Genomic DNA, 55227 nt, shown 5'->3' on the forward strand with positions numbered 1-55227 from the left:
CGAGCCGGTTCAGTTCGTCGCGCAGCCGTTCGGCGAGTTGGGCGAGGCGCCAGTGCGGGCGAGCCGCGAGCCGGGCCGCGGCGATGCGTACGGCGAGCGGCAGATACCCGCACAGCCGGGCGATCTCGGCCACCGCCTCCGGCTCGGTGGCGACACGTCCGGAGCCGACGATCCGGTCGAGCAGCCCGACGGCCTCGGCCGGCTCGAACGTCGCCAGTCCCAGATGGGCCGCGCCCTCCAGCCCGGTCAGTCGCTGCCGGCTGGTGACGATGACCGCAGCGGCCGCGCCACCCGGCAACAGCGGGCGGACCTGGGCGGCGGACCTGGCGTCGTCGACCACGACGAGCAGCCGCCGGTCGTGGACGGCGTCGCGGAACTGGCCGGCGCGCTCCTCCACGGTGTCGTAGTGCAGATTGTCGGGCACCCCGAGCACGCGCAGGAAACGTCCGAGCACGGCGAGCGGGTCGACCGGGTCCGGCCAGCTTCCCCGCAGGTCGGCATAGAGCTGGCCGTCCGGGTACCGCTGCCGTAGCCGGTGTGCCACGTACCAGGCCAGGCTGGACTTGCCGACGCCGGCCGGGCCGGACAGCGCGATGACCCGGAGCCGGTCCGACGGACCGGTGAGGGTGCTCTCCAGCCAACCGACGGCCCGGCGCCGGCCGGTGAAGTCGGCGACCGTCGGCGGCAGTTGGTGGGGCCGCTGCGGCTCCGGCTCGGCCGGACCCGGCGCCGTCCGGACGATTCCGGCCGGATTGCTCAGCCCGGGATCGGTGTGAAGCATCCGCAGGTGCAGTTGCCGCAGTTCGGGACCGGGGTCGACGCCCAGGGTGTCGGCCAGGCGGTGCCGCAGTCGCCCGTAGTGGTCCAGCGCGTCCGCCTGCCGGCCGCTGCGGTAGAGGGCGAGTAGGAGTTGACCGGCGAGGCGCTCGTCGAGCGGATGTTCAGCGGCCCGGCGGGTCAGCTCCGGCAGCAACTCCCCGTGCAGCCCCCGACGGAGGGCGATGTCGTACCGGTCGAGTTCGGCCGCGAACCGCTCCTGGCCGAGCGCCTCCCGCAGCGTACTCAGCCAGGGAGTCTCCAGGTGCGCGAACGCCTCGCCCCGCCACAGCCCCAGCGCCTCGTCGAACACCGGAAGCGCCAGTGCGTCGTCCTCGGTGGTCCGGGCCTGCCGGACCAGCCCGCGAAACCGGTGCAGGTCGACGGCGTCCGGTGGCACGGTGAGCAGGTACCCGGCCGACCGCCGGGTCACCGTCACCCCGGCGGCGGCGGGGGAGAGGCGGTGCCGCAGCCGGGACAGGTAGCTGTAGAGGGTCTCCCGGGCCCGCTGCGGTCGACGGTCGGCCCAGACCCGGTCCAGGAGCTGCTCCACCGAGACGATCTCGTTCGCGTCGACGAGGAGGGCGACCAGGACGCACCGTTGCCGGGCGGGCCCCATCTCGATCCGGTGCCCGTCGACGTGGACGTCGACATCGCCGAGCAGCCGAAACTCCAGCACCGTCTGCGAACCTCCGCCCGGTCAGGCAGACCCTGGCCTCTAGTCGGTTGGCGAGCGGATTCCAGGATCACACAATGCCGGCGGGCGGAAGATCGACGGGACGGGTTGTCCCACATGGCAATCATGCGCGAGTCGGGGCGGATCGTCGGATGACCGTCCGATCAACTGACTACCAGTGTTCGTGGTTGTCGCACCCGGTCATTTAGTATGGCGCCGGCTAAGACGCCAGCGCGGGTCCGGTACGGGTCCTGATCGAGGCGTCGGGCCGTTGTCGGCGACGAGGGTACTTCGTGGAGGAGTCACATGAGCAGCGGGACTGAGACTTTCGAGTTCCAGGCCGAGGCGCGTCAGCTTCTGCAGCTGATGGTTCATTCGATCTATTCGAACAAGGACATCTTCCTGCGGGAGCTCATTTCGAACGCCTCCGACGCGCTGGACAAACTGCGGTTGGCCGCCTTCGCCGACAAGGATCTGGCGGTCGACACCTCCGACCTGCACATCGACCTGGAGATCGACCCGGAGGCGCGCACGCTCACCGTCCGGGACAACGGGATCGGCATGTCCCGGGACGAGGTGATCATCCTCATCGGCACCATCGCCAAGTCCGGTACGGCGGAGCTGATGCAGAAGATCAAGGAGTCGAAGGACGCGGCCGGCTCGCAGGAGCTCATCGGGCAGTTCGGCGTCGGCTTCTACTCCAGCTTCATGGTCGCCGACAAGGTCACCCTGCTGACCCGGCGCGCGGGAGAGGCCACGGCGACCCGGTGGGAGTCCGACGGCGGGGCCACCTATGTGATCGAGACTGTGGACGACGCAGCACAGGGCACCGCCGTCACCCTGCACCTCCGGCCGGAGGACAAGGACGACCAACTGTTCGACTACACGGCCGGGTGGAAGATCAGGGAGATCGTCAAGCGCTACTCCGACTTCATCGCCTGGCCGATCAGGATGGCCGTCGAGCGGACCGACAACGACGGCAACACGACCTCCGAGATCCAGACGCTCAACTCGATGAAGGCGCTCTGGGCGCGGTCGAAGGACGACGTCAAGGAGGACGAGTACAAGGAGTTCTACCGGCACCTGAGCCATGACTGGTCCGACCCGCTGGAGATCATCCACATGCGGGCCGAGGGGACGTTCGAATACGAGAGCCTGCTCTTCATTCCGTCCCGCGCGCCGTTCGACCTGTTCACGCGCTCGGCGAAGCGCGGCGTCCAGTTGTACGTCAAGCGGGTGTTCATCATGGACGACTGCCAGGAACTCATGCCGGAGTACCTGCGCTTCGTCAAGGGTGTGGTGGACGCCCAGGACCTGTCGCTCAACATCTCCCGGGAGATTCTCCAGCAGGACCGGCACATCCAGCTGATGCGGCGCCGCCTGGTCAAGAAGGTGCTGTCCACGGTCAAGGACATCATGGCCAGTGACGCCGAGCGTTACCAGACGTTCTGGTCCGAGTTCGGTCGTGCCGTCAAGGAAGGGCTGCTCGACGACCACGACAACCAGAAGACGATCCTCGACATCAGCTCCTTCGCCTCGACCCGCGACCCGGAAGAGTTGACCACCCTCGCGCAGTACGTCGAGCGGATGAAGGAGGGGCAGACCGAGATCTACTACTCCACCGGCGAGTCGCGCTCGACGATCGAGAACTCGCCGCACCTGGAGGCATTCCGGGCCAAGGGGTACGAGGTGCTGCTGCTCACCGACCCGGTCGACGAGATGTGGGTCCAGTCGGTCCAGGACTACGACGGCAAGCGGTTCCAGTCGATCGCCAAGGGTCAGGTCGACCTCGACACCGACGAGGAGAAGGCCAACGCCGGTCCGGAGCGCGAGCAGCAGGAGAAGGACTTCGCCGAGCTGCTCTCCTGGATGGCGGGCCAACTCGGCGAAAACGTCAAGGAGGTACGGCTCTCGTCCCGGCTGACCACCTCACCGGCCTGCATCGTCGGCGACGCCCACGACATGACTCCGACCCTGGAGAAGATGTACCGGGCGATGGGGCAGGAGATGCCGACCGTCAAGCGGATCCTGGAGCTGAACCCCACGCATCCGCTGGTGACCGGGCTGCGGGAGGCACACGGGCAGCGCAAGGAGGACGTCGCGGTGGCCGAGACCGCAGAGCTGCTCTACGGGATGGCGCTGCTCGCCGAGGGCGGCGAACTGAGCGACCCGGCCCGGTTCACCCGACTGCTCGCCGACCGGCTGGCCCGTACCCTCTGAGCACGCCGCCGGGAGTCGGCCCCACCGGGGTCGGCTCCCGGGCGGAGTGGAAACGCGCACCGCTGGGTACAGGGCAGGCCATGAGCACCGCCACCCTGACCTCGCAGACCCCACCCGCCTCCGGGCCGGAATCAGCCCCGACGCCCGAATCCGCCCCGGTCGGGCGGGTCGCGGTCGTCGCGCACCAGAAGAAGACCCTGGGCGGTGGGCTCGACGAGCTTCGCACCCGGCTGCGCGGCGCCGGGGTCGAGGATCTGCTCTGGTACGAGGTGCCGAAGAGTCGCAAGGCGCCGAAGAAGGTCCGCAAGGCGCTCAAGGACGGCGCCGAACTGGTCTTCGTCTGGGGTGGCGACGGCATGGTGCAACGCTGTGCGGACGCGCTCGCCGGCTCGGACGCCACCCTGGCGATCCTGCCCGCCGGCACGGCGAACCTGCTCGCCACGAACCTGAACATTCCGGCGGACCTGCCCGAGGCGGTCCGGATCGGGTTGTCCGGCCCACGCCGCACCATCGACCTCGGCAGGCTCAACGGAGAGCACTTCGCGGTGATGGCCGGCGCCGGTTTCGACGGGGAACTGATCCGGGACGCGGACCGCAGCCTCAAGGACCGGATGGGCCGGCTGGCGTACGTCTGGACCGGGCTGCGGCACGTCCGGAGCGAGACCACCCGGATGCGGATCAAGGTCGACGGCACGGAGTGGTTCACCGGCGAGGCGAGCTGTGTGTTGTTCGGCAACGTCGGCACGATCACCGGCGGCATTCCCGCCTTCGACGACGCCCGTCCCGACGACGGCTGCCTGGAGATCGGGGTGGCGACCGCCAGCGGAGTGCTGGAGTGGGTCCGTACCCTCGGCCGGATGGCGGTCGGCCGCTCCGACGACTCGCCGTTCGTCCGGATCACCCGGGCTCGGAAGATCGACGTCCGGTTCGCGGAGCCGATGACGTACGAGCTGGACGGCGGGGCCCGGGGTCGGGTGAAGCGGCTCAAGGCCCGGGTCGTGCCGGCGGGGCTGACCGTCTGCGTACCCGAGCGCCGGCCCGACGAGCCGGCCGACTCGTAGTCCACCCGCTCGTCAGTTTCGCCGGTTGGCCCCGGCGCTGCCTACGAGTTCGTGGCGTCGCGAGACGTCCGAGCACCGTAACGACGGGCGTCGGCCGTCAGCGCCGAGTACGCTGGCGATCTTCGGCCGACGTCAGGTGCCGGAGTCCTCGAAGGCGTACGCCCATGACGAACCTCGAACCGACACCGGCCCGGCAACGCCTCGCCGCCGCACTCGACGGCCTCGCCCACACCTTCCGGGGGATGACCGCCCACCCGGACGAGAACAACTGTGAATGCCACTGGGGCAGCGCGGAGGAACTGGCGCTGTTGAAGGTGCCGGACGTGGAACTGGACCCCGATCTCCTACGCCGCACCTGGTCGGCTCCCGACTGGGACGATCACCCGGCCGTGCTGCGCCGGATTCTCCCGCAGTTCGCCAGGGCGCTCGCCGGGGACCTTGCCGGGTTGGACGCGTACTTCCTGACCGATGTCGGATTCTCGTTCGCTCGCGGCGGCTGGCAGCGGTGGCCCACTGAGCAGGCCGGAGCGGTGTGGGAGTTTCTGCATGCCTGGTGGGCGCATACGCTCGTCGATCCGGCGCCGGCCGGGTCGGCGTACGACGTTTTCGAGGTGCTCGCCGAGGCCACTGCGGGCAGGTTGCGCCCGTGGCTGGGCGACTGGGAAGCGCTGGACGGTCACCCCGTCGCCGACCAGCGGCTGACCGAGGCGGTTGCGCACTGGGTGGGGGACCTGCTGGGGGACTCGCTGCCCTGGTTCGCCGCCGGGAACGATGACGGGACGCGCGTCGAACTCGTTACCTGGCTGGTCCGCCACGCTCCCGCCCGGCTCCGGTCGCAGGGCGGTTCCGAGGAGCTGGTCTACCGGGTCGAACTGCTCACCGTCGAGTCTGCCGCCCGGTGGGAGGATCCGCGCTGCTGGCCCGACCGGGGTCGCTGAGGCGAGGCGCCGACCTTCAGCAGTTCCTCCCCGTCCGACTATGGTTGGCGGCATGCTTCTTCGCCACCTGACCGTCGACTGTGCCGACCCGTACGAGCTGGCGGGATTCTGGAGCAGGGTGACCGGGTGGCCGGTGTCCGATATAGACAAGCCGGGTGACGACGAGGTGCTCGTCGAGGCACCCGCCCCCGTGCCCGGCATCCTGTTCGTCCGGGTACCCGAAGCCAAGACGGTGAAGAACCGGATCCACTTCGACTGGCTGCCGACGGAGCGGACCCGCGACGAGGAGGTGGAGCGGATCGTCGCCCTCGGCGCGAAGCTGCACCAGGACCACCGCACCGCCGACGGGCGGGGGTGGGTCACCCTGCTCGACCCCGAGGGCAAACGAGTTCTGCATCGAGCAGGGCAGGACCGAGTCCGCCAGTTAGTACTCCGATTCGGGTCACTTCTCGACGAGTGCCGTCGGCCGAAACCGGGTGGGGACGTCAGTCAGGGTCGGATTCGGTGAGTGTTTCCAGCCAGGCGGCGGGCGCTGTCGCGTGCTCGGGAGCGATCCGGGGCGGGCCGCCGAGCGCCTGCTGCCACCCAGGATCGGACGCGCCGACCAGCGCACGCCGCCAGGAGACGGCGCGACCCACCTTCGCCACCCACAGCGCGAGCCGTACCGACCGCAGCAACTCGCCCCGGCCCCGCAGCTCGGTCCATGGTTCGAGGTAGGCGTCCCGCAGCCGACCCAGTTCCGGCCCGCCCGGCTCGAACCCGAACCGGTTGGCGGCGGCGTTCAGCGTCACGAGCAGGGTGCCGAACGGGTGGGCCAGGCAGGCGTCACCCCAGTCGAAGAACCGCAGCCCGGCACCGCCGACGAAGACGTTGTCGTCGTGCAGGTCGTCGTGCTGGATCGACGGCGGCAGTCCGTCGGCGGCCAGTTCGGCGCACCAACGGTCGTACTCCGGGATCAGCGCGACCAGTGCGGCCCGGACCGGCGGGTCCAGGGTGACGGTCGGGTCGGCCAGCAGCTCGGCCAGGGTCGCCGGCATCCGCGCGGTCCGCAGGTCCGGCAGGCCGAGCCCGACCAGCCGGTCGCCGTGCGGGGCCACGAGCCGCTGCAATTCGGCGTACCTCTGGAGGAGGTCCGCCCAGCGGGCCGGGTCGGGCCGGTCGGCCGTCGCCGCCCGCAGCGTCGGCCCACCATCGGGGGAGAGCAGCCAACCCCGGTCCGGGTCGACCGCCAGCGGAGCTACGACGAAGTCCGGCGCCCAGCCCGCCAGCGCCCCGACCACGGCCGCCTCGAATCCGTTGCCCGGTACGTTCGCCTTGAACCACACCCGCCCGGCGTCGGTCGGCACCTGGCGCAGGATCGACCAGGCCCGGACCCGGACGGTCCGCACCGGCCCGGTGGACGTGATGCCGAGCGCGGCCAGCCATTCCGCCAGCCACGAGTCGCTGTCGGCCAGCCAGTCCGGGGCCAGGAGTTCGTCGATCGGGGCGTCGGTCCGCACCACGTCACGTTAGTGCCGTCCATCGGGGCTGCCCAGTAATTTCCGCCCGGGCCTCCGGCGAGACCGTCGCCGGACGGGATATTCGGGAGACCTGTCCCAGAGATGATCTACTATCCCGTCGTCGGTCTGGCCGCGGGACGCGGATCGGCGACGTGGCACCAGAAACGGGGCGTCCCGCCTTCCACCACTTAGGAACCGCCATGACCTTCGCACGCCTGAGACGCGTCGCCCTGAGCGGTGCGGTCCTCGGGGCTCTCATCCTGTCGGCCGCACCCCCTGCGATGGCCGCCGTCCCCACCGGATCGATCACCGGCCACCTGACGACGGCCGCCGGCGAGCCCGCCGCCGAGACCAGCGTCTGGCTCTACTCCGGCGGCGAGGACCTGCGGGATCTCATCGCCTGGACCAGGACCGAGCCGGACGGCAGCTATCGGTTCGGCGATCTCGACACCGCGCCGTACGTCCTGGCCTTCGCGGCCCCCGGCGGGCCGGAGCAGTACTACCACCACAAGAGTTCACTGGGGGAAGCGGACAGCATCGCCGTGACCGACGGTGCGGTGACCACGGTGGACGAGCGGTTGCTGGGCAGCGGCACCGTCACCGGTCAGATCCGCGACACGGCGGGCAACGCGGTCCCCGACCTTCTGGTCTCCCTCGCCCGGCACGACGAGCCAGGCTCCGGCTACCAGATGACCGACGCCGACGGCCGGTACAGCATCGCCGTCCTGCCCGGCACCTACACCGTCTCCTTCAACCCGCTGGCCGGCTCCCAGCAGACGCAGTACGTTCCGGGCAAGCTCGACGAGGAGGAGGCGCGGCGGATCGAGGTACCGGCGGGCGGTGAGGTCGTCGCCGACGACACCGTGCTCGGCACCGGCAGCCTCTCCGGTCGGCTCACCACCGCCTCGGGCACGCCGCTGACCGCCGCCGACGTCAGCCTTTCCAGCCTAAGGGGGAATCCTGCCGGCAATGCGAGCACCAACGGTGCCGGCGAGTTCAGCATCACCGGGCTGCTGGCCGGGTCATACCAGTTGTCGTACTTCCACGGCGACCGGTCCCAGTACTACCGCAGCAAGCTCGCCCCGGAACAGGCCGACCCGGTCGTGGTGACCGCGAACGAGGAGACCCAGGTCACCGACAGCATGTTGTCCACCGGCTCGATCCGGATCTCGGCCGTGGACGCCGTCACCGGCAGCGCCATCGCCAACTTCTGCGTCGACGACTGGTGCAGCAGAGGTACCGGCCGGGTGACGATTCCCGATCGTCCGGTGCTGCCACAGCGGTTCCGCGTCTACCCCGCCGACTCGTCCTACCTGGCCACCGACACCGAGTGGATCAAGCCGGTGCCGAACCAGACGGTGAACGTCCGGGTCGCACTCCGCAAGAGTGCCCGGATCACCACCACGGTCCTGGACCGGGCGACCGGCCTCCCGCTGCGGGACGTCTGCGTCGACGCGCTGTCGGTGCGGAACCCGCAGCTTCCCGACGGCTACGGAGGCTGTACGAACAGCGCCGGCAAGATGACGATCGGCGGGCTCGAACCCGGCTCGTACAATCTGTTCGTCAATCCCGTCGAGGACCGCTCGTACGGCCGGCAGTGGGTGGGCGCGTCGGGCGGCACCGGCGACCAGCGCTCGGCGGTGACCGTGGTGGCTCCCGCCGGCAGCACCGTGGCCGGTCCCACCGTGCTGCTCGACCGGGCCGGTGCGATCGGTGGCCGGGTGACGGACCAGTCGGGTGCTCCGCTCGCCGACGTCCGGGTCAACCTGCTCGGCTACCACCCGGGCAGCGGGCCACCGTACGACATCGTCACCGACTCCGACGGCCGGTACGAGGTGACGGGCCTCGGGCCGTACTCCTGGCCGTTGCTCTTCCAGCAGGACGGGTTCGGGCAGTGGTCCGGTGGCGTCGCCGACCGCCACGGCGCGACTCCGATCACGGTCACGGTCGGCGGCACCAGCAGCCACGACCTGGCTCTCCGGCACGGAATCGAACTACGGGGGACGGTGCGGAGCCAGGACGGCCGGCCGCTCGGCGGGGGGCATCTGATGGTGCACAACACCGGCACCGGCGACCTCAGCAGCTTCGCGTCGATCGAGAACGGTGCGTTCAGCCTGTCGGTGCTGCCGAACCAGTCGGTCCAGCTCAGCTACGGCGTCTCCGACGACGGACGGTATCTCTCCGGCCCGTACGTCCCGTGCTCCGGGCAGGGCCCCGGCAGGGAGCCGGCGGTGTTCGAGCTGCCGGAGACCAGCCCGTTCACCATCGACATGGTGATCTGCACCCCCTGACGGGTCAGCGGAGACGGTGGGTCGGCGGCCACTGCCGCCGGCCCATCGTCGTAGCATGCTCGGCAACGGTGAACGTGACGGGATCGGGAGGCAGCCGCGTCCAGGGAGGTCGGTCGTAAGCTCATCGCCTCGAACAAGAAGGCGCGACACGATTTCGCGATCCTGAAGACGTACGAGGCGGGCCTCGCGCTGCGCGGGACAGAGGTCAAGTCCCTGCGGGCCGGGCAGGCGTCACTGGTCGACGCCTTCGCCCAGGAGCGGGACGGCGAACTCTGGCTGTACGGGCTGCACATCGCGGAGTACGCGTACGGCACCTGGACGAACCATCAGCCTCGGCGGATGCGGAAGCTGCTGCTCCGTCGCGTCGAGATCAACAAGATCCTCGACCGGGTACGCGACCCGGGGCTGACGCTCGTGCCACTGTCGCTGTACTTCGAGAACGGTTGGGCGAAGGTGGAACTCGGCATCGCCCGAGGCCGGCGGTCGTACGACAAGCGGCAGGCGCTGGCCGAGCGGGACGCGAACCGGGAGATCGCCCGGGAGATGGGCCGCCACCTCAAGGGCATGCCCAGACGGAACGGCTGACTGACCGTAGCCGTATCAGCCGGCGAGTTTGGCCCGTACGCCGTCGGCATCCCGGTGGTCGAGCTCGGCGGGCGACATCGCCGATCCACCTGGGTCGAAGCCGCGCAGGTTCAGGTAGAGCTGCCCGCCGGTGAACCGGTGCGCCACCCGGTGTGCCCAGCACAGCGCGAGCGTGGTCTTGCCCACGCCGCCGACGGAACCTGTGCATGTCCACCGCGTCCGGGTCGACGGTCACCCGGTAGCCCTCCGGCCGGTGTTCGAACGCGACACCGCTCACCTGCCCGAAGATTCCGCGCAGCCGGGACAGGTAGCCGGCCAGCGCATTGCGGGCCCGCTGCGGCGGCCGATCGCCCCAGACCCGGTCGAGCAACACGTCGACCGGCACCGGGCGGTTGGCGTCGACCAGCACGCACCGCTGCCGGGCATGCCCCGCGTCGACCAGCGCACCGTCGACGTCCGCCTCGACCGGGCCAAGCACTCCGAACCGCACCGCCACGACGGCCCCCACCTGCGGATTCAACCGGCGCCGAAACTCTATCCAAGGCCGGCCGGGCAGGCTGTCGCGTGCATGTCAGGGACCGTACCGGAGAGAAAGGAACTTGATTCGATGAGAAGATTCGTAGCCGCGTTCGGGCTGACCATCGTGGTCGGCCTGGCCGGCGTCCTGCTGACCGGGCCGGCGCCGGCGTACGCCGCGGTGACCGGCGCGACCATCCGCAGCGAGCAGACCGAGTTCAGCGCCACGACGCCGAAGGTGGCCATCGCCCGCTGTCCCGAGGGCAAGCGGGTGACCGGCGGATTCGGCCGGGTGACCGGAGACCCACGGCACGTGGTGCTGACCCGGATGGAACCGGTGCACACCAACAACCTGGACCGGTTCGAGGTGGCCGCGGCCGCGGACGAGACCGATCCCACCGGGCAGTGGGCGGTCACCGCCGTCGCCATCTGTGCCGACCCCCTTCCCGACCAGCAGATTCTCAGTTTCACCGTCGACGCACCACCCGGCACGAGCGCCCGGCAGGCGTTCGCGGCCTGCCCCGGTGGCCTCAACATGATCGGCAGCGGCGGGCGGATCACCGGCGGACAGGGCGAGGTCGACCTCAGCCGCACCGGACCGGTCCTCGACACCCAATCCACCCGGTCGACCGCATCGGGACAGGCGGACAGCACGGGCTTCGCCGGCGCGTGGTCGGTGACCGCGTTCGTGGTCTGCGCCCGGGTCGCCGCCTCCGAGGTGGCACAGCCGGCGAACGACTCCGACCTGGACTCCGAGCCGCAGAAGGCCGTCGAGGTGAACTGCCCGCCGGGCATGTTCGTCACCGGTGGCGGAGGTCAGAGCGTCAACGGCGGATCCGGCAACCTGGTGATCCAGTCGATCATGCCGGAGGCGCTGCCGGGCGCGATTCCGGGCGACCGCGCGACGCTGACCGTCCGGGAGAACACTCCCGTCGATCGGGCCTGGTTGGCCAGGGGCCGCGTGCACTGTGCGGCATAGCGGCGGACAGCCGGGCCCGCCGGCCTCGTGGCTGGTGGGCCCGGCTCGTCGGAACGGCGCCGCCAACGTGCCGGGTCGGCCGACAGGGCAGCCTGGCCCGACGTCGTCCCGACCTAAGGCGTGCTCGGGCGGGTGGGACATCTGCGGGAGATGGTGCCAGAAGGAGACATCTGCCACCTGGCTCCAGCACTACCAGGACTGCCCGCCGTGAGCCTTTGCGGATCCGGGTGGCGGCCGACGCGTAGCGGGCGCCCGCCGGGGGTATGGATCAGCGGCATGAGCGAACAAGCCAGTGATCGGGTCGAGAACCGGGCCGCCCACCTGCTGCCGGAGGAGCAGGAGGCGGGCAGCGACGATCCCCGGGAGCAGGCGGCGGCCATCCTCGCCGACTCGGACCGACGGGAGGCGGGAGCCAGCGCGATCGCCGACTCCGAGCGGCACTCCGTCGATTCGGCGACGGCCGACCAGGTAGCGCCCGACTCGTTCCTGGAGCGGCGTACCTCGGAGCAGACGGTGACCCCGTCCGAGCCGCCGGACTGACCCCGGCTCGGCCCGTCCCCGCCGGAGCCGCAGGGGTGCCCTCAGGGGACCGGCCGGAGCCGCTGGAATGCCCCTCAGGAGAGCGGAAACTCGTCGAAGAGCACCACCGGTGAATCGGGGTCCCGGGTGTCGAACCGGTACGACCGGACCACCCCGGCGGCCGAGTCCAGGATCGTGAAGACCGTGATGTCGTTACTGGCCACGTACGGCACCGGGGCGCCGGACGGGCCGGTCAGCGGTGCGATGGTCGGCACGATCGGCGCCAGCCCGCCCGGATCACCCTGCCGGACGTAGTCCGGACCCTCGGGCAGCGTCCGGGAGAGACCGGACGAGACGTCGTACGCCCCGTAGCTGTTGCCCACGTTCGAGGTTTCCAGCCAGTTGACCCCGGCCGGGTTCCGGAACCGGTTCCACAGGTGGGCGTGTCCGTTGTGCACCAGGTGCACGCCGGTGGCGGAGAAGAGCGGTTCCAGATCGCGCAGGATGTGGTCTTCGGCGAGCGGATAGCCGTACTCGACCGAACGGACCGCTCCGCTGGCCGGGTCGCGTCGCACGGTCGGCACCGGGTCGGTGAACGGCGGTGTCGAGTTGTCACCGAGCCCGTGACCGGGCTGGTGGAACATCACCACCCGGAACCGGGCCCGACGCGCCGGCGCGGAGGTGAGTTCCCGCTCCAGCCAGCGGTACTGCGCCGAGCCCCGGTGCACCGGCTCGAAGATGAACTGACCGTAGCCCCACCGGGTCGGATCCGCCCGGGTGGCGGCACCCTCGGAGAACTTGCCCTGCCCCGGCGTCACGCCCGGCCGCCAGATCGTCGCCGCGAAGAGCGTGATCACGTGTACGTCGCCGATGGTCCGGGACCACCAGCGCGGCCCGCCCCCCGCGCTGCGCGGGTACGGGAACATCTCCTCGTACGTCGTGACGTCCCAGGACCGCTCCGTCAGCCACGCCTCCCCGGGAGCATCCGCCCCGGATCCGTTCACCTCGGACCAGTGCTCCTGGGCCACCTTCCGGGGCTGCGGATCGGTGAACTGACTCTCCAAGCTGGCAGTCTCGGACCACCGCCCCATCACCTCGTGGTTGCCGATCGCCGGAAAGAGCGGGGTGTGCGGCAACAGCGGCGCGCCCCGGTAGGTCCGGCCGGCGATCGTGTGCTCCGCCCGCCCGGACATGCTGGCGAAGAAGGCGAGCCCGCTGCCGCAGTCGAACCACTCGCTCGCCCGGTCCGGAACGTTGACCATGTCGCCGGCCATCAGCACGCCGTCGAGCCGGAACCCCACCGTCTCGGCGACCTTCTCCAGGTTGGCCGGCGTCATGCCCTTCAGTTGGTGGTCGCTGGTCAAGAGCAGCCGTACGCCCGCGTCCCGGGGTGCCGCCGGAGCGACCGAGTACGCCACCGTGACCGTGCCCCGCCCACGATCGTCGACCGAGACCACCCGGTACGGCGTACGGCCGGCGGTCAGGTCGGTGAGCTGGACGAGCTGCCGGTACACCGGTCGGGGTGTCACCGTCGGGAAGTGCCGTCCGGGGATCCGCGAGTCGGCGTCCTCCCGGGTCCGGGTCAGGCGGTGGGTCTCCGCCGTGAATCGCCGCCAGTGCGGTCCGGACTCGGCCACGCCGGTCGCGGCGTCCACCGCCTGCCGCTCGGTCATTCCGGTCACCCCGGCACCGAGCAGCACGTACTGGCCGATGCCGGGCTCCTCGGTGTGCCACACGACGTACGCGCAAGACGGGCCGGGATCGAGTAGATAGGGCTCGCAGAGCAGTGGACGGCCGCCCGTCCGATCGCCGGTTCCGGAATCGGGATCTTGCGTCATGGCAGAAGTCAACCAGCGCCGGATGCCGCGTCGGCACCGGGGTTGCACCGGGAGCGGCGCCGGAGGCCGTGCCCGGCTTTTCACGCGCTGCGAGGCCACACGGATCGGACACGGTCCCCGGCCCGATCGGCCGCACACTGGATCAGCGGTGCCCGGCCCGGCACGCCAACCACAGTCAGATCCAGGCACCGGGAGGAATCATGCACCTTCGTTCGAGGCTGATCGCGTTGATCGTGTCGGCGGTCGTCGGCGTCGCCACGCTGGTTCTCGGGTCCGAGGCGCGAGCCGCCGACGGACGGGACCTGCCACCCGGCAGTTCCGTCTGCACCGACCGGGTGCACACCACCGGACGGGTCTGGGCGTACGGCGCCGCCGCCCTGGCGGTGCCGGTGACCTGGACCGTACGGATGTCCGGCAGTATCGACGGCCCGGAGGTGGAACTGCTGCGGACCACGGCCTGGGAGCTGCCTTCCGTCACCGTCGTCGCGGCACAGCCCGGCAGCTTCTTCCACCGGGCCTGCGTCCACAACACCGCAGACCGGGTGGCGATCTTCCGGCTCGGCTTCGGCCCGTACCCGGTCCCGGGCGCGGTGCAGGGAGTCGGTCCACACAGCGCGGTTCTCGGTGCCGGCGGCCGGGCCTGCGGTGAGTGGATCGCCGGCTGGGAGGCGGCATCGGCCCGCCTGGTCGGCACCTCGAACCTGCCGGTGTCGTTCAGCGCCCGGGTGACGGACGGGGACGCGGCACTGCTCCGCGAGGACCCACTCGGTGCCGGAACGTCTGTCGACCTGCCGCTGTCGCTGAACGTCGCGGAAGCCTACGAAATCTGCGTCACCAACACCTCCGGCGGCGCCGCGACTATCTCCTGGGAGGTCCAGCCACTCTGATCGCCGTCGCGGCCATGGTCCCGGTGGCGGCTGCCCCTGGCCGAGGTGAGCAGCCCGCCACTGCGCTGACCGGACGGCGCGGCTCAGATGGCGGTGGCCCGGGAGACCTTCCACTCGTCGCCGACCCGGCGGAGTTCGAGCAGGACCCGGTTCTGGTCGACCTTCTCGCCGTCGGTGTTGACGTTGCGCCGGTACTGGTTGAGGTAGACAAGCAGTTCGACGCGTTCCGGATCGGCCCGGACCACCCCGCTGGCGGACACCTCGGCGAGCACCACCGCCTGCTCGGAGACGGCGGTCGACTTCAGCGTCGACGTCGTCTCCGCGTACTCGTCGGCGAAGGGGCCGGTCACGAACGCCCGGCCGTTCGCCACGCTGGCGTCGAAGCTGCGGTAGTCGTAGGAGAAGATCGCCTTCGCTGCGGGTCCGGCGGTGGCCAACGCCTGACGTACAGCCGAGTTCCGCGCTCCGGTGCGGTGGTGGGCGTACCCGGCGGTGCCGGCCACCCCGATGGCCAGCACGATGGCGACCACGAGGACGAGGTGCAGGCGGTTGCCGGTGTACCGGCGTCGGCGCGGCAGGCGCAGCCGTCGGGCCAGTGCGGCGGCGGACGATCGCATGGGGCTTCCTCTCAGCCGACGAACTGTAGTCGGGACACCAGCCAGGCACCGGAGTCGCGGTCCCGGGTCAGGTCGACCTGGATGCGGTAGTGCGCCGCGCGTCCGTCAGGGGCGTGCACGTTCTTGACGGTCGCGTCCACCGCCACCAGCGCCACCGCGGCACGCAGGTCCCCGGAGACCAGGCCGGCGCGCAGCACCGTACCCGTGGACTCGACCTTGTTCTCGATGACCGCCGCGCGGACCTGGGCCTGGCCCCGGGTGAACTCCTCCTTGAACTCCCCGGCGGCACCGGCCGTGATGCGCTGGAGGTCACTGTCCACGCTGGAGGCGCTGACCGAGACGAAGTTGACCGTCGTCTGCCTCGCGGCGGCCAGAGCGTGCGCCCGGGCCTGTTCCACGGCCCGGTCCTGATACCACTGGTAGCCGAGGAGGCCAGCCGCGGCCAGCGCCACACAGAGCACGGCGGCCAGCGCGACCGTGGCCGCCGGCGGCCGACCCGGCGCCGGTCGACGAGCCGGCTGTCGGGGACGCCTGCCGAGTCGGATCCACCGTCCGACACGACGTCTCGGGGTGTCCGGGCTGGCCGTCGGCGCCGTTTCCACGCCGGAGGGCTCGGCATCGATGTCCGCCGGGTCGATGTCCGGCGCGTCGTCGGCCGGCGCGTCGTCGGCGCGGGCATCGTCGGCCGGCGCGTCGGTGGCCGGAGCTTCGGCGGGGGCGGCGTCGGCAGCGGAAGCGTCGGCGGGATCGGGAACGGCCAGCTCTGGAACTACCGGCTCCGGATCGGGAACGGCCGGCTCCTGGTCGAGCCGTTGCAGAATCGACTCCACCGGATCCCTGGTCTCCGGTACCCGCCGGGTGACGGTGCGACGAGCGGGCTGCCGTCGGCGGCGGGCCGGCGGTCGTGCCCCGTCGGCGGGCGCTCGTACCCCCTCGGCCGGTGGAGGTGCCTCGTCGGCCAGATACCGCGCCTGCGCACGCGTCGGCTCCCGATCACCGCTGCCGGAGATCGGCTCGGCGGTCGGCGTGGCCTTGACCAGTTTCAACCTGCGTTCCTCGCCGGTTGGCATGGGTCGGCTCCTCGGATTGGTCAGGGCGCTAGGCCGGCGAGCAGGAGTTGCTTCCAGGACTGGTCGCCGGCGAGCTGGTACTGCCCGCCGGTCGAGCCGAAGGTCAACGGGGCGCCGCCCGGTCCGAGGACCACACCGGTCGCCGGGTCGTAGCCGGCGACCGGGCCGCCCCCGACCGGCAGCACCGGCTCGGCGTCGACGCCGTCGTCCGGCGACGGGGAGGGTGACCGCGCCGGGTCCGGGGCCGGGGGCGCCGGATCGCTGCCACCGGGTCGGGGAGCGTTCCCGCTGCCCCGGACGCTGGAGCCGCGAGCCGTCTCCGCCCCGGTGCACCGCGTGGTCGATCCGGCGTACACGCAGGACGGGGGGTCACCGATGTTCACCACCAGGCCGAAATGCGCCGTACCGTCCCCCGGGGCGACGGTGAAGCCGCCGTCGACCACCAGTGGGTAGACCACGAGGAGTTGCTCGATCCCGGGCAGCCGCCGGGCGGCCACCCCGTTCACCGAGACCAGATTGCCGAGCAGGGTGCCGATCGACGGCTCCAGGTCGCGTACCAACCCGACCAGCTCGGTCGCGGCGGGAGGCCCGTCGGCGAGGATCCGGCGCAGGTCGGGATCGGCCGCCCGGACCGTCGCGGCGAGCCGGGCCAGCCCGTCCGCCCAGCGCCGCAACGCGGCAGCGGACTCCTCCTGGGTACGCAGCACCGTCCGCCCGTCCCGGATCAGCGCCACCGTCTCGGGCAGCCGGGCGGTCGCCTCGGCCAACAGGGCGCCACCGGCGTCGAGGATCCGGCGCAGCGCCTCCTCGTTGCCCTCGAACGCGACCCCCAACTCGTCGATCACCACCGCCAGGTCGTCCGGGTCGATCGACCGGACCAGCGCGTCCAGGTTGGCCAGCAGGGTCTCCGGGGCCAACGGAACGCCGGTCCGGTTCGGCGGAATCACCGAGCCGTCCCGCAGGTAGGGGCCGTCGTCGCGCTCGGGGCGCAGGTCGACGTACTGCTCGCCGACGGCGGAGCGCTGCGACACCACCGCCCGCAGCTCGGACGGCACCCGGACCTCACCGTCCAGGCGCAGGTCCACCCGTACCGTCCCGGTGCGCAGGGTCACCTCCTCGACCCGTCCGACCGGTACGCCCCGGTAGCTGACCGGCGCGTTCGGGAAGATGCCGCCGGCCTCGGCGAAGTCGGCGTGCACCAGGTAACCGGCGCCGAACAGCCGGTCGCCGAGCCCGACGTAGCGCACCGCCACGTAGCCGACCCCGAGCAGGCTCACCACGAGAAACACCAGGACCTGGAGCCGGGCAGTACGTCCGATCATTCGAGCAGCCCTCCGCCCAGTACGTCGAGCAGCCCGCCGGTCCGCCCGTTCGTCGCCCCGTCCGGCGGCGGCAGCAGGCAGCCGGGAGTCAGGATTGTCCCCAGCGGCAGTTTGGTGCCGGGTGGGAAGACGGTGCCCGGCGGCACCACGCCGCCCGGTGGCAGCAGCCCGCCCAGCGGCAGGAGGGATCCGGGTCGCAACAGCTTGCAGTCGGGCGGCAGTTTGCACTCCGGCAACAGCGGCGGCAGCCAGTCCAGCGGGAGCAGGCCGCCGACCGGTAGACAGATCGCGGGCAGTACGCCGGGCAGCAGCGGCCCGACCCCGTCCGGCCGGTCATCGGTGTCGTCGGGACGTTGGCCGCCGCCCGACGGGTTGGACGGGTCGCGGCCGGAGCCGCCGGTCCGGGACTTCGTCGGCGGCTTCGCGACCGGTTTCGCCGAGAACAGGTTGGCGAGGATGCTCGCGGCGTCCAGGTCGGCGGTCATCGACATGTTGATGAAGTCCCCGACGATCGCGCCGGTCACGTTCGGCGGGAACGGGTACGACAGCATGAAGTCCAGCGACTTCGGCAGGGCGTCACCGGCCCGGACCAACTGGTCCAGGATCGGTTGCAGGGCCCGCAGGCTGGCGACGGTGTCCTCGCGGCTCTCGATGACGACCCTGCTGCCGACCCGGCCCAGCTCGCCGAGCGCGGTCAGCGCGTCACTGAGCTGCTCCCGCTGCTCGGCCAGTACGCCGAGACCGGGGTCCAGTGCCGCCAGGGCGTCACCGAGCACCGCACGTTGCCGGGACAGCCGGCCGGTCAGCCGGTCGAGCGCGTCCACCGCCCGGACCAGATCGGCCTTCTGCCGGTCGAGTCCGCCGACGAAGTCGTCCAACTGGCGCAGCGCGTCCTTTGCGGTCGACTCCCGACCCTCCAACGCCTTCGCCAGCTCCTCGTTGATCGTCTTGAGCTGGGCCAGCCCGCCACCGTTGAGCAGCAGCCCGAGCGCGGCCAGCACCTCTTCGACCTCGGCCGACCGCTTGGTCCGGGACAGCGGGATGACGGCACCCTCGGTGAGCTGCCCGGCGGGGGACTCGGTGACCGGGGCGGCGACCGCGACGTACTTCTCGCCGAGCAGGCTGGTCTGCCGGACCGCCGCGGTGGCGTTGCCGGGCAGCCGTACCGCGCGGTCGATCCGGATCCGGGCCCGGGCGGTCCACCCGGAGAGGGAGATCTCCTCGACCGAGCCGACGGTCACGTCGTTGACCTTGACGGCGGCCTGCGGCACCAGGTCGAGTACGTCGGCGAACTCCACCGTCACCCGGTACGCCGGACCGGACGGCGCACCGCCGGGCAGCGGCAGGTCGGCCAGCTCCGGCATGCCGCAGCCACCGACCGCGACCGCCGTCGCCGTCAGCACCGCCACCAGCGCGGTCGGCGCGGATCGACGTACCCGGGACCTGGCGGCGTTCATCGGATACCCCGCAGGATCCCGCCGAGGGTGCGGTCGAGCGACACCTCCGGTCCCGGCGCCCCCTGGGTGGGCGCGGGGGTCGGCGGGTTGCCGCTCGTCGCCGGTGCCGGCGTGGCCGGTCCGGGCTTGGTCGACGGCGGCAGGTTCAGCAGCTTGCGCAAGTCTTCCGGCAGCGGAAGCCGCTTCAGGTTGAGGGTCTGGGCCAGTTCGAAGCAGCGCCGGGGTACCTTCGGCGTCGGCAGCAGGTCCGCCAGCGCCGCGCAGATGTACGAGGCCGGGTCGTACGGCCCCAGCACGTTGTCCCGGGTGTCCAGGGTGCCGGACCGGGCGTTGTACGCCAGGTTCAGGTTGGACAGCGCCAGTGGCGCCACGTCCAGGATCTTGATGAGTGCCTTCTGCTGCCGGGCCAGCACGCCCGTGACGTCGGCCAGCGCGTCCACGTTGGACTCCAGTAGGTCCCGGTTCTGCCGGATGAACCCGGTGACGTCGGCCAGTGCGGCGGCGAGGTTGCGCAGTGCGGCGGCGAGATCGTCCCGCTCGGCGGCGAGCTGCCCGGCGACGTCGGCGAGCTGCTGGTTGAAGCTGCGTACCTGCTGGTCGCTGCGGGCCAGCGCGGTGGTGAACTGTTGCAGGTTCGCCACCGTGCCGAACAGGTCCTGCCGCCCCTCGGCGAGGGTGTCCAGCGCCCGGGACAGCCCGTCGAGGGTGTCGTGCAGCTCCGCGCCGTTGCCGGCCAGGTTGGCCCGGCCGGTGTCCAGCAGGTCGGAGAGGGCGCCGTCGGCGTTCGCGCCGGCCGGGCCGAGCGCCCGGTTGAAGTCGTCCAGCGCGCGGTAGATGTCGTCGATCTCCATCGGGGCCGCCGTCCGCTGCACCGGCAGGTCCGCCCCGTCGGGCAGCCGCGCACCTCCGGAGTAGGCCGGGGTGAGCTGCACGTACCGGTCGCTGACCAGGCTCGGTGGGACGATCACCGCCGAGGCGTCGGCCGGGATGTCGTGCTTCGCGTCGTAGTGCAGCTCGATCCGGACCGTCCGCCCCTCCGGTACGACCGCGACGACCTCGCCGATCCGGACCCCGAGCACCCGTACGTCCGAGCCGACGTGCACCCCGACCGCCCGGCTGAAGTGGGCGACGACGCGTCGCTGCGGCGTACCCGGGTACGGCACGGTGACCGCCGCCGCCGCGACGAGCAGCACCGCCACCACGGCGGCGAGCAACGCCCTCCGCCGCTTCGGCGAGGTGGACAGGGTCGGCCGGCGCATCAGCGTCCTCCCGTCGTCGGCGACATCAGCGTTTCTCCGTCGTCGGCACGTACGGCTGGAGCAGTCCGCGCAGGTACGAGTCGAACCACCGCCCGTTGCCGAGCACGTTGGTGAACGAGTCGAGGAACGGCCCCATCCGCTGCAACGTGTTCTCCAGGTTGTCCCGGTTGCGTTGCAGCGTGGCCACCACCCCGCGCAACTGCCGCAGCGTCGGCTCCAGCGTGCTCCGGTTGTCGGCGACCAGTCCGGAGAGCTGGCTCGCCAGGTCCCGGGTGCCGATCAGCAGGTCGTGGATCGCGTCCCGCCGCCGGCTCACCTCGGCCAGCAGCGCGGTCCCGTCGGCGACCAGCCGCCGGAACTCCTCGTCCCGGGCGGCCAGTACGTCGGTGACGTCCCGGGCCCGGGTGAGCAGTTCACGCAGCTCGGCGTCCCGGCTGGCGACCGTCCGGGACAGCCGGGAGAGCCCGTCCAACGAGGACCGTACGTTCGCCGGGGTGTCCGCGAAGGTCTCCGACAGTGCGGTGAACGCCGTTGCCAGCTGCTCGGTGTCGATGTCGTCGAAGGTGCCGGCGAGGCCGGTGACCGCCTGCATCACGTCGAACGGCGAGGCGGTGCGGGTCAACGGAATCTCGGCACCCTCGGGAAGCCGGCCCGATCCGGCCGGGGCCAGCGCGAGGTACTTCTGCCCGAGCACCGTCTTGATCCGGATCGTCGCCCCGGTGTCCCGACCGAGCCGGACGCCGTCGTCGTCGAGCCGGAACCGCACCCGGACGTACGGGCCGGCGTCGCCCCGGGCCAGGTCCACCTCGGTCACCTTGCCGACCCGTACCCCGGCGACCCGGACCTCGTTGCCGACGGCCAGGCCGCTGGCGTCCCGGAACGCCGCCTGGTACGGCCGGTCACCCAGCGCCACCAGGTCGTCGAGCCGGAACGCGGCGAGCAGCACCCCGGCCAGCACGGCCAGTCCGACCGCGCCGACGACGACCGGATTGCGTTCCCGGAACGGCTTCATCGGGCACCTGCCGGTCCGGCGCAGCGGGCCGCCGTGGAGCTGAACGTGGCCGGGTTGATTCCGCCCTGACCGGCCAGGGCGATCCGGCCGTCGAAGTCGCACATGAAGAAGTTGAGCCAGGAACCGTGCGAGGCGGTCCTGGTCAACGCCTCGTACCGGCCGGGCAGCCGGCCGAGCGTTCCGTCGAGCACCGCCGAGTTGCGGTTCAGGGTGCCGGCCAGCTCGCCGAGCGCGGTCACGTCGGCGGCGATCGCCGGGCGGGCGTCGGCCAGCAGCCCGGCCGTGGTGCCGGTGAGCTTGCCCAGGTTGACCAGCGCCTCGCCGATCGCCTCCCGGTCACCCGCCAGGCCGGAGACGAACTGCTGCAACGACCGGATCGTGTGGTCCAGTTCGTCGTCGCGGTCGGCCAGGGTGGCCAGCACCGAGTTCAGGTTGGTCACCACCCGGCCGATCACCGCGTCCCGGTCGGCGAGGGTGTTGGTCAGCGAGGCGGTGTGCGCCAGCAGGCTGGAGACCGTACCGCCCTCGCCCTGGAGCACCTGGATGATCTCGTACGCCAGCTTGTTGACGTCGTCCGGCGTCAACGCGGTGAACAGTGGCCGGAACCCGTTGAAGAGGGTGGTGAGGTCGAGCGCCGGGGTGGTTTGGGTGAGCGGGATCAGCCCGTCCGGGCGGAGCGGCGGGCCGGTGCCGGGTCCCTCGGCGAGCGCGACGTAGCGCTGACCGATCAGGTTCCGGTACCGGATCTTCGCGAGCACGGTCGAGGTCAGCGGCACCTCCTCGGTGATGGTCAGCGAGACCTCCGCGACGCTGTTGTCGACCACCCGGATCTCGTCGACCCGGCCCACCCGCACCCCGGCGATCCGGACGTCGTCGCCGGGCAGCAGGCCGGTGACGTCGGTGAACCTGGCCCGGTAGCTGGTGCCGCCGAACGACACCGAGCCGAGGGCCTGGCCGAGCAGCGCGGTGAGCAGCAGCGTCACCACGGCGAAGGTGACGAGTTTGACCAGCGACGCGACCGGAACCCGGGTCATGACCGCTCCTCTGCTTCCGACGGTCATGCCGTCTCCTCGCTCCGCTCGTCGGCGTCGTGACCTGCTTGACTGAGCTGGCTGATGCCCTCGCTCCGCTCGGTCATGGAAGGTTCACCACCGCTCCGCGTAGCAGCGGGCCCCAGAGCAGCACCGCGATGTCGGGGACCTCCACCGGCAGGGTGTTGGTGGCGGCGCCGATGATCGGTTTGATCAGATCCTGTTCCTCGGGTGTGCCGGCGTACCCCATGGCGGGCGCGGAGTCGGCGGCGGGCCCGGACGCGGCGGCCGGTGGGATTCCGACCGGCAGCTTCACCGGACCGGGGCGGGAGCCGCCGTGGTCGTAGCCGTCGTTGACCTGGACCTCCGGGGCCGGCGGCGACGGGTTGGGCAGTTCCCGGCACTGCGGACCGGTCCGCGCGCCGTACACCGGGTCGTCCCGGCCGGACTGGTACGCCCCGTTGTCCCGGGTCACCTCCAGGGTGATGTGCATCCTCCCGTTCCGGAACACCTCCTCGACCCGGGGTTGCAGCGCCACCAGCCCGCGCATCAGGCACGGATACTCCGGGGCGTAGGTGGCCAGCAGTTCCAGCACCGGACGGGTCACCTCGCCGAACCGGATGAGCTGGTCGTCGTGCCGGTCGAGGAAGATCCGGGTCACGTCGGCGGCGTCGGTGGTGTCGGCGAGGAACGCGGCGAGCTGGGTCCGCTGGTCGGCGATCGTGGTCGCCGTGGGTGTGACGTCCCGGAGAATGTCCAGCAGGTCGGGCAGTGCCGAGTCGTACGCGTCCAGGACGGCGGCGAGCCGGCGTACGTCCTCGGTGATCGTCGGCAGTTCGCGGTTCAGCTCCTTCAGGTAGCCGTCCAGCGCTTCCAGGTTCTCCCCGAGCTGCTCGCCCCGCCCGTCCAGCGCGGTGGCCAGCGCGGCCAGGGTGCTGGCCAGCTTGTCCGGCCGGATCGACTGCAACAGCGGCAGCGCCGCGTCGAGCACCCGTTCCAGCTCGACACCGTTGCGGCTGCGGTCCTGGCTGATCACCGCGCCGGCCCGGATCGGACCGGCGGTGGAGTCGGGCGCGGCGACCAGCGCGACGTACCGCTCGCCGAAGAGGGTCTTCGGCAACAGCCGGGCGGTGACGTCGGCCGGAATCCGTCCGATCAGCGCCGGGTCGAGCGCGAGCCGCAGCCGGGCCTGGCCGCCGTCGCTGTCGATCTCGCGCACCTCGCCGACCGGAACACCGCGCAGTTTCACCTCCGCGCCGGGGCTGAGCTGCATTCCGGTCTGTCCGGTGTAGAGGGTCACCCAGGCGACCGGGGTGAACACCTTGCGGTACTGGAGGACGGCCAGCGACAGCGCCGCGAGGAGTACCACCACGAAGACGACGCCGAGTACCCGCCGGCCGGCGACCGATCCCCGATGCTCCATGCTCACCCGTTCACCCCGCGATCCGGACGGTCGTGGTCGCGCCCCAGATGGCCAGCGACAGGAAGAAGTCGACGATGTTGACCGAGACGATCGCCAGCCGTACGGCGCGGCCGACCGCCACCCCGACGCCGGCCGGTCCACCACTCGCGGTGTAGCCGTAGTAGCAGTGCACCAGCACGACGATCACGCTGAACACCAGCACCTTGCCGAACGACCAGAGCACGTCCACCGGCGGCAGGAAGAGGTGGAAGTAGTAGTCGTAGGTGCCCGCCGACTGGTCGAAGTAGAAGACGGCGATGGTCCGGGTGGCGAGGTAGCTGGAGAGCAGGCCGAGCACGTACAGCGGGATGACCGCGACGAAGCCGGCGATCATGCGGGTGGTGACCAGGAACGGCAGCGACGGCACGCCCATCACCTCCAGGGCGTCGACCTCCTCGGAGATCCGCATCGCCCCGAGCTGGGCGGTGAACCCGCACCCGACCGTCGCCGACAGCGCCAGCGCGGCGACCAGCGGCGCGATCTCCCGGGTGTTGAAGTACGCCGAGACGAAACCGGTGAAGGCGCTGCTGCCGAGCTGGTTGAGGGCCTGATAGCCCTGTAGCCCGACCTCGGTGCCGGTGAAGAAGGTCAGGAAGCAGATCACCCCGACCGTGCCACCGGTCACCGCCAGCGCGCCCCGACCGAAACTGATCTCGGCCAGCAGGCGTACCACCTCGCGCTTGTAACGGCGCACCGTGCGCGGTGCCCAGGCGAACGCGCGCAGGTAGAAGGCGAGTTGCCCGCCGAGGTCGTCCAGGGTACGCAGCATCGGCAGCTCACATCCCCCGCTGCGGTACGAGTTGGAAGTAGACCGCGGTGATGACGAAGTTCAGCGCGAAGAGCAGCATGAACGTGATCACCACACTCTGGTTGACCGCATCGCCGACCCCCTTCGGTCCGCCCTTCGCCGTCATCCCGTGGTACGACGCCACCAGCGCGGCGACCGCACCGAACAGCAGCGCCTTCACCTCGCCGACGATCAGGTCGGGCAACTGGCCCAGGGCCTGGAAACTGGCCAGGTACGCGCCCGGGGTACCACCCTGGAGGACCACGTTGAAGAAGTAGCCGCCGGAGACGCCGACGACGCTGACCAGCCCGTTGAGCAGTACGGCGACCAGCATCGAGGCGACGATCCGGGGTACGACGAGCCGGTGCACCGGATCGATTCCGAGCACCTCCATCGCGTCCAGCTCCTCACGGATCTTCCGGGCGCCCAGGTCGGCGCAGATCGCCGAACCACCGGCACCGGCGATGATCAGCGCGGTGACGATCGGGCTGGCCTCGCGTACCACGGCGAGGACGGAGGCGGCACCGGTGAACGACTGGGCGCCGAGCTGACGTACCAGGGAACCGAGTTGCAGCGCGATCACCGCGCCGAACGGGATCGCCACCAGCGCGGCTGGCAGGATCGACACCGAGCTGATGAACCAGGCCTGCTGCACGAACTCCCGGACCTGGAAGGGGCGCCGGAACACGTTGCGCAGCGCGTCCAGGCAGAACGCGAAGAAGTGCCCGGGGCCGCGCAGGCCGGCGGCGAACCGGCCACCCGCCGCCGGTCCGGCCGCGGTCGGCCCGTCCGCCGCCGCTCCGGCCATCGTCGGCTCGTCCGCCTTCGGCCCGCCGTTCATCGGAGCACCTCGTCGGGTTGCCAGGCGCCGGGTTGCCAGGCGCTGCCGTCCGCGTTCCGGAACGACCCGGTCGGCGGGACGACACCGTGCTCCGCGCACCACTGCCCGGGTGGCTGCTCCGCCCGGCGGGGTCGACCGTCGGAGGGGCGGAGCTGTAGGGGAATGGCCGGCAGTGGCGGCAGTTCCACCCCGGCTTCGGCCTCGGCCCGCAACTCGTCGGAGTCCTTCTCCTCGGCCATCCCGATCGGACCGATCCGCTGTGCGTTGAGGAACTGCCGGACCACCGGTTCGGTGCTGGAGAGCAGCATCTCGCGCGGCCCGAACATGGCCAGGTGACCGTGGTAGATCAGCCCGATGTTGTCCGGCACCGTACGCGCGGTGTTGATGTCGTGCGTGACGATCAGGAACGTCGCACCGGTCTGCTGGTTGAGGTCGATGATGAGCTGGTTGAGGTAGGCGGTGCGGACCGGGTCGAGTCCGGAGTCGGGCTCGTCGAACAGGATGATCCGGGGATCCAGCACCAGCGCCCGGGCCAGCCCGGCCCGTTTGCGCATGCCGCCGGAGATCTGACCCGGCAGTTTCCGCTCCGCGCCGAGCAGCCCGACCATCTCCAGCTTCTCGTGCACCACGGCCCTGATCTCGGACTCGGACTTGCGGGTGTGCTCACGCAGCGGAAAGGCGACGTTGTCGTAGATGGTCATCGAGCCGAACAGCGCGCCGTCCTGGAACAGCACGCCGAAGAGTTTGCGGACCTCGTACAGGGCACGTTCGGAGAGCCGGGGGAGATTCTGCTCCTCGATCCAGATCGCGCCCCGGTCGGGCTTCAGCAGTCCGACCAGCGTCTTGAGGAACACCGACTTGCCGGTGCCGGACGGGCCGAGGAGCACCGAGATCTCGCCCGCCGGCAGGGTCAGACTCACGTCCGACCAGACCGGCTGACCGCCGAAGGACTTGGTCAGCCCTTCGACGCGCACCTCGACGCCCATCCGTGCTCCCGCCGCCGCACTCCGGTGGACGTACCGCCCACCGCCGTCTCTGGTGGACATCGCGCCAGCAGCGTCCGGCGTAACAGCGATAGCGAGTAATTCTTCGACTACTTTGTGTTCCGTGCGTCGTCGGTCCGGACCCCGCCGGTGGTGCGAACGCCGGGGTGCCGATACGGTGCGGTTAACCCACCGGTAACGAAGGTGCAGCCCCATAGATGACCGCAGCACCCGAGACAGATCTCGTCGCTCGGGCCGCCCGTCGCGACCCCGAGGCAACGGCGACGCTGCTCGCCGAGGTCCGTCCCGGTCTGGTCCGATACTGTCGGGCCCGGCTGGGCCGCATCGGCGGCGCGTACGCCACCGCCGACGACGTGGCCCAGGAGGTGTGCCTGGCCGTGCTGCGCGCGCTGCCTCGCTACCGCGACCAGGGCCGCCCGTTCTCCGCATTCCTGTACGGCATAGCCGCGCACAAGGTCGCCGACGCGCAACGGGCCGCCATCCGGGATTCCACCGTCACGGCACCCGCCGCACTGCCCGACGGCCCGGACGCCGATCCCGGTCCCGAACAGCGGGCCGTCGCGACCGATCTCGCGCGCCGGCTCTCCGCGTTGCTGGCCCGGCTGACCGAGGTGCAGCGGGAGATCGTCCTGCTGCGGGTGGCGGTCGGGTTAACCGCCGACGAGGTGGGCGTCATCGTGGGAATGTCGGCCGCTGCCGTCCGGGTGACCCAGTCGCGCGCCCTCGCCCGGCTGCGCGCGCTCGCCGGTACCGCCCTGGACGAGGTCGCCGCATGAGTAACCTGCGGGACGGAGGACGACGAGGCGACGGCGTGGGGGAGCGGAGCGGTGACGTGACCGGGCGGGATGGTGACCCGGTCGAGCTGGCCGACCCGGTCGATCTGGAACCGGCCGTCCTCGTCGCCGACGACCTGCTGCTCGACGCGCTGGGCCGGGGCGCGGCGGCACCGGCCGACGACCCGATCGCCGGGCTGATGGCGGCCTGGCGGGCGGACCTCGACGCCGAGCAGCCCGCCGGTCCGGTCGACGATGCCGTGCCGGCCCGGACCATGCCGGCGACCGTACGGGCACCGGCCCGGGTACGCCCGCCTCGACCGGGGCCGCCCGTTGGCCCCCGCCGGCCGGGTCAGCTCCGGTCCGACCCGCCGCGACCCGTGCCGGGGCGCCGGCCTCGACGTACCGGGCTGGTCCGGCGACTGGGGCTCGTCGCCGTGGTCGCGATCGTCGCCACCGCCCTACTGGGGCTCGGCGTCAACGAGGCAGGACCGACGAGTCCGTTGTGGCCGATCGCGGCGGCGGTCTATCCGGACCGGTCCGCCGTCCGGGTCGTCGAGCACACCCTCACGCTCGCCGAGGACGCGGTGGCGGCGGGCCGGTACGACGACGCACGTTCCCGGTTGGACCAGGCACTCGTCCAGGTCGCGGAGGTACGCCACCCGGAGCCGGCGGAACGCCTGCGGGCCGACATCGAACGAATCCGGCGCGGGCTGCCCGGTACGGGACCGGACGAGATAGAGCCGGACACGAGTACGACGTCGGGTGCCGTCCCCGCCGTACCGGTGCCGGCGACCTCGTCCACCGACGGCGGCCCGGCACCGACGCGTACTCCGGGTGGGGCCGCGTCGCCAGCCGGCCGACCCCCCGCCGCCTCGGATCCCGCACCGGCCGATCCGTCGCCCCGGCAGGTGCTGCCGTTGCCCGTACCGGTGCTGCCGTCGCTGCTGCCCTCGGGGCTGCCGTTGCTGCCGAGCGGTGGCTGCGTGCTGCTCTGCCCGCCGGACTGAGCTTCGGCCGCCCAGCACGCCGCCCCACGGCTTCGCGTCATTCGCCGAGCGCTGTACTCGAACCTTGCAGTTGTTGCACTGTGGGACGGGCACGGACGCGGGGCCCCGGAACGCTGTTGTTCGCGGCGAACTGTCCGTGCTCCGACCGCCACTCTTCCGGGTACAACGTCAGCTTGCCCGTTGGTCAGTTGCGGGGCCAGATCCGGACCGGCACCTGGGGGAATGCCGTCGTCAGGAAGTGTTCGGTGAGGCGGTCGCGTAAAAGGCAGTCCGGCCAGGTGTCCAGCACCTCGGGCAGTGTGCGGTGGCCGAGCGCGAGCTGTAGCAGGGCGCCGGGCGGGATGGCGGCGTGGGTCTGGGGGTCGGTGGACGGGCTGACGGCGCCGGATACGGCCGTCACCTTCGCCAGTTCACCGTCGGTGAACTCCAGCCGAGCGGCGCGACCGTACATGTCGATGGTCAGCGCTGGTTCGTGCCAGCGCAGGTCGGCTACTTGCCAGCGATCCCGCAGCAGCGGTAGCAGCCGGCTGAGCAGGTCGACCGGGTCGCCCGTGCGGACGTACCAGCCTCTGGGCCGCGTCGGTATGCCGGGCGGGCCGAGTCGGGCCAGCGGGTGGTTCGGGTCGAGGAGACGACGGACCGCGGTGAACGGCCTCCCCGCCGATGCCTCGTGCCGCCGGCCGATGTGGCCCAGGTGTGCGTGCATGGCGACGGCGGCCTGCGGCCAGTCGGCCGGTCGAGTGCAGGCCGCCGCGACCACGGTCAGCTCTCCGGCGCTGGAGAGCCGGGCGGTGTGGACCAGGTATCCCCGTACGTCGGCGTCGTGCACCAGCACGGCGACGGTGCGCCGGGCCTGGTCCGCCGGGCGGCGCCCGGCGATCTCGTACCGCCACACCTCGGCGTCTCTCGGGCAGACCAGGGCGTCCCCGTCGGTGAGTCGCCGGTCGATGTCGGCGAGGTCGTCCGCGTCGGCGACGGTGGCCGGGCGCACCGTCAGGCCGCTGCGGGAGCCGCCCGGCCGGTCGTGCTCCGTGGCCGGCAGCGCGGTGGCGGGCACCGTGGGAGCGCCGTCGTTCGCGAGGGCATAGTCGTAGCCGAGCCGCCGATAGAAGTAGGGAATCCCCTCGATGATCTGGACCGGCACACGGCCAACCGCGTACCGCTGGTGCAGGGCGGCGAACAGCCGGTCGGTGAGGCGGTTCCCGCGGTGCTCCGGCGCCGTGCCGACCAGTTCGACCTGGGCCACCGGCAGCCGGACCCCGGCCAGGCTCCAGTCCTGCCGTAGCCCTACCAGGCTGGCCACCGGGTGGCCGGTGGTCGAATCCTCGGCGACCAGGAAGTCATCGGGTACGACCGCGGGATGACCGGCCAGCAGGTCTTCGACCCAGGCGGCGATGCCGGGGTGCGGTTGTCCGCCGGTTGCCGCCTGAAGCTGGACCGATGCGTGCAGGCGAGCGAGCTCGATGGCGTCGGAGGCTCGGCCCGGCCGGACCATGTAACGGTCGTTTTCCCTCGTCATACCTTGTCTGCTGACGGCGGGTCCGGACCACCCAGGTGAGGGTGTCTCGCTGCGGGCCGGACTGGTCGTCGAGGTGGGTGTGGTCATCGACTCGGACACGAGGATCGCCTCCAGAGCTAAGCCGTACAGTGCCTGTTCAGCTTCCGGCGCGTACTGTAACCCGTACATCCGCTGTTTGACTTAAGGAAGTTGCATGCCTCACCCGACCGCCAGGCCGGCCCGCCGGGCGGACGCACGGCAGAACGCCGAAAAGATCGTGCAGGCGGCCATCACCCGCCTCGGAAGGAACGCCGCGGCGAGCATGAACGACATCGCACAGGAGGCGGGGGTTGGCAGGGTCACCCTGTACGGGCACTTCCCGTCCCGGGAGGCCCTGGTCGAAGCCGCGTTGATCCGACTGTTGGCCCGGGGAGAGGACGTGTTGGAGGCCATCGACCTCACCGGCGATCCCCGCGACGGCCTGCGGTCGCTCATGGAATCGGGCTGGCTGCTGCTCGCCCAAGCGGCCTCGGTCCTACAGGCGGCGCAGACGACCCTGCCTGCCGGCCGCGTGCAGGAACTGCACGCGAAACCCGAGCAGCGGGTTCATGACCTGATCCGCCGCGGCCAGAACGAAGGCGTCTTCCGGACCGACATTCCGGCCGACCTGCTGGCCAGCGCCCTGCACCACATTCTGCACGGCGCAGCGACGGACGTCGCGACCGGACGGCTCGATGCGGCAGACGCACCACGCTTCGTTGCCGAGATGACCTTGGCCATCTGTGCGGTTCCGCCTGCCTCACCGCAGCAGGACTGAACCGCCCAAGTTGTTGCATCGTCGAACCAACTGGTTGTACGGTCGAACAATGCAGAGCGGGGAGGTCGACGCCGCGCAGGAGGCCCTGATGCGGTTCGTCCGCAACTTCGGCCTCCATCAGCCCGACCGCACACCATGTGGGCAGCCACTGCCGGTCTCGGAGGCACACGCCATGGTGGAGATCGCCCGCGAGGGACGGATCCGTCAGGTGGAACTGGCTCGCCGGTTGCGTTTGGAGAAGAGCACCGTCAGCCGCCTGGTCAACAACCTGGTCGGTCGGGGTTGGGTGCACCGGGAGGCGGCCGACGGTGATGGCCGCGGCGTGCTGCTGGTGCTCACCGAGACAGGTGCCACCGCTGCCGCCCGGCAGGCCGACGCCCGCCGGGACCGGCTCACCGCCCTACTCGATCGCGTACCCGATGACCAACGCGCCGCCGTGGTGCGCGCGCTGCAGACCCTCGCGGAGGCCGCTGTTGAACCGTTCTGACCGTTCCCGGACCCGTCGACCCCTGCTCCTGGTCGCCGCCGCCACCGCCGCCGTGCTGAGCGGCGGCTGTGCCGACGACTTCTCGACATCGACACCGGCGACCCCCAGCCGACAGGCCGAGGTGGCCGAGCGGGGCGCGTCCGTCATGCCGTTCGACCTGGAACGCACCACCCACCGGTTCACCAAGACCGACACCGGCGGCGTCCAGACCGTGGTCGCCGACGACCCGCAGGACACCACCCAGATCGGACTCATCGGGCAACACCTGACCGCGGAGGTCGAGCGCTTCCGGCGCGGCGACTTCACCGATCCCGCCCGCATTCACGGCAACGAAATGCCCGGCCTCGAAGCGCTACGCAAACACGGCGGAAGGATCACCCTCGACTACGAGGCCACCCCGGACGGGGGACGCGTCACCTACGCCACCAGCGACGCCGAGCTTCGCAATGCCCTGCACCACTGGTTCGACGCCCAGGTCAGCGACCACGGCCAGCACGCCACCCGCTAGCCGACCCGGCCAGGGCGACGAGGGGGACCGACGGTCGTCCCAGGCTGGCTGACGCATAATTGGGCTAGGAACAATAAGTAACTAAGGAGACCCGATGAGTGCGTCCAGCCTGGCAGGGGAGTCGATGGCGCAACAACCGGACATTCCGGGCGACGAATCGTCGGCTGACCGGCCGCCAGTTCCCGTATCGGTAGCGTCGGCGCCGCTTCCGGCGGTGTCCGGCCTGGTGTTCCTGGGCGCCGAGGACGCGCAGGTGTGCGCGGACGGCACCTGTCTGTGAGCGGTTCGGTGAGCGAGGAGATAACGGTGAGAGTCGAAGCCTGGTCCGACGTGGTCTGCCCGTGGTGCTACATCGGCAAGCGGCGGCTGGAGACGGCGCTCGCGCAGTTCGAGCACGCCGACGAGGTCGAGGTGGTCTGGCGTAGCTTCCAGCTCGACCCGACGTACCCGAAGGGCGACCCGCAGCCGGTGCACGAGCAGTTGCAGAAGAAGTTCGGCGGGTCGCTCGCCCAGGTCCGCGCGATGACCGATCACGTGACGGCGCTGGCGGCCGAGGAGGGTCTGACGTACGACCTCGGTCGGTCCATCATGGTCAACACTGTTGACGCCCATCGGCTCACCCACCTGGCGAAGGCGCACGGGCTGGGCGGAGAGATGCACGAGCGGTTGCTCCGGGCTCAGTTGGTGGAGGGTGAGACGCTCGACGACCACGAGACGCTCGTCCGACTCGGCGCCGAGGTCGGAGTGCCGGCCGACGAGGCTCGCCGGGTGCTGGCCGGTGACGAGTACGCCCGCGACTTCGCCGCAGATGTCCGGGAGGCTCGGGCGCTCGGCGCGACCGGTGTGCCGTTCTTCGTGCTCGACCGGAAGTACGGCATCTCGGGAGCGCAACCGGCCGAGGCGTTCCTGTCCGCGCTGCGTACGGCGCACGGCGAGGCGCGTACGCCGGCCCGCTGAGTCGCCTCACCGCACGGGAGAACCCGGGCCTGGGGTCGAGGGGTGTGCGAGGACGGTCATTTCCTGGGCCCCTGCCGCCGTACGACCAGCCAGACCGTGCCGGCCACCGCAGCCGTGAACGGCAGGAGGCAGCAGAGGACGGCGAGGAGGAGATGCCACGGCTTGATAGCGCCCATGGCAGGGGACGGTAGCGCTGAACTGCGTTGCCCGCTGGCCCGGGTCCCGGTCTGTGCCGGCGCCCGACCCGGGCCAGCGGTGCGGTGCCGCGCCGGGGCTCAGTTGCTCAGGGTCCAGTTCTGGTTGGTCCAGCCGTTGCAGGCCCACAACTGCACCCTCGAACCGTTGGCCGGAATGGTGTTCCGGTCGCCGTCGAGGCACTGTCTACCGTAGTAGTTCCGGAACTGGGCGCCGTTCCAGACCCAGACCTGGTTGGTCCAGCCGTTGCAGGCCCACAACTGCACTCGCGAACCGTTGGCCGGAATGGTGTTGCGGTCACCGTCGAGGCACTGGCGGCCATAGTAGTTCTGGATTCGGTAGTAGCCGACCGGATATCCACTCGCAGTGGTGAGTATCCACGCCTGGTTGGTCCAGCGGTTGCAGGCCCACAATTGAACTCGCGAACCGTTGGCGGGAATGGTGTTCCGGTCGCCGTCGAGGCACTGGCCGTAGTGGCCGTTGCGGACGTACTGGAAGAAGTAGCTGGCCAGGATCCCCGACCTGGACTCGGTCGCGCCGACCCTGGGGAGCTGGGACAGGTCGGTCAGCCTCAGGGTGACCTTGCTGGTCGAGGCCGGATCCGTTACTCCGGATCCAGACCGGACCGGTGCGGCGTACGCCGCACCGGCGGTCATGGTCAGCGCCACTCCGATCGCCGTGAGCGTCACGGCGAGCCGGCGGCCGAGTCGGCGTGTGCTGCCGATCTCCGAACAGTTTGACAACAGTTTCATATTCGTTCCCGATCTGTCGCTGGTTCCGCGCCGTGCGTGCATGCACTGTCGAATCTCGACGACGGTATCCAGATATCGGGCAATCGGCTGTCACCAAAAGGACTAACTCGGCGATCGGCTCTATGGTCGAGAATATTGAAACAAATTCCGGTGCGACGTGAATATCCGCATCCGACCGTCCATGCCGGCTGCCGGTGCTCGCGGGTGACGGCGGGCCGCCGCCCGCGAGCGCTCGGCTACGGAGCGAGGGGCGCCGTGGTCAGCCCCAGTTCTGCGGCGCGAGTTGCCGGGTCGTGGCGTTGATCCGGTTGAAGAAGTTGGTGGTGGCGATCCAGAGCACCAGCGCGGCGAGTTGCTTCTCGTTGAAGTGCTTGGCCGCGTCGGCCCAGATCTCGTCCGGTACCGGGTCCGGCCGGTCGGCCAGCCGGGTGGCCGCCTCGGCGAGGGCGAGTGCGGCCCGCTCGGCGTCGGTGAAGTACGGCGTCTCCCGCCAGACCGCCACCGCGAACAGCCGCTCGTCGGTCTCGCCGTTCTTCTTGGCGCTCCGGGCGCCGCCGTCCACGCATGCGCTGCACCCGTTGATCTGGCTGGCCCGCAGGTGTACGAGCTCCAGCGTCGACCCGGGCACCCCGGCCGAATGGCTCTCCTTGTAGAGGATGTTGACCGCCTTGACCGCCTCCGGCAGGAGCCCTGCCGGGTTGTTCATCCGTGCCTGCATGGTCGTCTCCTTCAGAATCCTGATGAGGGGCCGGTGTGTCGCTGTCACATCGGCGCCGTTTTCCTCGTCGCTGGTATGACGGACCGCGACGGGAAGTTGTGACAAAAGTGGCACGGCTCACAAATGCGGCGGAGACAGCGAAGCGAGGGTTACCGGGTGAGTGAGAAGGACGTGCTGGCCGAGCGATTCGAGGCGAACCGGTCGAAGCTGAGGGCGGTGGCCTACCGGATGCTCGGCTCGTCCGCCGAGGCCGACGACGCGGTCCAGGAGGCGTGGCTGCGGCTGAGCCGGACCGACACCACCGGGGTCGACAACCTCGCCGCCTGGCTGACCACCGTCGTCGGCCGGATCTGCCTGGACATGCTCCGGTCACGCGGTTCCCGGCACGAGGAATCCCTCGACGCCCGTACCGTCGAACCGGTCGCGACCACGGATGATTCGACCGACCCGGAGCAGCAGGCGTTGCTGGCCGACTCGATCGGTCTCGCGCTGCTCGTCGTGCTGGAGACCCTCACCCCCACCGAGCGGCTGGCCTTCGTACTGCACGACATGTTCGCCGTCTCCTTCGACGAGATCGCCCCCATCCTGGGCCGCAGCCCCGCGGCCGCCCGGCAGATCGCCAGCCGGGCGCGCCGCCGGATCCAGGCCGATGCCGCGACCCCGGAGGCCGACGTGTCGCGCCAGCGGGCGATCGTCGAGGCGTTCCTGGCCGCCGCCCGGGGCGGCGAGTTCACCGCGCTGCTCGCGATGCTCGACCCGGACGTCGTGATCCGGGCCGACAGCGCCGCCGCCCGGATCGGCGCTGCCGACCGAATGGCGGGCGCTGCCGAGCTGCGCGGCGCGACCGCGGTCGCCGGGTTTTTCTCCGGCCGGGCCGGGGCCGCGCGGCTGGCCATCATCGACGGGGCCCCTGGCGCCGTGGTGGTGCTCGGCAACCAGACCCGGCTCGTCCTCAGCTTCATCATCACCGGCGGCCGGATCATCGGCGTCGACGTGGTTGCCGACCCCGAGCAGGTGCGCGAACTCGACATCACGATGGTGGACGGCTGACGCGATCCGGGTCGACGAGCCAGGATGTCTGGCCTCGACGCGGTCAACGCCGGTCAGGCGGGCGGGGTGAAGTCGAACTGCCCGTGCTTGGCGCCGCCCAGGAAGGCGTCCCACTCCTCGCGGGTGTAGACGATCACCGCCGCGTCCGGGGCCTTGCTGTGCCGTACGGCGACCCGGCCGGAGCCGTCTAGCAGCGGGCCGGCCTCGACACAGCTCCCGCCGTTGCTCGCGCTTCTCGTGCTGATGTGCCAGCCAACCGCCGGCAGGGACTCGCTCATCACCGCTCCTCCGCGATCGTCGCGATCAGCTTCGCCGACCCGGACGGGTCGAGCGCGATCTGCTGCAACCGAGCGTACGCCTCCGCGTACCGCCTGGATTTTGGTGATTCCATGAAGAGCCGGCCGCCGAGGGTCTCCGCGTAGGCCACCTCGGGGTAGGGCTTCGGCATCTTGAACAGCCAGAACGAACCGTCCAGGCCGGGGTGCAGGCCGATGGTGGCGGGCAGCACCCGGACGTCCACGTTGGGCCGGCGCAGCAGTTCGCCGAGGTGCGTGAGCTGGCCGCGCATCAACGCCGGTCCGCCGACCGGGCGGCGCAGCACGCTCTCGTCCAGCACCGCCGAGACGGTGACCCCGAACTCCGGCTCCAGCACCCGCTGCCGGTCCAGCCGCAACTGCATCCACTTCGCGACCGAGAACGGGGTCGCCCGCTTGCCCTCGGCGTTGCGGATCACCGCCTCGGCGTACTCCGGGGTCTGCATCAGGCCCGGCATCAGCATCGCGTCGAACGAGCAGATCTGCTCGGCCCGGGTCTCCAGCCACGGGAAGTCGATGAACGAGGCGTCCACGATCTCGTCGTAGTCGTCGTCCCACCGGTCGGTCCGCCAGGCATCCTCGGCGAGCTGGATGAAGTGCGCCCGGGTGGCCGGATCATGCTCGCCGTAGAGGTCGAGCAGCGAGACGACGACGCCGCGCCGGAACGGCCATTCGGCCCGTTCCCAGCGGGCGACCGAAGAAAGGTCGCGTTCCAGGAACTCGGCGGCCCGCTTCAGGGTGAACCCGCGCTGCTCGCGTAGCTCCCGCATCTGCTGGCCGAGCCATTGGGCGCGCAACGTCTGCACGAACGATTCGTTTTTCGCCGGCATACTCCACCTCTCGGACGCATTGGATCCCAGCCAGAGAATTGGTGTCTCTTGCACCAATACCGGAGCCGCTGGAAACGTGGTCTCCGGGTGAGGGGGATCACCGGCCCCCGGGAAATCCGGTGCAAGCACGGCGACCGCGGCTGGGCCAACAGCCGAGAAGGTGACGAGGGCGGGCGTCGCGGGTGGCAGCCGCACTACCGGACCTCGTCGGGTCTCAACTGGAGCGTCGGGATCGTCGTGGACCCCGGCTCCGAACCGACTTACCGAATACCTATCACGGAGAGGTGGCGCCGCGCGACCCTGCGCATTACTCAACCGATCGCCGCACCGCTTCAGACACGCTCTGGTGCCGTACTCGCCGAAGAAGGCTGCGGTGTCAGGGCGGGGCGATCCGGCCCGGATTCGGCAAGCGGGCCGGGTCGCCCATTCCAGATACCGCCGGATCGCTCCTTCCAGAAACCCGGAAGATCGCCTGAGAGGAATCAGCCGTGAGCCCAGTTCCCCGAACGAGATCAATCGGAGGTGCGGCCCCGGAACGGCGCCAGACGTCGTCCAACCAGATCGCCGACCGGGTGTTCGACGCGCTGCCCCGAGCCGCCGTGGAGGCGTTCACCGGGCGGGACGCCCCGGTGCCCCGGTACGTCATCCACCTACCCGCCGCCAGCGCCGACCTGGCCGGGGCGGTGGAACTCGCGTACGGGCTGGCCCGTTCGCTCGACTTCCTGTCGGAGATCGACGCCGGAGAGACGACGGTGTCCGAGGAGGACGCGCAGCACGTACACCATCGGGTCTGCTGCGACCGGTTGTTGCCCGGACGCCGCCGCTGCGCCCTGCGGGCGAGGCATGACGGATCGTGCGATACCGAGTTTCCCGCCTGATCCTGGAAATTAACTTCGTCAGTACTTGTGATCAAGGGCAGATATCTTCAACCATGGGCGTCGATACCCTCCATACCCCCCCATCGGGAGGATCGATGAGCACCACCGGAACCCCGGCCCGGCGTACGCGGCGCCTGCTCACCTCCGCGCTCACCGTCGCCGCACTGGTCGCGACCGCGCTCGCGGTGACCGCCGCCCCCGCCCAGGCGGCGACCACCCCCGGCATCGACGTGTCGCACTACCAGGGCGCGATCAACTGGACCAGCGTGCGCAACGCCGGAATCCAGTGGGCCTACATCAAGGCCACCGAGGGCACCACGTTCAAGGACTCGCGGTTCAACACCAACTACCCGGCCGCGCACGGCGCCGGGGTGATCCGAGGGGCCTACCACTTCGCCCGCCCGGCCGCGTCCAGCGGCGCGGCCCAGGCCAACTACTTCGCCAGCAACGGCGGGGCCTGGTCGGCGGACAACCTCACCCTGCCCGGCGCGCTCGATCTAGAGGCGGGCTGCCACGGACTGTCCCAGAGTGGCATGGTGGCGTGGATCCGCGACTTCCTCAACACCTACCGGGCCCGTACCGGCCGGTACGCCGTCATCTACACCACCACGAGCTGGTGGACCACGTGCACCGGAAACTACTCCGGCTTCGGAAGCACCAACCCGTTGTGGATCGCCCGCTGGGCGAGCGCGCCCGGTGCCCTGCCCGCCGGCTGGGGCTTCTACACCATGTGGCAGTACACCTCGACCGGAAGCGTGCCGGGCATCTCGGGTGCGGTGGACCGGGACTGGTTCAACGGCGCCCGTGACCGGTTGCTGGCGCTGGCCAACAACACGGCCTGACCACCCCGCCCACCGATCCGTACGTCTGATCCCTACTGCCACGCCACGTCACACGGCGCGGGCACCCGGCCCGCCGCTCCGACAGCGGGCCCGTCGGTACCGGCGGGCCCGCAGGACGGAGTAACTCAGGTCGGCTCCTCGACCGCAGTGCCCTCCTCGGAGCTGACGATCTCGCCGATCAGCTCGAAGAAGGCCTGGATGCCGGGCCGGTTGCCACCCTTGGCCCGGGACGCGGCGAGGTCCGCCGACGACCGCCAGGAGACGATGTCCAGCCACTCGTCGTCGGCCAGCCGAACCAGCCGGGCGTCGAGAAATCCGTCGCGATCGACCCGGAAGTCGCGCAGCATCGCCGAACGCGCGGCCAGCAGTGCCTCGCTCAGACCGGGCGACACCCGGAAGCGGGTGAGTTCTACGACGGTCACCGGCCATCTCCTCCACTGCTCGTGCCTACTCCACGGGTGGGATCGGCCTGCCGACGCCGTCGGCGAGTGCGGGGAACCGGCCGGAGCGTGCGACGTGACACGTGAGGACGGTGTCCGGCCCGGTGAGGTTGCCCCGGCCGACAGGCGACACACGCAGACTAGCGCCACAATGCCGTACAAAACCGGGAGACTCGGTGATAGTCGGGCCCGACGGCCTCAGCACCGAACGCACCCGGGCACCGAACGCACCCGGCGCGGCCCGTGCACCGGATCGGCCCGCCGCCAGTTCGTTACGGCAGCGGGCCGACGATCCGCTCGTACGTCTGGGTCAGGCCGTCGATGAGCGCGTCCAGACCGAGCGCGAACGCCCCCTCGTCGACGCTCTGCTGGTGCTCCGCGAGCCGGTGCGCCTGGCTGAGGTGCGGATAGTGCGCGGCGTATAGCTGCGGATCCTCGACGAAGCCCCGGGCGAACGACCCGAGCGCCGAACCGGCCACGAAGTACCGCATCAGCGCGCCGATGTGGGTGGCGCGGGCCGGCGGCCAACCGGCCTTGACCAGCCCGCCGTAGACCGCGTCCGCCATGGCCAGCGCCGCCGGCCGCCGGCCCGGCCCCTGCGCGAGGTACGGCACGATGTTGGCGTGGGTCGCGAGAGCCCGCCGGTACGACCGTCCCCACAGCCGCAGTGCGTCCGGCCAGTCGTGGGTGGCGAAGAACGAGACGTCGACCTTTGCGGTGATGGCGTCCGCCACCGCGTCCAGGATCTCGTCCTTGTTCGCGAAGTGGTTGTAGAGCGAGGGTCCGCGTACCCCGAGTTCCGTGGCCAGGCGACGGGTGGAGAGCGCGTCCAGCCCTTCGGCGTCGATGAGCGCGGCGGCCGCGTCGATGATGCGCTGCCGGCTCAACAGCGCCTGGCGGGGTCGGGGCATGCTCGCTCGCCTCCGCTCGGGCTCTCGGTGTACCAGGACTGGCGCAAGAAAACTTCCAGCGCTAGTTTAGCGGGCAGCGACGTGGTCCCATGGGCGGTGGCCCGAGTCCCGTCCGGGGTGTTAGGCGGGGGCCCTTCTTCTACAAAAAGCGATAAGAAGGGGCCCTTCCTTACACCGAGGAGGCATTGAGAGCGAGGAGATGCACGTGGGTAGATTCGCCGACCGGGTCGCCGTCGTCACAGGGGCGGCCCAGGGGATCGGCTCGGCCACCGCACGCCGGTTGGCCGCCGAGGGAGCCAGCGTGGCCGTGGTCGACCTGGATGCGCAGCGGGCCCAGGAAACGGCCGACGAGATCACGGCGGCCGGGGGGCGCGCGAGCGGATTCGGCTGTGACGTCACCGACGGTGCGGCGGTGTCCGCGACGATCGACCAGGTCGTCGAGGCGTACGGGAAGCTCGACGTGCTGGTGAACAACGCCGGGATCACCCGCGACAACCTGCTGTTCAAGATGCCGGCCGCCGAGTGGGACGCGGTGATCACCACGAACCTGACCAGCATGTTCCACTGCTGCCAGGCGGCGCAGCGGCACATGGTGGCGGCCCGGTACGGCAAGATCGTCAACCTCAGCAGCCGCTCCGCACTGGGCAATCGGGGGCAGGTCAACTACGCGGCGGCGAAGGCCGGGGTACAGGGCCTGACCGCCACCCTCGCGATCGAACTCGGTCCCTTCAACATCAACGTCAACGCCGTCGCCCCCGGCTACATCGCCACCGCGATGACCGCGGCGACCGCCGAGCGGATGGGTGCCAGCCCGGCCGACCACCAGAAGTACGCCGCCGAGCAGACACCACTGCGCCGGGTCGGCCAGCCCGAGGAGATCGCCTCGGTCGTCGCGTTCCTGGCCAGTGACGACGCGTCGTACGTCAGCGGTCAGACGCTCTACGTCAACGGTGGTGCGCGCTAGGCGGGGAGGAAACACGATGGACTTCTCGATCGGCGAGGAGGAGCGGGCGATCCGGGACACCGCCCGTGCCTTCATCCGCAACGAGGTCATGGCGCTGGAGTCGGAGGTGCTGCGCCGGGAGCGGGCCCACGAGCCGGGGCTGCGCCGCGACGAGTTGCGGGAGTTGCAACTCAAGGCGAAGGCGTTCGGGTTCTGGGGCCTCGACACCCCGGAGGAGTACGGCGGGATGAACCTGCCCGCCGTGACGCAGTCGCTGATCTGGACCGAGATCGGCCGCAGCTTCGTACCGTTCCGGTTCGGCGGCGAGGCGGACAACATCCTGTTCCACGCCGACGAGGCGCAGCGAAAGGAATTCCTTCTTCCGACCATCGCGGGCGAGCGGATCTCCTGCTTCGCCATCACCGAGCCCGGCGCCGGATCGGACGTGGCCAACATCAGGCTCCGGGCCCGGCGCGACGGGGACGACTGGGTTCTCAACGGCGAGAAGACGTTCATCACCAACGGCAACGACGCGGACTTCGCCATCGTCGTCGCGATCACCGACCCGGAGCGGAAGGTGCACGACGGCGGCGCCACCGCGTTCCTGGTCGACCGGGCGATGGGCTGGCGGTCGGAGCCGATCCAGACGATGGGGGAGGGTGGACCGGCGGCGCTGGTCTTCTCCGACGTACGGGTGCCGAGCCGCAACATCCTCGGCGAACTCGGCCAGGGCTTCACCCTCGGGATGAAGTGGATCGGCAAGGGTCGTTACCTGATCCCGTCGCACGCGCTGGGCATCGCCGAGCGGGCCCTGGGAATGGCGATCGAGTACGCCAACACCCGGGAGACGTTCGGCAAACCGATCGGCACCAACCAGGCGATCCAGTGGATGATCGCCGACTCCGAGACCGAGCTGGAGGCGGCCCGCTGGCTCGTGCTCCGGGCAGCGTGGACGGTCGACGCCGGGCTCGACCCCCGGCACACCTCCTCGATGGCCAAGCTGTACGGCGCGGGGATGGTCAACCGGGTCGTCGACCGGGTGCTCCAGATCCACGGCGGCATGGGCTACACCCGGGAGTTGCCGATCGAACGCTGGTACCGGCAGGTCCGGCTGCTGCGCATCTTCGAGGGCACTGACGAGATGCAACGACTCATCATCTCGCGGGATCTGCTCCGCGGTTACACGAAGCTCGGAGGGCACCTGGAATGAGGACGTTCGCCTCCATCGCCGAACTCGCCGGAGCGGTCGGCGAGATCATCGGGCCCGGCCCGTGGTTCCGGGTCGAACAGGACCGGGTCAACGCCTTCGCCGACGCGACCGGCGACCACCAGTGGATCCACATCGACCCGGAGCGCGCGGCCACCGGCCCGTACGGGACCACGGTGGCGCACGGTTATCTGACGCTCTCCCTGCTCCCGGCCCTGATGCAGGACGTCTACCAGGTCAAGGGCGTCCGGATGGGCATCAACTACGGGCTTAACCGGGTCCGGTTTCCCGCGCCGCTGCGTACCGGCGACGCGGTCCGGATCAGTGCGGAGATCGTCGCGGTCGAGCCGGTCCCCGGTGGGGTGCAACTGGTCACCCGGGTCACCGTCGAGCCCGACCGGGGTGGCAAGCCCTGCTGCGTGGCCGAGACCGTCACCCGGCTCTATGCCGAGGAGGAGCCGGGCTGAGCCGCGACCCCGGTCGGTTCCGAGCGCTACTGCCCGGCAGTTCCGGAACGCTCGGAGTCGTGTGCCAGTTCCGGCGGTCCCGCCGCTGGTCACTGGGATGGGGTCGCCGGCCGGTCCCGTTTCGGCAGCTTGCTGACCACGGTGTCGTAGGAGGCGTCGACGGACTCCAGCAGTTCGTCGTCGGGGATCGCGCCGCCGATTCGCAGCGTGTTCCAGCCGGAGCGCCCGATGTATGCCATCACCGAGGCGTCCTCGGGATAACGCAGCAGCCACTCGTCGGCCGCCTCCCGGTTCTGGCCGCACTTGACGCCGACGCTGGACCCCGACTCCTGGCCGAGGAAGGCGAAGATCTTGGTGCCGACCTTCACCACGACGTCACCCTCCCACGGCTCGTCCTGCCACGCGCCGGGCTTGGCCAGACAGTGCGCGCGCATCTCCTCCCAGGTCACCGACGGCTCCTCCCGCTCGTTGGGTGCTTGTCGAGGAACACCCTGCCAGACCGTCCGGTCTCGGCGGGATGTCGGAGCCATCCTCCACGCCGCGCCCGCGCCGGTGCGGCATCATCCTCCGGTTCCGGATGATCCGCTGCCGCCCTCGTCCGCCGGTGCCGGCGTCAGTCCAGGAGCTTGTCCAGGGTGATCGGCAGGTCGCGGACCCGGCGCCCGGTGGCGTGGTGGATCGCGTTGCCGATCGCGGCGGCGACGCCGACCGTGCCGACCTCGCCGATCCCGCGCGCACCGAGCGGATTGAACAGGGTGTCCGGGTGGTCCAGGAAGTGGACGTCGATCGGCGGTACGTCCGCGTTCACCGGCAGCAGGTACTCGGCGAGGTTGGCGTTGGCGATCCGACCGGTCGCCGGTTCCACCTGGGCGCCCTCCAGCAGCGCCTGCCCGATGCCGAAGATCACGCCGCCGATGATCTGGCTGCGTGCGGTCTTGGCGTTGATGATGGCGCCGCCGTCGATGACGGTGGTGATCCGGGCGAGCCGGGGCTCACCGGTCCACCGGTTGACCCGGACCTCGCAGAAGTGTGCCCCGAACGAGGTGAAGGCGTGCTGCCCGTGCTCGGGACCCGGCGCCGCCGAACCGGTCGCCTCGACGCCGGCCACGTCGACGGCCTGAAGCAGGGCGGCGAACCCGATCCGCCGTCCCGGGGCGACGAGCTCGCCACGGTCGTACTGGACGTCGGCGGCGGGCACGCCGTGCAGCGGTGAGCGTTCGTGCGTGACGGCGAGGTTGATCAGTTCGGTTCTGGCCGCCTCGGCGGCGACGCCGACGGCTGGCCCGGTGCTGGCGGTGGCGCCCGAGCCGAACGCGCCGATGTTGGCGGCCAGCGTGGAGTCGCCGAGGTCGGTACGGATCCGGGCGACCGGCAGGCCGAGCGCCTCGGAGCCGAGTACGGCCAGCACCGTCCACATCCCGGTGCCGAGGTCGGCGGTGGCACTGGAGACCGCCACGTCACCGTCGGCCAGGAACCGCACCTTCACCGACGCCGGGAAGCGTTCTCCCGGATACACGGCGGTGGCCATCCCGGTCCCGACCAGCCACTCGCCGCGTACGTCGGATCGGGGTGCCGGATCGCGTCGGTCCCAGCCGAACCGCTGCGCGCCGACCCGGTAGCACTCGTCGAGGTGTTTGCTGGACCACGGGACGTTCCGCCCGGGGTACACCGTCGCGTAGTTCCGCAACCGCAGGGCGACCGGATCCATCCCCAGCTTGACCGCGAGTTCGTCCAGGGCGGTCTCCAGGGCGAACGAGCCGGACTCCTGCCCCGGCGCCCGCATCCAGGTCGGTGGTGGTACGTCCAGCGTCACGATCTTCTGGTCGAGGTGGACGTTCGCGGCCCGGTAGAGGTAGCGGGAGGTGGTGTGCGGCGCGGACTCGAAGATTCCACCCGAGGTCGACTGGCTGGAGTACGCCTGGTGCTTGAGGGCGACGAGGGTGCCGTCGCGGCGGGCGCCCAGCGTGACCGTCTGCTGCACCGCCGAGCGGTTGCCGGTGATGGTGAAGGTCTGTTCCCGGGTCAGCACGACCTTGACCGGCCGACCGAGCGTACGGGCGGCGGCCGCCGCGAGCAGCGGATGCGCCCAGGTCGCGATCTTGTTGCCGAAGCCGCCCCCGACGTGCGGACTGATCACCCGCACCTGGGTCGCCTCGATGCCGAGCGCCGCGGCGATGGTGCCGACCGTCAACGACGTGCTCTGGGTGCCGTTGTGGAGGGTGAGCTGGTCGTCCTGCCAGACCGCCACCGTGGCGTGCGGCTCCATCGCGCTGTGGTGCTTGATCGGCTGGCGGTAGGTGCCGGAGACGGTCACCTCGCTGGATGCCAGCGCCTCGTCGATCGTGCCGACCCCGTCGGCGAGCATGTCCAGCACCGACGGCTCGCCGTTGATCCGGCCCGGGTCGGCGGCGCGCGGGATACCGTCCGGAAGGGACGCGGCCGGTGGACGTACGTTGTAGTCCGCGCTGACCAGCGCGGCGGCGTCCCGGGCCTGTTCGAAGGTCTCCGCCACGACGAGACCGATGGCCTGCCCGTGGTAGCGCACCTCGGCGTCCTGTAACGGCAGCCAACTGTGGCCCACGCTGAACGGGTTGCCGCCGCCGATGAGCTCCAGCTTCCGGAACGGGGTGAACACCGCCAGTACCCCGGGCGCGCGTTCGGCGGCGGCGACGTCCATCGACCGGATCGTGCCCAGCGCCACCGTGCTGAGCACCAGGTAGCCGTGTGCGGCCCGCTCGGCGAGGTGGTCGGCGGCGTACCGGGCCCCACCGGTGACCTTGAGTCGGCCGTCGACCCGGTTCACCGACACCGTCCGGGCCGCGCCCTGTGCTGCACTCTGCATGGTCAACCCGCCAGGTTCGTCAGGGCGCGCACGATGGTGCGCCGGACCAGCGTCATCTTGAACCGGTTGTGCGCCAGCGGCCGGGCGTGCGCGACGGCTCGGGCGGCGGCCACCTCGACGGCGTCCGGACGCGGGGACACCCCGCGCAGGGCCTCCTCCACCTCCGGCAGCCGCCAGGGCCGGGTACCCACGCCGCCGACCGCCAGCCGTACGTCCCGGATGACGCCGTCGCGCAGGTCCAGGGCCACTGCGGCGGAGGCGAGCGCGAACTCGTACGACTGCCGGTCACGGATCTTCAGGTACGCCGACCGGCGGGCCCAGGCCAGTTCCGGCACCGTCACCCGGGTGACCAGTTCCCCCGGTCGTAGGTCGTGCTCGAGTTGCGGAGTGTCGCCGGGCAGCCGGTAGAAGTCGGCGAGCCGGACGTCCCGGGTGCCGCCCCGGCCGACCAGCCGGACCGAGGCGTCCAGCGCCACCAGCGCCACCGCCAGGTCGCTGGGGTGGGTGGCGACGCAGGAGTCGCTGGTGCCGAGGATCGCGTGGCCCCGGTTCTCGCCCTCGATCGCGGGGCAGCCGGAACCGGGTTCCCGTTTGTTGCAGGGCGTGCTGGTGTCCCGGAAGTAGCCGCAGCGGACCCGTTGCAGCAGGTTGCCGCCGATGCTCGCCATGTTGCGCAGTTGCGGCGACGCGCTGCGGGACAACGCCTGGGCGATCACCGGGTAGCGCGAGGTCACCAGCGGATGGACGGCCACGTCGCTCATCCGCTCCAGCGCGCCGATGTGCAGGCCGCTCCGGTCGGTCGAGACGCCGCGCAGCGGAAGGCGGTTGATGTCCACCACCTGGCGCGGGGTCATCACGTCGAGCTTCATCAGGTCCACCAGGGTGGTCCCGCCGGCCAGGTAGGCGGAACCGGCACCGCTTCCGGCCCGGGTCAGCGCCTGGTTGACGGTCTCCGCGACCGCGAAGTCGAAGGATCTCATCGGTCCGCCCCGTCCCGCCCGGCCGTACGGACCGCGGCAACGATGTTGTCGTACGCCCCGCAGCGGCAGATGTTGCCCGACATGTGCTCGCGGATCTCGTCGTCCGAGTGGGTGTGGCCCTCGTCCACCAGCGCCACCGCCGACATGATCTGCCCGGATGTGCAGAATCCACACTGGAACGCGTCACAGTCGATGAACGCCTGCTGCATCGGGTGCAGTTGGTCGCCGTCGGCCAGCCCCTCTACGGTGGTGACCCGGCGGCCCGCGGTGGCCACCGCCAGGGTCAGGCAGGACAGCACCCGACGACCGTCGACGTGCACGGTGCAGGCGCCGCACTGGCCACGGTCGCAGCCCTTCTTGGAGCCGGTCAGCGCCAGGCGTTCCCGGAGCGCGTCGAGCAGGGTCACCCGGGAGTCGACCCGGAGCCGCTCGGCACGACCGTTGACCACCAACCCGATCTCGACCGGCGAGTTCCCCGCCGCCTCCGGCGCGGGTGCCGCCATGGCCGGTTCGCCCAGGTTCGCGTCGGCGACGGATCCGGCTGCCGCACCGACGGCCAGCCCGGCCGACGCGGCGGCGGTCCCGCGCAGCACACCACGCCGGGACAGCCCGGGAGGTGGAAGGTCGGCTGGGGACGAGTCCGGTTCGGACCCACGGGTCATGTCACACCTCCGGACGTGGCCACCGGCCGGTGCGGGGCGAGTCCGAGGACGCGCGGTGCGGTGGGGCACCGGAGCACGGCCGGGGTGCCCAGTAAACCAAAGAAGATCCTCTATGTCGACCGTCCGTGCGAGTATGTCAACCGTCCGTAGGCGGGTGGTCCGGATGTCGGGCGACTGGCGTCATCCATCGATATCTGTCATGCTCTTGCGCCATGGCCCGGCTGACGAAACGGTTCCCCCTCATCCTGCTGACCGTCGCTGCGGTGCTGGCGAGCGGCGGTGCCGCGCAGGCCGGCAACGGCCGGGCCGAAGCCCGGCACGGACTTGGTGGAACCGGTCACGGTCCCGCCTGCGGCAACCGAGCTTTGCTGTTCTGCGAGGACTTCGAACGGTTGCCCGTCGGTGGGGCCGCCTCGCTGGCCTGGGGGATCGACACCAGGAACGGAACCCTCACCGTCGAACGGCAGCGGTCCGACAAGGTGCTGCGGGTGCACACCGAGGGCAACGGTCGGGCATTCCTCCGGGTCGACGACTTCTCCGCCCCGGAGAACAGTTTCCACGGCCGGATGCGGCTGAAGGTCGACGCCTTCCCGACCGCGCCCGACTGGGCGCACTTCACCCTGGTCGAGGCGACCGGGTCGGGCAGTGCCGAGGTCGTCCGGCCGATCGGCGGGCAGTGGGCGCCACCGTTGGGCGGGTCCTACTGGGGTGTCGGGGCCGACGGTGGCCCGACCGGTGACTGGACCAACTGGCGCGAGTCCGCCCCCACCGTCGAGGACCGGTGGCAGTGCTTCGAGTGGCGGTGGGACGCGTCGGACAACCGGATCGCGGTGTGGATCGACGGGGTGGCCCAGCCCGATCTGACCGTCACGACCACCGAGCACGGCGGCAACCCGGTCGACTTCGTCCTGCCCCGGGCCGACACGGTGAAGATCGGCTGGCAGCTCTACCAGGGCGGCCCGACGCCGGACCACTTCGACCTGTGGCTGGACGACATCGCACTCGCCCCGAACCGGATCGGCTGCGGTCGCTGAGGCAGTACCGCCCGGTGCTGGTTCGCACCGGGCGGGACACCCCGCAGCCTTGATGCCGAGCGTGGTCGCTCTGCCGACCGCCCCGTTCGGTCGGCTACGACCCCAAGACGGCACGTTGCAGTGGCGGCAGTACTCCACAGGTGCGGAAGAAGGCGCGTACGGCGCTGCGGGCCGGACGGCCCTGGACGGCGACCCGCACGTTGCGCATGGATTCGGACACCGCGGCGAAGCCGTGACGCAGCATCTGCCGTTGGTATTCGGCGAGTGCGCTCTCTGATGGCAGGCCACCGCTGAGCACCTGGCACAGTAGCGCCGCGTCGTGCAGAGCCGCGTTGCCGCCGAGTCCGCCGACCGGCGGCATGTGGTGCGCCGCGTCACCGAGCAGGGTGACGGAACCGGCCGGCCACGGTTGAAGGGGCGCTGCGGCGGAGAAGGTGAACGCCGAGACGCTGTTCGGAGCCGCCGCGCCCACCAGGCGATGCAGGTCCGGATGCCAGGTGCGGGCCCGATCTGCCACGACGTCGCGCAGCGTGGCGCCGGACAGGGTCGTCACGTCGGCCGGACAGCTGTCCCGGTGGGCCACGTACGCCCACATCAGGTAGTCGTAGTCGGCGGCTTCCGCCAGCAGGACCTCGGGGGCGACCCCGAGGGCGCGGAGTTCGTCGGCGACCTGTTCGACTGCTTCCGAGACGGTCTGCCGACGCCGGAAGACCGCCGTGAAGAGGAAGCCCTGGTCGGGCAGCACCATGTTCTTGCCGGCCAGCAGCGTCGGGGGCAGCCAGGCGCTGGCCTGCGCGGTGAGTGGGACCTTGCCGCCGACGCCGACCGCCAGCGGGTCGACGGTGCGTGCGGTGGGCAGCAGTTGGCGTCGGACCCGCGACCGCGCCCCGTCGGCGCCGATCAGCAGGTCGCCGGTGGCGCTGCTGCCGTCGGCGAAGTGTGCCGTCACGGTTCCGTCGTCGTGCTGCTCGTAGTGTGTGAACTCCTTGCCCAGGTGGACCAGGTCGTCCAGTCCGGCCAGCAGTAGGCGGCGCAGGGTGAGCCGGCTGACCGCGTGTTCGCCGTCGGGCGTCCGGTCGTGGGATCCGATGTGTGCCAGTCGGCGTAGCCGATGGTCGAAGACGCCCAGCCCGGGGCCGGGGTCCCCGGCGGTGGCGACCACGATGCGCCAGAGCGCCGGGGGCAGGCAGGACTGGAGCGCGGCACTGCCGGTCGCCTCGATGTTGATCCGGTATCCCTGGAGTCGGGCGTCGAGCTTGTGGTCGCGTTCGTAGACCGCGCAGGACACGCCGGCCCGACGTAGGCCCTGGGCCAGGCAGAGCCCGCCGAGTCCGCCGCCGATGACCAGCACCCGGGTCATCGGGCCTGCTCCGTCAGTGCCGCGAGCAGGCGGTCATGCCACGCCACCTCGACCTCCAGCCGCATCAGCGTGTGGTCGAAGGCGACCGGTTCCAGACCGGTCAGGTGCGGCTCGGCCCGCTGGCGCAGCGCGCGCATGAACGCCAGCCGCTCGGCCAGCGTGGTGCGGCGTTTCCGGATCAGGTCCAGCAGTGTGGCCGGATCCACCGCGCTGGCGTGCTGGAGCGCCAGGTCCACCGGGTCCGGCCGCAGCCGGGCGTCGCCCAGGACCGCGTGCAGTTGCTCGGCGAACTCTCGTCGACCAGCCTCGGTTATCTCGTAGACCGTGCGGGCGGGCAGGTTGCCCTCCTGCTCGGTACGGGCGACGGCGATGACGCCTTCGGTCGCCATCCGTCGCAGGGCCCCGTACAGCGAGCCCGGTTTCATGTCGGTCCACAACTCGACCTGGTCGAGCTGGGCATCCTGACGGATCTTGTGACCGTGCATCGGCCCCCCGCGGGCCAACGCGCCGAGTACGAACAAGCGGGTTGCATTCACCCGAGTACTCAAACACGACTACCGCGAAGTAGTCAAGGACGAGTACTTGTGTTTGAGTACCTTGATGATCGTGGCCGTACCCGGCCGCGCGTCTGTACCCGGCCGGCCCCTGCCGGTCCGCCTCCTACCGTCCGCCGACGCGGTGTTCGGCGACGAGGGCGGCGACCAGCACGGCGACGAGCGCGGCGAGCTGACCGATGGCGGTGGTGAACACACCGAGCGGGATCGTGGCAAGCGCGACCACGCCGGCCGCGATTCGCCAGCCGCCGCCGTGAATGCCGAGGATGCGGCGGAACACGACGTCGCCGGCCAGGTACAGGGCACCGCCGCCACCCAGTGCGACGGCCCATTCGAGGTGGGCGTGCGCGAAGGGGTGCGCGAGGGTCTCGGTCACCCCGGCGGCGAGCGCCACGACGCCGAGAATGAGCGGAATGTGTGCGTACCCGTAGGCGAGCAGCGCCAGCAGGCTGCGGCGCGGACCGGGCGCGGCCGACAGCGCGTGCTCGGCCCGCGCGTCGTCACCGCTGAAGTAGAACCACCACAGGCAGGCCGTCAGGGCCAGGCCCAGCACGGCGGCGCCGACGAGCGGCGCATCGACGCGGTGTCCGGCGGCGCCGATGCCGATGGCGACGATGGACTCGCCCAGCACGATCAGCATCACCAGGCCGTGCCGCTCGACGAAGTGCCCCGGGCGGACGACGAAACGGGACAGCCCGCCGCCCAGGAACGGCCCGGCGAACGCCAGGAGGAACGCCCCCGACCAGAGCGCGAGCGCGGCCGGCCCGTCGAGGAACCCGGCGCCGAGCACCAGCAGGGCCGCGCCGACGTTGGTCGGCGCGATCCGCAGGATGCCGTGTACGGAGCCGCGGCTCGTCGCCCTGGTGAACAGGACGGTGTGCGTGACGGTGACGACCAGGTACCCGAGTCCGAACGCGACACCGTCGCCGGCGAATGCCCCGGGCAGGGCCAGGGCCATGACGAGGTAACCGGCCATCCCGGTGAGCAGGTGCAGCCGTCGTGCCGTGCGGTCGAGCGCGACAGCGTTGGTGAGCCAGGCGTATCCGCCGTACATCCACCAGATGACCCCGAGGGCGAGTACGACCCGCAGCAGGCCGGTGGCCGTCGGATCGTGCTCCAACATCCGGGTGAGCTGGGTGATCGTGAAGACGAACACCAGGTCGAAGAAGAGCTCGATGGTCGAGACCCGCACCGGTCCGGCGTCCCGCACCTCGTCTGCGGCGCCGGATGTCATCGGGTCGCCGGGTCCGGCGTCGGCCTGCTTCAAGTCGGTTTCCTGTTCCAGTAGGCGGCGGTCGGTACTGATCGGACGGTCGGGGACGGGTGGAGCCGGGTGGAGCCGGGTCACCAGGGAACCGGCCGGCGGTCCCGGAAGAAGCCGCCGGTGGGGCCGGAGTCGGGCAGGCTCGCCGCCCAGACGATGCCGGCGGCGCCGTCGCGGACCGGGCGGCCACCGCCGCCACCCATGTCGGTGGCGACCCAGCCGGGACAGACCGCGTTGACCAGAATCCCGTCGTCGCGCAGTTCTGCGGCGAGCATCCGGGTCAGCGCGTTGAGGCCGGCCTTGGACAACGCGTACGCGGGAGTCCCGCCGCCCATCGACGCCAGCGATCCGGCCTCGCTGGAGACGTTCACGATCCGCCCCTGTCCACTGGCCCGGAGCAGCGGCAGCAGGGCCAGGGTCACCGACCACGCACCGAAGAGGTTGGTGTCGAGGGCGGTGCGGACCTCGTCGAGGTCGGCGGCGCTCGCCCGCGCCCAGGTGTCGTAGCAGATCGCGGCATTGTTGACGAGCACGTCGACCCGGCCGTGGTCGCGGGCGAGGTCGACGGCGAGCCGGGACGCCGCCCCCGGATCAGCGACGTCGAGCGGGTGCGGGACGACGGTGCCGCCCTGCCGGGCGATCTCCTTTGCGGCCTGGCCGGCCTTGTTGGCGTCCCGGGCGGTGAGCACGACGAGGTCGCCCCGGGCGGCGAGCTGGCGGGCCACCTCGCGTCCGATCCCGCGATTGGCGCCGGTTACGACAGCGACCCGGGTCGGCATCGGACAGTCCTCCTGATTGGTTGCGAGAAGGGTAGGGCAACCGGTGCGGGCGCGCGGGGCGGCTCGGGGGTTCCGGTTCAGCCGTTGGCGGGAAAGCCCGGCGGCATCACCATCGCGCCGCCGCCGAACGGCGCACCTCCCACCAGTACCGTCGAACCCGACATGTAGGAGAACTCGTCCGTGGCCAGCGACACCACGGCCCGGGCGATCTCCTCCGGGGTCGCCATCCGGCCCAACGCCGGCACGTTTCGCGGTCCCCAGGCCCGTTTGAAGGCCGCCCAGCCGGCGTCGGGCAGCCGTTCCGGGCGGACGAGGGCGGTGTCGGTGGTGCCGGGGGAGATGGCGTTGACCCGGATGCCCCGGTGTCCGTAGTCCATCGAGGCGGCCTCGACGATGCCCTTGATCGCCTGCTTGCTCGCGGTGTAGGCGGCTCCGCCCGGACGCCGCGACTCCGACGCCGTACAGATGACCACACCACCGCCGGCGGCGAGCAGGTGCGGTACCTCGTACTTGATCGCCAGGAAGACGCCCCGGACATTGGTGTCGCAGACGTCGGTCCAGTCCGGCAGGGTCAGCTGGTCGACCGGAGCGGTCCGGGTGATCCCGGCGTTGTTGAACGCCACGTCCAGCCGTCCGTACTCGGCCGCCGTCTCGTCGACGAACCGGCGTAGCTCGTCGGGCACCCGTACGTCGGCCTGACGGTAGGTCGCCCGGCCGCCCGCGTCCCGGATCTCCCGCTCCACCTGCCGCCCCAACTCGGTCCGCCGACCACAGAAGCCGACCCGGGCGCCCTCGGCGGCGAAGGCGCGTGCGGCGGCGGCCCCGATTCCCGAGGTGGCTCCGGTGATCAGCACGACCTTGTCGGCAAACCGCCCGGTGCCCGGTGCCGGCGGTGGCGGGGTGGTCGGTGTGGACCGTAGGTAGGCCGGGACGGTCGTCGCCCCGCCCATCCCCACCGCGCCGGCGGCGGCGGCTGCCAGCCCAAGGAACGTCCGGCGTCCACGCATCCGGAACCGGCCGCCGCGCGCCGCTGCCCCCTCCTCCTCGACGTGCTGGTCCGGCGGCACCACATCCTCCGCCTCGTCCGGGCTGGCCGGTCGGGGTTGCTCGCTGTCCATCGCGTACTCCTTCCCGCCGAGATGCGGCGGCGTCTCGGCCCGGCACCCACGGTGACGTACGCCGGACACCCGCTGCCTCCTGCCGGCGGTCCGCCTCCATCGGCCGACGGCAGGAGCCTCCTGCTGCGGCAGGAGGTCCTGGACTCGTCCGCTTCCTAGACTCGGCTCGTGGAGTCCACACAGGTCCGGCGCTGGCTGGGAGCCGTCGGAGGTCGATGGCGGCTGCTGGCGCCGGTGGCCGCGGCCGGATACCTGCTGCTGTACTCGGCCAACCGCGCGCTGGGCTGGCGGGAGTGGCTGCTGGTGCTGCTCTGCGCCGGAGTCGCGACGCTCGGCGGGCGACTTCCGCTGACGGTGACCGCCGCCCAGGCGGTCCTGCTGGTCGCCGCGGAGTACGCGGCCTCGCCGGCCGTGCTGTACGTCAAGGTGGCTGTCGGGGTGGCCGTCTTCGAACTGGCCGCCCGGCAGTCCCGACTGCGGGTGGTCGCCGGACTGGCGGTGGTGCTCGGCGGCTACCTGCTGGTGGCCCTCGGCGATCCCTCGTCGGAGCTGCTGCCGTGGCTGTACCGGGCCGCCACCCTGGTCGGTGGACCGGCGTTGCTGGCCGGCTACGTGCGGTCGCTGCGGCACACCGCCTGGCAGGCACGGCAGCGCGCGGTGGAGGCCGAGCGCGGTCGTGCCGAGCGGGAGCGGGCGGTCCGGCTGGCCGAGCGTACGGCGATAGCCCGCGAACTGCACGACATGGTGGCCCACCATGTGGCCTCGATGCTGGTCCGGGCCGACGTGGCCCGGCACGTGGTGACGGACGCCGATCCGAGGCTGACGGCGGTGCTCGACGACGTGGCGGGCAGCGCCCGGACGGCACTGGCCGATCTCCGGTCGCTGCTCGGCGCGTTGCGGGACCCGAGCCTCCTGCCCGACCAGGTGTCGGTCGAACTCGGTGTGGGCTCGGACGAGCTGGCGGAGGCGTTGGACCGGCTGGTCGCCGACGCCCGCGCCCTCGGCCTCGCCGTCGACGCGAGGGTTGACGACGCCGTCCGAGAGGTGGAGGCGCTGCGCCGGCTGGTGGTGCTGCGACTGGTCCAGGAGGGCCTGACCAACGCCACCCGGCACGCGGGCCGGAACGCCCGGGTGCTGGTACGGGTGGGCGTCGACCACGGCGTCGTCCGGGTGGAACTGACCGACTCCGGCGGGTCGGGCCCACCTGCGCCGCCCGGCGGGTCGGTGCCACTGGCGTCGCCCGGCGGGTCGGAGCTTCCGGGCTCGTCCGACGGGGTGGGACCGCCGGTGTCGTCCGGTGGCGGGCACGGCCTGGTCGGGCTTGCCGAACGGGTGGAACTGGTCGGCGGCAGTCTCGTCGCCGGACCGCACGGGCCAGGCTGGCGACTGGCTGCCGTGCTGCCCGCCCCGGCCACCGCGCCCGGTCTTCCGTCGGCGGTCCAGGACAGGAGCCCGGCGCAGGCCGTGCCGAACCCGGTGCGGACCCCGTGATCAGGGTCCTGCTGGCCGACGACCAGCAGTTGATCCGGGCCGGACTCCGGATGCTCTGCGAGTCCACCGAGGACATCGAGGTGGTCGGGGAGGCGTCGAACGGCCGGGACGCGGTCCGGCTGGCGTACCAGCTCAGCCCGGACGTCATCCTGATGGACCTGCGGATGCCGGGCCTGGACGGGGTCGGCGCCACCCGGGAGATCCTGCGGCAGCGCCCCGCCAGTCGGGTGGTCGTGCTGACCACCTTCGACGACGACCAGCACCTCTACCCGGCGATGCTGGCCGGTGCCTTCGGCTTCCTCGCCAAGGACCTGTCCCCGCCCCAGCTGATCTCGGCGATCCGGCGCGCCGCCGAGGGCGACTCACCGTTCAGTCCGGCCGTGCTGCGCCGGTTGCTGGACGCCGCGCTGGCGGCCCGGTCGGCGCCGCCGGCCGACACCGTCGCCGAGGTACCGGTGTCGGCGCGGCTGACCGACCGGGAACGCCAGGTCCTGGAACTGGTCGCGGCGGGGGAACCCAACGCGGTGATCGCCGAACGGCTCAACCTCGGCATCACGACCGTCAAGACCCACATCGCGAACATCATGACGAAGACCGGCAGTCGCAACCGGATCCGGCTGGCCGTCGCCGCGCACCGTCATCTCGACGACGGTGGTTGAGCGATGGATCGGGCACCGGACCGGGGGTGGTTTTCGGCCCGACTTCGGGGCCGGTCGGGAAGGGAGAGTCGTGGGAAACCGCTACCCTGGTAGTCCGTTCCCCACGACAGTACGGAGCTGATCTCGTGACTGCCCCCAACGACGGAGGGTATCCCGCCTTTCCGATCGACGTCCCGACCTCGGCCCGGATGTACGACTAC

General features: G+C 71.1%; 56 protein-coding genes and 1 pseudogene (2 of these 57 cut by a window edge). 26 read left to right on the top strand and 31 right to left on the bottom strand.

The genetic code is table 11. The features are described from left to right. A protein-coding gene (locus tag ACFP2T_RS10580) for an AfsR/SARP family transcriptional regulator (RefSeq protein WP_377420231.1) crosses the window boundary here: on the bottom strand, positions 1–1495 show its start. The gene continues 1589 nt to the left of window position 1, outside the view; 1495 of the gene's 3084 nt are visible here — the first part of the coding sequence; the start codon lies at positions 1493–1495; its stop codon lies beyond the left edge, outside the window. Positions 1496–1798: 303 nt separating this feature from the next. Between ACFP2T_RS10580 and htpG the strand changes: the two genes are divergently transcribed. The 4 genes from htpG to ACFP2T_RS10600 all read left to right on the top strand — a co-directional run bounded on the left by htpG (position 1799) and on the right by ACFP2T_RS10600 (position 6219). Then, the gene (gene htpG, locus ACFP2T_RS10585; RefSeq protein ID WP_377420233.1) at positions 1799–3712 is read left to right on the top strand and encodes a molecular chaperone HtpG; all 1914 of its coding nucleotides are present in this window, start codon (positions 1799–1801) and stop codon (positions 3710–3712) included. A gap of 80 nt (positions 3713–3792) precedes the next feature. Further along, positions 3793–4773 carry a diacylglycerol/lipid kinase family protein gene (locus ACFP2T_RS10590; protein WP_377420235.1) on the top strand — a complete coding sequence of 327 codons (981 nt, stop codon included), beginning with the start codon at positions 3793–3795 and terminating at the stop codon, positions 4771–4773. A gap of 164 nt (positions 4774–4937) precedes the next feature. Next, positions 4938–5711 carry a hypothetical protein gene (locus tag ACFP2T_RS10595; RefSeq protein ID WP_377420236.1) on the top strand — a complete coding sequence of 258 codons (774 nt, stop codon included), beginning with the start codon at positions 4938–4940 and terminating at the stop codon, positions 5709–5711. A gap of 52 nt (positions 5712–5763) precedes the next feature. After that, positions 5764–6219: a VOC family protein gene (locus ACFP2T_RS10600; protein ID WP_377420237.1), complete on the top strand. Its 456-nt coding sequence runs from the start codon at positions 5764–5766 to the stop codon at positions 6217–6219. Here ACFP2T_RS10600 and ACFP2T_RS10605 read toward each other — a convergent pair. Beyond that, positions 6197–7210, bottom strand: coding sequence for a phosphotransferase (locus ACFP2T_RS10605; protein WP_377420239.1), 1014 nt, complete (start codon positions 7208–7210; stop codon positions 6197–6199). The genes ACFP2T_RS10600 and ACFP2T_RS10605 overlap by 23 nt on opposite strands. Before the next feature lie 200 nt (positions 7211–7410). On the opposite strand from ACFP2T_RS10605, the gene ACFP2T_RS10610 reads away from it, so the two are divergent. Next, entirely contained in the window at positions 7411–9501 is a 2091-nt protein-coding gene (locus ACFP2T_RS10610) for a carboxypeptidase regulatory-like domain-containing protein (protein ID WP_377420241.1), read from the top strand. A 99-nt stretch (positions 9502–9600) separates the two neighbouring features. Continuing rightward, positions 9601–10086, top strand: a pseudogene (gene smpB / locus ACFP2T_RS10615) (SsrA-binding protein SmpB); the annotation flags it as partial. 15 nt (positions 10087–10101) lie between these two features. Here the strand turns inward: smpB and ACFP2T_RS10620 are convergent. Continuing rightward, the gene (locus ACFP2T_RS10620; protein ID WP_377420243.1) at positions 10102–10272 is read right to left on the bottom strand and encodes a hypothetical protein; all 171 of its coding nucleotides are present in this window, start codon (positions 10270–10272) and stop codon (positions 10102–10104) included. A 421-nt stretch (positions 10273–10693) separates the two neighbouring features. Here ACFP2T_RS10620 and ACFP2T_RS10625 point away from each other — a divergent pair, with 421 nt between their 5' ends. Both ACFP2T_RS10625 and ACFP2T_RS10630 read left to right on the top strand, forming a co-directional pair. Beyond that, a complete protein-coding gene (locus tag ACFP2T_RS10625) occupies positions 10694–11581 on the top strand; it encodes a hypothetical protein (protein ID WP_377420245.1) in 888 nt (295 codons plus the stop codon). 276 nt (positions 11582–11857) lie between these two features. After that, entirely contained in the window at positions 11858–12121 is a 264-nt protein-coding gene (locus ACFP2T_RS10630; RefSeq protein WP_377420247.1) for a hypothetical protein, read from the top strand. A 74-nt stretch (positions 12122–12195) separates the two neighbouring features. On the opposite strand, the gene ACFP2T_RS10635 is transcribed toward ACFP2T_RS10630, so the two are convergent. Then, a complete protein-coding gene (locus ACFP2T_RS10635) occupies positions 12196–13938 on the bottom strand; it encodes a metallophosphoesterase family protein (protein WP_377420249.1) in 1743 nt (580 codons plus the stop codon). A 200-nt stretch (positions 13939–14138) separates the two neighbouring features. Here ACFP2T_RS10635 and ACFP2T_RS10640 point away from each other — a divergent pair, with 200 nt between their 5' ends. After that, on the top strand, positions 14139–14825 hold the full coding sequence (locus ACFP2T_RS10640) for a hypothetical protein (RefSeq protein WP_377420251.1): 687 nt from the start codon (positions 14139–14141) through the stop codon (positions 14823–14825). 83 nt (positions 14826–14908) lie between these two features. Here ACFP2T_RS10640 and ACFP2T_RS10645 read toward each other — a convergent pair whose 3' ends face one another. The 11 genes from ACFP2T_RS10645 to ACFP2T_RS10695 form a co-directional block, all read right to left on the bottom strand. Next, a complete protein-coding gene (locus ACFP2T_RS10645) occupies positions 14909–15442 on the bottom strand; it encodes a hypothetical protein (protein WP_377420253.1) in 534 nt (177 codons plus the stop codon). 11 nt (positions 15443–15453) lie between these two features. Further along, positions 15454–16512: a hypothetical protein gene (locus tag ACFP2T_RS10650; RefSeq protein ID WP_377420255.1), complete on the bottom strand. Its 1059-nt coding sequence runs from the start codon at positions 16510–16512 to the stop codon at positions 15454–15456. A 20-nt stretch (positions 16513–16532) separates the two neighbouring features. Beyond that, positions 16533–17834, bottom strand: coding sequence for an MCE family protein (locus ACFP2T_RS10655; RefSeq protein ID WP_377420257.1), 1302 nt, complete (start codon positions 17832–17834; stop codon positions 16533–16535). Then, the gene (locus tag ACFP2T_RS10660; RefSeq protein ID WP_377420259.1) at positions 17831–19291 is read right to left on the bottom strand and encodes an MCE family protein; all 1461 of its coding nucleotides are present in this window, start codon (positions 19289–19291) and stop codon (positions 17831–17833) included. The genes ACFP2T_RS10655 and ACFP2T_RS10660 overlap by 4 nt, the downstream gene beginning before the upstream one ends. Then, positions 19288–20550, bottom strand: coding sequence for an MCE family protein (locus ACFP2T_RS10665; protein ID WP_377420261.1), 1263 nt, complete (start codon positions 20548–20550; stop codon positions 19288–19290). Before ACFP2T_RS10665 ends, ACFP2T_RS10660 begins: the two co-directional genes overlap by 4 nt. Positions 20551–20575: 25 nt before the next feature. Then, complete coding sequence (locus ACFP2T_RS10670) at positions 20576–21562, bottom strand: MCE family protein (RefSeq protein WP_377420263.1); 987 nt, start codon at positions 21560–21562, stop codon at positions 20576–20578. After that, on the bottom strand, positions 21559–22596 hold the full coding sequence (locus ACFP2T_RS10675; protein WP_377420265.1) for an MCE family protein: 1038 nt from the start codon (positions 22594–22596) through the stop codon (positions 21559–21561). The genes ACFP2T_RS10670 and ACFP2T_RS10675 overlap by 4 nt, the downstream gene beginning before the upstream one ends. 100 nt (positions 22597–22696) lie before the next feature. After that, entirely contained in the window at positions 22697–24016 is a 1320-nt protein-coding gene (locus tag ACFP2T_RS10680; protein ID WP_377420913.1) for an MCE family protein, read from the bottom strand. Between the two features lie 10 nt (positions 24017–24026). Further along, the gene (locus tag ACFP2T_RS10685; protein WP_377420267.1) at positions 24027–24824 is read right to left on the bottom strand and encodes an MlaE family ABC transporter permease; all 798 of its coding nucleotides are present in this window, start codon (positions 24822–24824) and stop codon (positions 24027–24029) included. 7 nt (positions 24825–24831) lie between these two features. Further along, positions 24832–25683: an MlaE family ABC transporter permease gene (locus ACFP2T_RS10690; RefSeq protein ID WP_377420269.1), complete on the bottom strand. Its 852-nt coding sequence runs from the start codon at positions 25681–25683 to the stop codon at positions 24832–24834. Beyond that, on the bottom strand, positions 25680–26729 hold the full coding sequence (locus ACFP2T_RS10695) for an ABC transporter ATP-binding protein (protein WP_377420271.1): 1050 nt from the start codon (positions 26727–26729) through the stop codon (positions 25680–25682). Before ACFP2T_RS10695 ends, ACFP2T_RS10690 begins: the two co-directional genes overlap by 4 nt. 155 nt (positions 26730–26884) lie before the next feature. Here ACFP2T_RS10695 and shbA point away from each other — a divergent pair, with 155 nt between their 5' ends. Beyond that, positions 26885–27463 (top strand): RNA polymerase sigma factor ShbA, encoded by a 579-nt coding sequence (gene shbA / locus ACFP2T_RS10700; RefSeq protein WP_377420273.1) that lies wholly within the window; start codon positions 26885–26887, stop codon positions 27461–27463. Beyond that, positions 27460–28470, top strand: a complete 1011-nt coding sequence (locus tag ACFP2T_RS10705) for a hypothetical protein (RefSeq protein ID WP_377420275.1) — start codon at positions 27460–27462, stop codon at positions 28468–28470. The genes shbA and ACFP2T_RS10705 overlap by 4 nt, the downstream gene beginning before the upstream one ends. Positions 28471–28654: 184 nt before the next feature. On the opposite strand, the gene ACFP2T_RS10710 is transcribed toward ACFP2T_RS10705, so the two are convergent. After that, the gene (locus tag ACFP2T_RS10710; protein ID WP_377420277.1) at positions 28655–29989 is read right to left on the bottom strand and encodes a GNAT family N-acetyltransferase; all 1335 of its coding nucleotides are present in this window, start codon (positions 29987–29989) and stop codon (positions 28655–28657) included. A gap of 256 nt (positions 29990–30245) precedes the next feature. Here ACFP2T_RS10710 and ACFP2T_RS10715 point away from each other — a divergent pair, with 256 nt between their 5' ends. The 5 genes from ACFP2T_RS10715 to ACFP2T_RS10735 all read left to right on the top strand — a co-directional run bounded on the left by ACFP2T_RS10715 (position 30246) and on the right by ACFP2T_RS10735 (position 32737). Further along, a complete protein-coding gene (locus ACFP2T_RS10715) occupies positions 30246–30785 on the top strand; it encodes a TetR/AcrR family transcriptional regulator (RefSeq protein ID WP_377420279.1) in 540 nt (179 codons plus the stop codon). Between the two features lie 49 nt (positions 30786–30834). Beyond that, positions 30835–31272, top strand: a complete 438-nt coding sequence (locus tag ACFP2T_RS10720) for a MarR family winged helix-turn-helix transcriptional regulator (RefSeq protein ID WP_377420281.1) — start codon at positions 30835–30837, stop codon at positions 31270–31272. Next, entirely contained in the window at positions 31259–31780 is a 522-nt protein-coding gene (locus ACFP2T_RS10725; protein WP_377420283.1) for a hypothetical protein, read from the top strand. The genes ACFP2T_RS10720 and ACFP2T_RS10725 overlap by 14 nt, the downstream gene beginning before the upstream one ends. A gap of 94 nt (positions 31781–31874) precedes the next feature. Continuing rightward, positions 31875–32060, top strand: coding sequence for a hypothetical protein (locus tag ACFP2T_RS10730; RefSeq protein ID WP_377420284.1), 186 nt, complete (start codon positions 31875–31877; stop codon positions 32058–32060). Between the two features lie 26 nt (positions 32061–32086). After that, positions 32087–32737: a DsbA family oxidoreductase gene (locus tag ACFP2T_RS10735; RefSeq protein WP_377420286.1), complete on the top strand. Its 651-nt coding sequence runs from the start codon at positions 32087–32089 to the stop codon at positions 32735–32737. Positions 32738–33012: 275 nt separating this feature from the next. Here ACFP2T_RS10735 and ACFP2T_RS10740 read toward each other — a convergent pair whose 3' ends face one another. Both ACFP2T_RS10740 and ACFP2T_RS10745 read right to left on the bottom strand, forming a co-directional pair. Then, positions 33013–33684, bottom strand: coding sequence for an RICIN domain-containing protein (locus tag ACFP2T_RS10740; protein ID WP_377420288.1), 672 nt, complete (start codon positions 33682–33684; stop codon positions 33013–33015). 259 nt (positions 33685–33943) lie between these two features. Then, on the bottom strand, positions 33944–34402 hold the full coding sequence (locus ACFP2T_RS10745; RefSeq protein WP_377420290.1) for a carboxymuconolactone decarboxylase family protein: 459 nt from the start codon (positions 34400–34402) through the stop codon (positions 33944–33946). 156 nt (positions 34403–34558) lie between these two features. Here ACFP2T_RS10745 and ACFP2T_RS10750 point away from each other — a divergent pair, with 156 nt between their 5' ends. Then, positions 34559–35452 (top strand): sigma-70 family RNA polymerase sigma factor, encoded by an 894-nt coding sequence (locus tag ACFP2T_RS10750; protein WP_377420292.1) that lies wholly within the window; start codon positions 34559–34561, stop codon positions 35450–35452. A 53-nt stretch (positions 35453–35505) separates the two neighbouring features. Here the strand turns inward: ACFP2T_RS10750 and ACFP2T_RS10755 are convergent, their stop codons facing one another. Together ACFP2T_RS10755 and ACFP2T_RS10760 are read right to left on the bottom strand one after the other, a co-directional pair. Further along, a complete protein-coding gene (locus ACFP2T_RS10755) occupies positions 35506–35730 on the bottom strand; it encodes a DUF397 domain-containing protein (protein WP_377420294.1) in 225 nt (74 codons plus the stop codon). Beyond that, positions 35730–36596 (bottom strand): helix-turn-helix domain-containing protein, encoded by an 867-nt coding sequence (locus tag ACFP2T_RS10760; RefSeq protein ID WP_377420296.1) that lies wholly within the window; start codon positions 36594–36596, stop codon positions 35730–35732. The genes ACFP2T_RS10755 and ACFP2T_RS10760 overlap by 1 nt, the downstream gene beginning before the upstream one ends. Positions 36597–37084: 488 nt before the next feature. Here ACFP2T_RS10760 and ACFP2T_RS10765 point away from each other — a divergent pair, with 488 nt between their 5' ends. Then, entirely contained in the window at positions 37085–37474 is a 390-nt protein-coding gene (locus tag ACFP2T_RS10765; protein ID WP_377420297.1) for a hypothetical protein, read from the top strand. Positions 37475–37569: 95 nt separating this feature from the next. After that, positions 37570–38316: a GH25 family lysozyme gene (locus ACFP2T_RS10770; RefSeq protein ID WP_377420299.1), complete on the top strand. Its 747-nt coding sequence runs from the start codon at positions 37570–37572 to the stop codon at positions 38314–38316. A gap of 125 nt (positions 38317–38441) precedes the next feature. Here the strand turns inward: ACFP2T_RS10770 and ACFP2T_RS10775 are convergent, their stop codons facing one another. Both ACFP2T_RS10775 and ACFP2T_RS10780 read right to left on the bottom strand, forming a co-directional pair. Continuing rightward, entirely contained in the window at positions 38442–38738 is a 297-nt protein-coding gene (locus tag ACFP2T_RS10775) for an antibiotic biosynthesis monooxygenase (protein ID WP_377420300.1), read from the bottom strand. Positions 38739–39028: 290 nt separating this feature from the next. Continuing rightward, complete coding sequence (locus ACFP2T_RS10780) at positions 39029–39667, bottom strand: TetR/AcrR family transcriptional regulator C-terminal domain-containing protein (RefSeq protein ID WP_377420302.1); 639 nt, start codon at positions 39665–39667, stop codon at positions 39029–39031. A 199-nt stretch (positions 39668–39866) separates the two neighbouring features. Here ACFP2T_RS10780 and fabG point away from each other — a divergent pair, with 199 nt between their 5' ends. From fabG to ACFP2T_RS10795, 3 genes are read left to right on the top strand one after another with little or no spacing between them, the layout of a single operon-like run. Further along, a complete protein-coding gene (gene fabG, locus ACFP2T_RS10785) occupies positions 39867–40631 on the top strand; it encodes a 3-oxoacyl-ACP reductase FabG (RefSeq protein WP_377420304.1) in 765 nt (254 codons plus the stop codon). Between the two features lie 16 nt (positions 40632–40647). Next, the gene (locus ACFP2T_RS10790; protein WP_377420306.1) at positions 40648–41820 is read left to right on the top strand and encodes an acyl-CoA dehydrogenase family protein; all 1173 of its coding nucleotides are present in this window, start codon (positions 40648–40650) and stop codon (positions 41818–41820) included. After that, positions 41817–42284 carry a MaoC family dehydratase gene (locus ACFP2T_RS10795; RefSeq protein ID WP_377420308.1) on the top strand — a complete coding sequence of 156 codons (468 nt, stop codon included), beginning with the start codon at positions 41817–41819 and terminating at the stop codon, positions 42282–42284. The genes ACFP2T_RS10790 and ACFP2T_RS10795 overlap by 4 nt, the downstream gene beginning before the upstream one ends. A gap of 89 nt (positions 42285–42373) precedes the next feature. On the opposite strand, the gene ACFP2T_RS10800 is transcribed toward ACFP2T_RS10795, so the two are convergent. The 4 genes from ACFP2T_RS10800 to ACFP2T_RS10815 form a co-directional block, all read right to left on the bottom strand. Beyond that, positions 42374–42733, bottom strand: a complete 360-nt coding sequence (locus ACFP2T_RS10800; RefSeq protein ID WP_377420310.1) for an MmcQ/YjbR family DNA-binding protein — start codon at positions 42731–42733, stop codon at positions 42374–42376. 164 nt (positions 42734–42897) lie between these two features. Continuing rightward, a complete protein-coding gene (locus tag ACFP2T_RS10805) occupies positions 42898–45126 on the bottom strand; it encodes a xanthine dehydrogenase family protein molybdopterin-binding subunit (protein WP_377420915.1) in 2229 nt (742 codons plus the stop codon). 2 nt (positions 45127–45128) lie between these two features. Beyond that, on the bottom strand, positions 45129–46106 hold the full coding sequence (locus tag ACFP2T_RS10810; RefSeq protein WP_377420312.1) for an FAD binding domain-containing protein: 978 nt from the start codon (positions 46104–46106) through the stop codon (positions 45129–45131). Beyond that, positions 46103–46609: a (2Fe-2S)-binding protein gene (locus ACFP2T_RS10815; RefSeq protein WP_377420916.1), complete on the bottom strand. Its 507-nt coding sequence runs from the start codon at positions 46607–46609 to the stop codon at positions 46103–46105. Before ACFP2T_RS10815 ends, ACFP2T_RS10810 begins: the two co-directional genes overlap by 4 nt. A 371-nt stretch (positions 46610–46980) precedes the next feature. Between ACFP2T_RS10815 and ACFP2T_RS10820 the strand changes: the two genes are divergently transcribed. After that, entirely contained in the window at positions 46981–47802 is an 822-nt protein-coding gene (locus tag ACFP2T_RS10820) for a hypothetical protein (RefSeq protein ID WP_377420314.1), read from the top strand. A 94-nt stretch (positions 47803–47896) separates the two neighbouring features. Here ACFP2T_RS10820 and ACFP2T_RS10825 read toward each other — a convergent pair whose 3' ends face one another. The 5 genes from ACFP2T_RS10825 to ACFP2T_RS10845 form a co-directional block, all read right to left on the bottom strand. Next, positions 47897–49162, bottom strand: coding sequence for an FAD-dependent oxidoreductase (locus tag ACFP2T_RS10825; protein WP_377420316.1), 1266 nt, complete (start codon positions 49160–49162; stop codon positions 47897–47899). Continuing rightward, the gene (locus tag ACFP2T_RS10830; protein WP_377420318.1) at positions 49159–49698 is read right to left on the bottom strand and encodes a PadR family transcriptional regulator; all 540 of its coding nucleotides are present in this window, start codon (positions 49696–49698) and stop codon (positions 49159–49161) included. Before ACFP2T_RS10830 ends, ACFP2T_RS10825 begins: the two co-directional genes overlap by 4 nt. A gap of 124 nt (positions 49699–49822) precedes the next feature. After that, positions 49823–50983: a low temperature requirement protein A gene (locus ACFP2T_RS10835; protein ID WP_377420320.1), complete on the bottom strand. Its 1161-nt coding sequence runs from the start codon at positions 50981–50983 to the stop codon at positions 49823–49825. A gap of 77 nt (positions 50984–51060) precedes the next feature. After that, positions 51061–51759 carry an SDR family oxidoreductase gene (locus ACFP2T_RS10840; RefSeq protein WP_377420322.1) on the bottom strand — a complete coding sequence of 233 codons (699 nt, stop codon included), beginning with the start codon at positions 51757–51759 and terminating at the stop codon, positions 51061–51063. A 77-nt stretch (positions 51760–51836) separates the two neighbouring features. Continuing rightward, a complete protein-coding gene (locus ACFP2T_RS10845; protein ID WP_377420324.1) occupies positions 51837–52946 on the bottom strand; it encodes an SDR family NAD(P)-dependent oxidoreductase in 1110 nt (369 codons plus the stop codon). A gap of 99 nt (positions 52947–53045) precedes the next feature. Between ACFP2T_RS10845 and ACFP2T_RS10850 the strand changes: the two genes are divergently transcribed. The 3 genes from ACFP2T_RS10850 to ACFP2T_RS10860 form a co-directional block, all read left to right on the top strand. Then, positions 53046–54368: a sensor histidine kinase gene (locus tag ACFP2T_RS10850; protein WP_377420326.1), complete on the top strand. Its 1323-nt coding sequence runs from the start codon at positions 53046–53048 to the stop codon at positions 54366–54368. Further along, positions 54365–55027: a response regulator gene (locus tag ACFP2T_RS10855; protein ID WP_377420328.1), complete on the top strand. Its 663-nt coding sequence runs from the start codon at positions 54365–54367 to the stop codon at positions 55025–55027. The genes ACFP2T_RS10850 and ACFP2T_RS10855 overlap by 4 nt, the downstream gene beginning before the upstream one ends. Before the next feature lie 125 nt (positions 55028–55152). Next, positions 55153–55227: the 5' end (the start) of an SAM-dependent methyltransferase gene (locus ACFP2T_RS10860; protein WP_377420330.1), read on the top strand. It continues 777 nt past the right edge of the window; the window shows 75 of its 852 coding nt (coding positions 1–75); it begins with the start codon at positions 55153–55155; its stop codon lies off the right edge, out of view.

Source organism: Plantactinospora solaniradicis (assembly GCF_042658085.1).
Taxonomy (GTDB): Bacteria; Actinomycetota; Actinomycetes; order Mycobacteriales; family Micromonosporaceae; genus Plantactinospora; species Plantactinospora solaniradicis.

Excerpts from the sequence above, each read along its gene's own strand:
- htpG (WP_377420233.1), top strand. The coding sequence starts at position 1,799 with ATGAGCAGCGGGACTGAGACTTTCGAGTTCCAGGCCGAGGCGCGTCAG.
- ACFP2T_RS10590 (WP_377420235.1), top strand. The coding sequence starts at position 3,793 with ATGAGCACCGCCACCCTGACCTCGCAGACCCCACCCGCCTCCGGGCCG.
- ACFP2T_RS10595 (WP_377420236.1), top strand. The coding sequence starts at position 4,938 with ATGACGAACCTCGAACCGACACCGGCCCGGCAACGCCTCGCCGCCGCA.
- ACFP2T_RS10600 (WP_377420237.1), top strand. The coding sequence starts at position 5,764 with ATGCTTCTTCGCCACCTGACCGTCGACTGTGCCGACCCGTACGAGCTG.
- ACFP2T_RS10610 (WP_377420241.1), top strand. The coding sequence starts at position 7,411 with ATGACCTTCGCACGCCTGAGACGCGTCGCCCTGAGCGGTGCGGTCCTC.
- ACFP2T_RS10625 (WP_377420245.1), top strand. The coding sequence starts at position 10,694 with ATGAGAAGATTCGTAGCCGCGTTCGGGCTGACCATCGTGGTCGGCCTG.
- ACFP2T_RS10630 (WP_377420247.1), top strand. The coding sequence starts at position 11,858 with ATGAGCGAACAAGCCAGTGATCGGGTCGAGAACCGGGCCGCCCACCTG.
- ACFP2T_RS10635 (WP_377420249.1), bottom strand. The coding sequence starts at position 13,938 with ATGACGCAAGATCCCGATTCCGGAACCGGCGATCGGACGGGCGGCCGT.
- ACFP2T_RS10640 (WP_377420251.1), top strand. The coding sequence starts at position 14,139 with ATGCACCTTCGTTCGAGGCTGATCGCGTTGATCGTGTCGGCGGTCGTC.
- ACFP2T_RS10645 (WP_377420253.1), bottom strand. The coding sequence starts at position 15,442 with ATGCGATCGTCCGCCGCCGCACTGGCCCGACGGCTGCGCCTGCCGCGC.
- ACFP2T_RS10650 (WP_377420255.1), bottom strand. The coding sequence starts at position 16,512 with ATGCCAACCGGCGAGGAACGCAGGTTGAAACTGGTCAAGGCCACGCCG.
- ACFP2T_RS10655 (WP_377420257.1), bottom strand. The coding sequence starts at position 17,834 with ATGATCGGACGTACTGCCCGGCTCCAGGTCCTGGTGTTTCTCGTGGTG.
- ACFP2T_RS10660 (WP_377420259.1), bottom strand. The coding sequence starts at position 19,291 with ATGAACGCCGCCAGGTCCCGGGTACGTCGATCCGCGCCGACCGCGCTG.
- ACFP2T_RS10665 (WP_377420261.1), bottom strand. The coding sequence starts at position 20,550 with ATGCGCCGGCCGACCCTGTCCACCTCGCCGAAGCGGCGGAGGGCGTTG.
- ACFP2T_RS10670 (WP_377420263.1), bottom strand. The coding sequence starts at position 21,562 with ATGAAGCCGTTCCGGGAACGCAATCCGGTCGTCGTCGGCGCGGTCGGA.
- ACFP2T_RS10675 (WP_377420265.1), bottom strand. The coding sequence starts at position 22,596 with ATGACCCGGGTTCCGGTCGCGTCGCTGGTCAAACTCGTCACCTTCGCC.
- ACFP2T_RS10680 (WP_377420913.1), bottom strand. The coding sequence starts at position 24,016 with ATGGAGCATCGGGGATCGGTCGCCGGCCGGCGGGTACTCGGCGTCGTC.
- ACFP2T_RS10685 (WP_377420267.1), bottom strand. The coding sequence starts at position 24,824 with ATGCTGCGTACCCTGGACGACCTCGGCGGGCAACTCGCCTTCTACCTG.
- ACFP2T_RS10690 (WP_377420269.1), bottom strand. The coding sequence starts at position 25,683 with ATGAACGGCGGGCCGAAGGCGGACGAGCCGACGATGGCCGGAGCGGCG.
- ACFP2T_RS10695 (WP_377420271.1), bottom strand. The coding sequence starts at position 26,729 with ATGTCCACCAGAGACGGCGGTGGGCGGTACGTCCACCGGAGTGCGGCG.
- shbA (WP_377420273.1), top strand. The coding sequence starts at position 26,885 with ATGACCGCAGCACCCGAGACAGATCTCGTCGCTCGGGCCGCCCGTCGC.
- ACFP2T_RS10705 (WP_377420275.1), top strand. The coding sequence starts at position 27,460 with ATGAGTAACCTGCGGGACGGAGGACGACGAGGCGACGGCGTGGGGGAG.
- ACFP2T_RS10710 (WP_377420277.1), bottom strand. The coding sequence starts at position 29,989 with ATGACGAGGGAAAACGACCGTTACATGGTCCGGCCGGGCCGAGCCTCC.
- ACFP2T_RS10720 (WP_377420281.1), top strand. The coding sequence starts at position 30,835 with ATGCAGAGCGGGGAGGTCGACGCCGCGCAGGAGGCCCTGATGCGGTTC.
- ACFP2T_RS10730 (WP_377420284.1), top strand. The coding sequence starts at position 31,875 with ATGAGTGCGTCCAGCCTGGCAGGGGAGTCGATGGCGCAACAACCGGAC.
- ACFP2T_RS10740 (WP_377420288.1), bottom strand. The coding sequence starts at position 33,684 with ATGAAACTGTTGTCAAACTGTTCGGAGATCGGCAGCACACGCCGACTC.
- ACFP2T_RS10745 (WP_377420290.1), bottom strand. The coding sequence starts at position 34,402 with ATGCAGGCACGGATGAACAACCCGGCAGGGCTCCTGCCGGAGGCGGTC.
- ACFP2T_RS10755 (WP_377420294.1), bottom strand. The coding sequence starts at position 35,730 with ATGAGCGAGTCCCTGCCGGCGGTTGGCTGGCACATCAGCACGAGAAGC.
- ACFP2T_RS10760 (WP_377420296.1), bottom strand. The coding sequence starts at position 36,596 with ATGCCGGCGAAAAACGAATCGTTCGTGCAGACGTTGCGCGCCCAATGG.
- ACFP2T_RS10770 (WP_377420299.1), top strand. The coding sequence starts at position 37,570 with ATGAGCACCACCGGAACCCCGGCCCGGCGTACGCGGCGCCTGCTCACC.
- ACFP2T_RS10780 (WP_377420302.1), bottom strand. The coding sequence starts at position 39,667 with ATGCCCCGACCCCGCCAGGCGCTGTTGAGCCGGCAGCGCATCATCGAC.
- fabG (WP_377420304.1), top strand. The coding sequence starts at position 39,867 with ATGCACGTGGGTAGATTCGCCGACCGGGTCGCCGTCGTCACAGGGGCG.
- ACFP2T_RS10790 (WP_377420306.1), top strand. The coding sequence starts at position 40,648 with ATGGACTTCTCGATCGGCGAGGAGGAGCGGGCGATCCGGGACACCGCC.
- ACFP2T_RS10795 (WP_377420308.1), top strand. The coding sequence starts at position 41,817 with ATGAGGACGTTCGCCTCCATCGCCGAACTCGCCGGAGCGGTCGGCGAG.
- ACFP2T_RS10805 (WP_377420915.1), bottom strand. The coding sequence starts at position 45,126 with ATGCAGAGTGCAGCACAGGGCGCGGCCCGGACGGTGTCGGTGAACCGG.
- ACFP2T_RS10810 (WP_377420312.1), bottom strand. The coding sequence starts at position 46,106 with ATGAGATCCTTCGACTTCGCGGTCGCGGAGACCGTCAACCAGGCGCTG.
- ACFP2T_RS10815 (WP_377420916.1), bottom strand. The coding sequence starts at position 46,609 with ATGGCGGCACCCGCGCCGGAGGCGGCGGGGAACTCGCCGGTCGAGATC.
- ACFP2T_RS10820 (WP_377420314.1), top strand. The coding sequence starts at position 46,981 with ATGGCCCGGCTGACGAAACGGTTCCCCCTCATCCTGCTGACCGTCGCT.
- ACFP2T_RS10825 (WP_377420316.1), bottom strand. The coding sequence starts at position 49,162 with ATGACCCGGGTGCTGGTCATCGGCGGCGGACTCGGCGGGCTCTGCCTG.
- ACFP2T_RS10840 (WP_377420322.1), bottom strand. The coding sequence starts at position 51,759 with ATGCCGACCCGGGTCGCTGTCGTAACCGGCGCCAATCGCGGGATCGGA.